Raw genomic sequence first — 56,278 nt, 5'->3', positions numbered from 1 at the left:
GCGGTGAGCAGCCACCCCCAGGAGCGCTCGGCCCGCGCGAGGTCGGGCACCCACAGCTCCACGTGGTGGAGCAGTCCCCGGCTGGTCACTGCACGCCTCCCGGCATCTGGCATCATGGTCGGTCGAACACGGCGGCGCGCGGCCCTCTCACCGCCGCCGGCCGTGTCCCTGGCTCCGCCCCGGCGTAACCCCACGCGTCCGTCCGGCGAGCACCGACAGACAGCGTTCGAGGAGAACACGAGCCACCGTGGCCACCAAGATCAAGCTCATGCGACTGGGCAAGATGCGCGCCCCGTACTACCGCATCGTCGTCGCCGACGCCCGCACCAAGCGCGACGGCCGCTCGATCGAGACGATCGGCAAGTACCACCCGAAGGAGGACCCCTCCTTCATCGAGGTCGACAGCGAGCGCGCCCAGTACTGGCTGGGTGTCGGCGCGCAGCCGACCGAGGCCGTCGCGGCCATCCTCCGGGTCACCGGCGACTGGCAGAAGTTCAAGGGCGAGCCGGCCCCGCCGCCCATGAAGGTCGCGGCCCCCAAGCCCGACCGCAAGGCCCTCTACGAGGAGGCCGTCCGCAGCAGCGGCGACGAGCCGGCCGCCGGCGCGACCACCCCGAAGAAGAAGGCCGCCCCCAAGGCCGACTCGCCCGCCGACACGGTGGCCGAGGCCTCCGCCGCCGGCGGTGAGGGCCCGGCCTCCGGCGGCGCCCCGACGACGTCCGCCGAGTAAGACGTGCTCGAAGAGGCGCTCGAGCACCTGGTCAAGGGCATCGTCGACCACCCGCGCGACGTCACCGTCGACATGGTGGGCGGTCGCCGGGGCAAGACCCTCGAGGTCCGGGTGCACCCCGACGACCTCGGCAAGGTGATCGGCCGCGGCGGCCGCACCGCCAAGGCGCTGCGCACGGTCATGGCCGGCGTGGGCGGCCGCGGTGTGCGGGTCGACGTCGTCGACACCGACGGGCGCTGAGCGCCTCCCGTCCCTTGGACGCAGTGAACACCCCACCGGACACCGTGGTGGTCGGCCGCATCGGTCGGCCCCACGGTGTCCGTGGTGAGGCGACCGTCGAGGTCCGCACCGACGACCCGGACGACCGCTTCGTCCCCGGCGCGGTGCTGCTGACCGATCCCGCCGCCCGCGGCCCGCTCACCGTGGCCGGCGCCCGCTGGCACCGCGAGGTCCTGCTGCTCGCGTTCGAGGGCTACTCCAGCCGCGAGGACGTCGAGACCCTGCGCGACACCCTGCTCGAGGTCCCGGTCGCCGACCTGCCCGAGCTCGAGGACCCCGAGTCCTTCTACGACCACCAGCTGGTCGGCCTGGCCGTCCGGCTGGCCGACGGCTCGCCGCTGGGCACCGTCACCGCCGTCCGCCACGAGGGCGCCGACCTGCTCGTCGTGGCCCGCGATGGCGGCCGGGAGCTGCTGGTGCCCTTCGTCACCGCGATCGTGCCGACCGTCGACCTGGCCGCCGGCGTGGTCGTCGTCGACCCGCCCGAGGGCCTGCTCGACCTGTGACCCCCTACCGCGTCGACGTCGTCACGATCTTCCCCGAGTACCTGGCGCCGCTGCGCCAGTCGCTGCTCGGCAAGGCGGCCGAGCGCGGGCTGGTCGCCATCGGCGTGCACGACCTGCGGCGGTGGACCGACGACGTCCACCGCACCGTCGACGACGCCCCCTACGGCGGCGGGCCCGGGATGGTCATGCGGCCCGAGCCCTGGGCGCGCGCCCTGGAGGCGGTCCGCCCGCCCGGCACCCGCCTCGTGGTGCCCACCCCCGCCGGGCGGTCGTTCACCCAGGCCGTCGCCGCGGAGTGGGCCGCCGAGCCCGGCCTGGTCTTCGCCTGCGGCCGCTACGAGGGCATCGACCAGCGCGTCGCCGACTGGGCCGCGCGGCACGGGCCGGTGTCGGAGGTCTCCATCGGCGACTACGTGCTGGCCGGCGGGGAGTCCGCGGTGCTGGTCATGGTCGAGGCGGTCACCCGGCTGATCCCGGGCGTGGTCGGCAACCGCGAGTCGGTCGAGTACGACTCGCACGCCGACGGGCTGCTCGAGGGCCCCTCCTACACCCGCCCGGCGTCCTGGCGCGGGCTCGACGTCCCGCCGGTGCTGCTCTCCGGCGACCACGCCGCCATCGCCCGCTGGCGGCGCGCGGAGTCGCTGCGACGGACCGCCGCCCGGCGCCCCGACCTGCTCGCCGCGCTGCCCGAGGACGCCCTGGGCCCGGCAGACCGCGCGGTCCTCGACGGTGCCTGAGAAGGCGTGGGTGCGGCCGACGGCGCGGGTGGTCGTCCTCGACCCCGACGGGCGGGTGCTGCTGCTCGGCGCCCGCCTGACCGATCCCGCCGTCCCGCCCGGCGACGTGCTCTTCTGGTACACGCCCGGCGGGGGAGTGGAGGACGGCGAGAGCGTGCGCGAGGCCGCCGCCCGCGAGCTCGCCGAGGAGATCGGGCTGGTCGTCGAGCTCGCGGCGCTCGAGGGCCCGGTGTGGTTCCGGCGGCACGTGGGCGCCTTCGCCGGCGTGCAGGTCGACTCGCGGGAGACCTTCTTCGTCCTGCGCGACGTCGTCCACGAGGTCGACGCCACCGGCCGCACCGAGCTCGAGCTGCTCGGCGCGGAGCCGCACCGCTGGTGGTCGGCCGCCGAGGTGGCCGCCTCCGACGAGGAGTTCGCCCCGCGGGAGCTGGCCGCGGTGCTGCCCGAGCTGCTCGCCGGACCGTGGCGCCGGCCACCCCGCGTGGTCGACTGAGCGGTCCGGCCCGGCCCGCGCTCGGCAGGCCGCCGCGGATGTGGCACAGTAGGGGGCTGCTGCCGACCGGAGGCGCCCGCCGACGGGCACTCCCGGAGTCGCAGCCCCCTGGTCCGGCGCGCGGGAACCCGCTGCCCGGGCCGACGACGAGCCACCGCTGAGACCGAGGAATGCCGCGATGAACACCCTGGACGTACTCGACGCCGACTCGCTGCGCGACGACATCCCCGAGTTCCGCCCCGGGGACACCGTCAAGGTGCACGTCCGCGTCGTCGAGGGCAACCGCTCGCGCATCCAGGTCTTCCAGGGTGCGGTCATCCGCCGTCAGGGCGGCGGCATCCGCGAGACCTTCACCGTCCGCAAGGTCAGCTTCGGCGTGGGCGTGGAGCGCACCTTCCCGGTGCACACCCCGGTCGTCGAGAAGATCGAGGTCGTGACCCGCGGTGACGTCCGCCGCGCCAAGCTCTACTACCTCCGCGAGCTGCGCGGCAAGGCCGCCAAGATCAAGGAGCGTCGCGAGACCGTCGCGCGCTGACCTCCGCGTGACCCCCGGCCCCCAGCGGCCGGGTCCGACCACGGCGGGCCCCCCGCGGCCGTACGCTGGCTCCCGATGAGCAGCGACCGGTCCGGGGGGCCCGCCGACGTCGTCCCGGGGGACGAGCCCCAGCCCGGAGCCGAGCAGGCCGCCCGCCGCTCCGGCCGCCGGCGCCGCGAGCGGCCCGAGCAGAAGAGCTCCCTGCTGCGGGAGCTGCCCGTGCTGCTGCTGGTGGCCTTCGTGCTCGCCCTGGTCGTGAAGACCTTCTTCGCGCAGGCGTTCTTCATCCCGTCGGGGTCGATGGAGCAGACGCTGCACGGCTGCCCCGGGTGCACCGGCGACCGCGTGCTGGTCAACAAGATCCCGTACTGGTTCGGCGAGCCCGAGCCGGGCGACATCGTGGTCTTCCAGGGGCCCGACACCTGGGTGCCCGAGGTCGAGGTCCAGGACCCCTCCAACTGGTTCACCGGCGCGCTGCTGTGGCTGGGCCGGACGGTGGGCGTCGCGCCGCCGAGCGAGGACGACTACGTCAAGCGGGTCATCGCCACCGGCGGCCAGACCGTCGAGTGCTGCGATCCCGAGGGCCGCGTGGTGGTCGACGGGCAACCGCTCGACGAGCCCTACATCTACGAGAACACCCCGCGGGAGAGCCGAGAGTTTGCCCCGGTGACCGTGCCCGAGGGGCGGCTGTGGGTGATGGGCGACCACCGCTCGGCCTCCGCCGACTCGCGCTCGCACGTCGGCGACCGCTACAGCGGCACCGTCGCCGTGGACGACGTCATCGGCAAGGCGGCCCTCATCGTCTGGCCGGTCAGCCGTTTCGGCACCCTCGACGACCCCGACATCCAGGGCGTGCAGGCGGCCGTCCTGCCCGGTGCGGGCGCCGTCGGCACCGCGACGCCGGTGGCCTCCGCGCTGCCGCTGGCCGCCGGGGTGGCCGGCGCGCTGCCGGTGACGGCCTGGCGGCGCCGACGGCGCTCCCGCCGGGCCGGCGGCGGCTGACGTCCCCCGCCCACTGCCCGTCGACGGCGTCGTTCCCTCCGGGACGGCGCCGTCGTCGCGTCCGGGGACGGGGACCGTCGCTGCCGGCTGCCATTCCCGGGAAATGGCGTCCGCATGTCGACAATCCGCGGGAGGTGACCTTTCTGCGTTACCGGTGTGACTGCCGACGCGATCTGCCGCCATTTCGGACCGGCGCGAGAAAATCCCGAAAAGGGGTAAAGGAGTCGCCAATCCACTCCGATGAGGTGTTCGAGAGCAACTCGGTCCACCGAAATGGAGTAAGTCGTGTCCGCACCCATGGCGAGCGCCGCCCGAGGCGTCACCCGCGTCCTCCTCCTCGCCGACGCCCCCGTCCTGCGCCGCGGTCTGGTCAGCATGATCAACGAGACCGCCGGCATGCAGTCGGTGGGGACCCCGGGCGAGCTGCGCCGGGCGCTGACCCTGGTCGAGACCGCCCGCCCCGACGCCGTCGTCGTCGAGCTGGGTGCCGGCCGGGCCGCCACGCTCAACGTCGTCCGCGACCTGCGCCGCCGCTTCCCGCGGGTGGCGGTCGTGGCCCTGGCCACCTCCGAGGACCCGGCCGTGGTCAACGAGGCCGTCGCCGCCGGCGTCCGCGGCTACCTGCTGCTCAACACCTCGCCGACCCTGCTGGGCTGGGCCATCCTGGCCGCCCGCGCCGGCCGCACCGTCGTCGACCCGCAGATCCGCCGCGTCGAGCCCAGCGCCGCCCCGGCCGGCAAGCCGCTGACCCCCGAGGTGCCGCTGACCCGCCGGGAGTCCGACGTGCTCGACGAGCTCCTCCAGGGCCAGTCCAACCGGCAGATCGGCCGCAACCTGTTCATCAGCGAGGACACCGTCAAGTCGCACGTCAAGGCGATCCTGCGCAAGCTGGGTGCCCGCGACCGGGCGCACGCGGTCTCGCTGGTCCTCTCCTCGCGCGGCGGGGGCAGCTGCACCTGCGGCGCCCACGGTCTGGCCACCCCGGCCCCGGCCCCCGCGGAGGTCTGAGGGACCACCCTCCTGCCCCCGGCCGGACCGTCCGCCTCCTCGGCGGTCCGGCCGGGGCGCCGTCGGGCCCGAACGGCCCGGCTCCGGTCCGCGGGCCGGTCCCCTCTGTCCCCGGGGACCGGCCCGCGGTCGTCCCCGCCTCCGCGCACCCGGACGGTCCGGGTCCCGACGTACTGTCGGACGGCGATGGCCGGCCCTCTTCCCTCCCCGCACCGGGTGGCCGCGGCACCGTCCGCCCGCACCCGCACCCGCACCCGCACCCGCACCCGCCGCCCCGCCCTCCCCGCCGCGGACCGCCCCGACGACGCGCTGTGGGACATGGAGCGCTCGCTGCGCCGGCGCGGCTTCGCCGCCGTGGCCGGCGCCGACGAGGCCGGCCGCGGTGCCTGCGCCGGACCACTGGTGGCCGCCGCCTGCGTGCTGCCTCCCGGGCGCCGCGGCCGCGTCCCCGGGCTGGCCGACTCCAAGCTGCTGACCGCCGCCGCCCGCGACCGCGTGTACGACGAGGTCGTCGAGCGGGCGGTGTCGTGGTCGGTCGTGACCATCCCGGTCCCCGACCTCGACGCGCGGGGGATGCACGTGACCAACCTCGAGGCGCTGCGCCGCGCGGTGAGCACCCTCGACCCCGCCGCCGACTACGTGCTCACCGACGGGTTCGCCGTCCCCGGGCTCGGCCTGCCCACCCTCGCGGTGTGGAAGGGCGACCGGGTGGCCGCCTGCGTGGCCGCGGCATCGGTGCTGGCCAAGGTGACGCGGGACCGCATCATGCTCGACCTGCACGAGCGCTGGCCGGAGTACGACTTCGCGGTGCACAAGGGCTACACGACCGAGGCGCACACCGCCGCGCTCGAGCGTCACGGCCCCTGCCCGGAGCACCGGTCGCGCTTCGTCAACGTCGTCCGCGCCCGGCACGCACACGCCGGTCGGGAGCTCCAGCTGACCGGTCCCGGCGGCATGGTCGATGATGGGGGCATGCCCACTGTCTCCGGAGAGCCGCGATGAGCACCGAGGACCTGGAGAAGTACGAGACCGAGATGGAGCTGCAGCTCTATCGCGAGTACCGGGACATCGTCCGCCAGTTCACCTACGTGGTGGAGACCGAGCGGCGCTTCTACCTGGCCAACTCCGTCGACCTGCAGGTGCGCGAGGCCGGCGGCGAGGTGTTCTTCGAGCTCAAGCTCTCCGACGCCTGGGTCTGGGACATGTACCGGCCGGCCCGGTTCGTCCGCAACGTCCGCGTGCTGACGTTCAAGGACGTCAACGTCGAGGAGCTGGACAAGCCCGACCTCGAGCTGCCCGACGGTCCCCGCATCACCTGATGTCGCCACGCCCGAGAACCTGACCTCCCGGGCCGACGGCACCGGTCGGGCCGTCCACAGCCCGGTCCGCCGTCCACAGACCGCCTCCCCGTCCGCCCCGGGGCGGCGCCGCGGGCGACGGTCGGCGGGTGTCCACCACCACCGAACTCGGCAGCCGTGGCGAGGCGATCGCCGCGGCCCACCTCACCGACGCCGGGCTGCGCGTCCTCGACCGCAACTGGCGCTGCCGCGACGGTGAGCTCGACATCGTCGCCCGCGACGGGTCGGCGATCGTCTTCTGCGAGGTCAAGACCCGGCGCGGCACCGGCTTCGGCCACCCCGTCGAGGCGGTGACCCGCGCCAAGCAGCGGCGGCTGCGGTTGCTGGCGCAGCGCTGGCTGGCCGCCCACGACGAGCACGCCCCCGACCTGCGCTTCGACGTCGTCGGCGTGCTCGTGCCGCCCGCGGGGCTGCCGCGGGTCACCCACCTGCCCGGGGCCTTCTCGTGACGCTGGCCCGCACCTGGTCGGTCGGCCTGGCCGGGGTCGCCGGGGCGATGGTGGAGGTCGAGGTGGACATGTCCGCCGGCGTCCCCGGCGTGGTGCTGGTCGGCCTCCCCGACGCGGTGGTCCGCCAGTCGGTGGACCGCGTGCGCGCGGCGGTGGTGAACACCGGTGCCTCCTGGCCGATGCGCCGGATCACCATCGGCCTGTCGCCGGCGTCGATGCCCAAGCAGGGGAGCGGCTTCGACCTGGCACTGGCCGCCGCCGTGCTCGCCGCCGCCGGGACGCTGCCGGCCGACGCCGCCGACGGCCTCGTCCTGCTCGGCGAGCTCGGCCTCGACGGCTCCGTCCGGGCGGTGCGCGGCGTGCTGCCGGCGGTGCTGGCCGCCGTGCAGGCCGGGCACGACACGGTCGTCGTCCCGGCCGGCAACGCGGAGGAGGCGGCGCTCGTCGCGGGGGTCGCCGTGCTGCCCGCGGCCACCCTCGGCGACCTCGTGGCCCACCTGTCCGGGCGGGCGCGGCTCGCTCCGCACGCCCGGGGGCCGCTGCCCAGCCCCGCGCCGGTGCCCGACCTCGGGGACGTGGTCGGCCAGGCCGCGGGCCGGCGCGCGGTCGAGGTGGCCGCCGCGGGCGGGCACCACCTGTTCCTCACCGGCCCGCCGGGAGCCGGCAAGACGATGCTCGCCGAGCGGCTGCCGGGCCTGCTGCCCGTCCTCGACGAGCGGGCCGCGCTGGAGGTCACCGCCATCCACTCGGTGGCCGGCACGCTGCCGCCGGGCGCGCCGCTGCTCAGCCGGCCGCCGTTCGAGTCGCCGCACCACTCGGCGACGATGGCCGCGCTCGTGGGCGGGGGATCGGGGGTGATCCGGCCGGGGGCGCTGTGCCGGGCCCACCGCGGCGTGCTGTTCCTCGACGAGGCGCCGGAGTTCCCGCGGGCCACCCTCGACACGCTGCGCCAGCCGCTCGAGCGTGGGGAGGTGACGATCGCCCGCGCCTCGGGCGCGGCGACCTTCCCGTGCCGCGCCCAGCTGGTCCTCGCCGCCAACCCCTGCCCGTGCGCCAGCGCCGCCGGTGACGCCGCGTGCACCTGCAGCCCGCTGGAGCGGCGCCGCTACCAGGCCCGGCTGTCGGGTCCGCTGCTCGACCGCATCGACCTGCGGGTCGACCTCCCGGCGGTGACGCGGGCGGCCTGGCTGGCCGGACAGGACCCGCCCGAGCCGAGCGCGGCGGTCGCCGCCCGGGTGGCCGCCGCCCGGGAGACGGCCGCCGCGCGGCTGGGCGGAGCGGGCCTGGCGCTCAACAGCCAGGTGCCCGGCCGGCTGCTGCGGGAGCGGTGGCCGGTCCCGCGCGCCGCCCTGGCCCTGGCCGAGCGGGCGCTGGAGCGCGGGCTGCTGTCGGTCCGCGGCCTCGACCGGGTGCAGCGGGTGGCCTGGACGCTGGCCGACCTCGGCGGGCGGCCGGTGCCCGACGGGGACGACGTGGCCGAGGCGCTGGGCATGCGGCTGCAGCGGGTGGCGGCGTGAGCGCCCCGAGCCTCGAGGAGGACCTGGAGGACGCGCGGGACGGCCCGGCGGCGGTCGACGGGGTCGGCGTCCCCGGCATCCGGCGCGCGCGGGCCTGGCTGACGCGCGCCGCCGAACCCGGGTCGGTCGGCTTCTGGCGCTGGGTCGACGACGTCGGGCCGGTGACCGCCGTGCGTGCGCTGCGGGCCGGGACGGCGCCGGACGGGGCGCGGGCGCTGGTCGGCGCCCGCGCCGCCGAGGACACCAGCCTGGCCGACCTGCGCCGCGCCGAGCGCTGCGGTGCGCGCCTCGTGCTGCCCGAGGACGACGAGTGGCCCGCGCTGCCGCTGCACTCCCTGACGCTGGCGGTCGTCGGCCGTGACGGCGACGTCGAGCAGACCGACCGCACCACGGCGCTGGTGCCGCCGGTGGCGCTGTGGGTGCGCGGCACCGCCCGACTGGACGAGGCGGTCGACCGCTCGGTGGCCGTGGTCGGCTCCCGCGCCTCCACCGCCTACGGCGAGCACGTGGCTGGCGAGTTCGGGCACGAGCTGGGGGAGCGCGGCTGGACCGTGGTGTCCGGCGGTGCCTACGGCGTGGACGTCGCGGCCCACCGGGGTGCCCTGGCCGCCGGCGCCCCGACCGTCGCGGTGCTCGCCTGCGGTGTCGACCGCGCCTACCCGGCCGCGCACTCGACGGTGTTCAGCCGGATCGTCGACTCCGGCGGCCTGCTCGTCAGCGAGTGGCCGCCCGGTGCGGCCCCGCACCGGCACCGCTTCCTCGTCCGCAACCGGATCATCGCCGGGCTGACCCGCGGCACGGTGGTGGTCGAGGCGGCCGCCCGGTCCGGCGCGCAGGCCACCGCCCGGCGGGCGCAGCGGCTGGGCAAGGCGGTGCTGGTCGTGCCCGGGCCGGTGACCAGCGCGATGTCGGTGGGCTGCCACGACCTGCTGCGCGACGAGGACGTGGGCGCCCGGCTGGTGAGCAACGCCGCGCAGGTGGTCGAGGCGGTGGGCGGCCTGGGGATCGACCTCGCCGAGCCGCCGGAGCGGCCCGCGAAGGCCCGTGACGGCCTGACCGACCTGGCCCGCCGGGTGCTCGACGCCTGCCCGGTGCGGATCGGCGTGAGCGCCGAGCGGCTGGCCGCCGTCGCCGGGTGCGACCCGCTGGAGGCCGTGCGGGTGCTACCCGGGCTGGAGGTCGGCGGGCTCGTGCAGTGGACCGGGACCGGCTGGCGGCTGGCCCCGCCGCCGACGCGGCGGCGCGACGGCTGAGACGGCGGTGGCGGGGGACGCCTGCCGGGAGCGGCGGGACGGCGCGGCGGCTTGACCGTCGGCGGGCTCCGTCGGACGGTCGGACGGTGACCGCCCGCACCGCCGACGCCCGCGCCGCGCTGCCGCCGGCGCTCGCCGCGGCGCTGGAGGGCTACGAGCAGGCGCTGCGCGAGGAGCGCGACCTGTCCGGGCACACCGTGCGCGGGTACGTCACCGACGCCGTCTGGCTGCTCGACCACCTCGCCCGCCGCGGCGGCACCACCGTCGGCGACCTCGACCTCGCCGCCCTGCGCAGCTGGCTGGCCCAGGGCCGCACCCGCGGGGCCAGCCGCGCGACCACCGCCCGGCGGGCCGCCGCCGCGCGGTCGTTCACCGCCTGGTTGCGCCGCTCGGGCGCCACGGCCGAGGACGTCGGGCTGCGGCTGGTCAGCCCCAGGGCGCACCGCACGCTGCCCGACGTGCTCGCCCCCGACCAGGCCCGCGCGGTGGTCGAGTCGACCGCCGGTGCCGACGACCCGGTCGGACTGCGCGACGCCGTCGTCCTCGAGCTGCTCTACGCCAGCGGCATCCGGGTCAGCGAGCTCGTCGGCCTCGACGTCGACGACGTCGACCGCGGCCGGCGGCTGCTGCGCGTCCTCGGCAAGGGGCGCAAGGAGCGCAGCGTCCCCTACGGCGCGCCGGCCGAGCTGGCCCTCGACGCCTGGCTCGTGCGCGGCCGCCCGGCCCTGGCCACCGTCGAGTCCGGCCCGGCACTGCTGCTGGGCCTGCGCGGCCGCCGGCTCGACGCGCGCGAGGCCCGCCGCACGGTGCACACCGCCGTCGCGGCCACGCCCGGCGCCCCGGACGTCGGCCCCCACGGGCTGCGGCACTCCGCGGCCACCCACGTGCTCGAGGGCGGCGCCGACCTGCGCTCGGTCCAGGAGCTGCTCGGCCACGCTAGCCTCGCCACGACGCAGATCTACACGCACGTGACGGTCGAGCGGCTCCGGGCGGTGCACGCGCAGGCGCACCCACGCGCATGACCACGTCGTCCCCACCCACCCCGCCGGCCGCCGCGCCGGCGTCCACCGCGAGACCCCGAGCCCACCAGAGAGCGGGAGTGCACACCGTGCCCGAGGCGACCATCCACCGGATCGGCGGCGAGTCCGAGGAGGACGCCGACGCAGTCATCGCCGACCTCTGGGCCCAGTACGTCACCGAGCGTTCGCCGGCCCTGCGTGACCGGCTGATCCTGCACTACGCGCCGCTGGTCAAGTACGTCGCCGGCCGGGTCGGCAGCGGCCTGCCCGCGCACGTCGAGCAGGCCGACCTCGTCTCCTACGGCACCTTCGGGCTGATCGACGCCATCACCCGGTACCAGCCCTCGCGCGAGGTCAAGTTCGAGAGCTACGCGATGGCCCGCATCCGCGGCGCGATCATCGACGAGCTGCGCAGCACCGACTGGATCCCGCGGTCGGTGCGGATGAGGGCCCGCCAGTTCGAGCGCACCGTCGCCGCCCTCGAGAGCCGGCTGCAGCGCAGCCCCACCGAGGAGGAGGTGGCCGCCGAGATGGACATGGACGTCGAGGAGGTCCGCAAGTTCCTCGGCCAGCTCTCCCTGGTCAACGTGGTCGCCCTCGACGAGCTGCTCACCGACGACGACGGCGGCGCCCCCCGGCTGGTCGACACCCTCCGGGACGTCAACGCCGCCGACCCGCAGGCCGTGGCGGAGCACGGGGAGGCCCGCCAGCTGCTCGCCCGCGCGGTCGAGCAGCTGCCCGAGCGGGAGAAGGTCGTCGTCAGCCTCTACTACTTCGAGGGCCTGACCCTGGCCGACATCGGCCGGGTCCTCGGCGTCACCGAGAGCCGGATCTGCCAGCTGCACACCAAGGCCGTCCTGCACCTGCGCACCAAGCTCGCCGACATCGCCTGACCGGCAGCCGGCGGTGCCGGCGGTGTCGGACCGAGGTCAGGCCGCCGTGGTGCGGCGCCGGACCACGGCCTCCAGCGGCCCGGACAGGAACAGCAGGAACAACGCCCAGTAGCTCACGCCCGGCAGCAGCGTGCCGACCACGAAGGCGAGGAGGAACAGCGCGCTGGCGACCAGCGACGGCCACGGGAGCGGGACCGGCGTGGCGGGGTGGCGGCGCAGGGCGGGCCGCCGCCACAGCAGCAGGCTGATCGCGGTGAGACAGAACGAGCTGAGCGTGATCGTGCCGATGTAGAGCGCGATCGCGGGCCGGTCGGCGCCGTACCGTGCGGACACCTGGGTGGCGAAGGGCAGCAGGACGATCGTGAGGATCCACAGCAGGTTGGCGGCGAGGAACGCCCGGTCGTAGGACCCCACGGTCTCGACCACTTGGTGGTGGATCAGCCACAGCCGCGCGATGACGAGGAAGCTGAGGAAGAACGCGCCGATCTGCCCGGCCTCGTCGGCCAGCAGGGTGCCGAGGCCGCTCCGCGGCTGCGCGCCGTCGAGCAGCTCGGTCAGCGGCAGCACCAGCAGGGTGATGGCGATGGCGACGACCGCGTCGAGGAACGAGACGAAGCGGTCGAGGCCCCGTTCGGTCTGCACCCCGCGCACGCTAGGGGTGCCCGCCGACGGTCCGGGGCGATCCCCGCGCCCCTCACCCGGTGGGCAGCAGCCGCACCTCTGGCGGGCGCAGCAGCGACAGCGGGTCGAGGTACACCTCCCCGCGGCGCAGTCCCCAGTGCAGACAGGCCGCGGCCGGGCAGCCCTCGTGGCCGGCGAGCAGCGTCCCGAGCGGCGCGCCGCGGGCCACCGCCTGGCCGGCGGCGACGACCGGCGCGACCGGCTCGTACGTCGTCCGCAGACCGTCCGCGTGGTCGACGCTCACCACCGGGCGGCCGGCCACCATGCCGGCGAAGACGACCACGCCGTCCCCGGCGGCGCCCACCACCGTGCCGGGCGCCCCGGCCAGGTCGGCGCCTCGGTGCCCCGGGCCGTACGGCGAGGGCGGCGGCGCGAACGGCCGCGGGACCACCGGCGGGTCGCCCACCGGGGACACCCAGGCGGGGGCGACGGCCACCCCCGGCCCGGCGACCGCGGGCGCCGGGAGCAGCAGCGCGGCGAGCACGAGCAGGACGGCGGGCAGGGAGCGCGCGGACACCCCGCGAGCCTCGCCGCGGGACCGGCGCGCCGGGGCGGCCGCGCCCGGCCTGTGGACGGCGCCGACGGCGGGGGAGGGCCGCCCGGCGCGCGGCGTATGCTGTCCGGTGCGACCCGCCACGGCGGGTCGACTCCGCGCGTCCTCCTCCCGCCGCTCCGGCGGGGCAGCCCCACCTCGGTCCCGGTCCGACACCGGGTCGGTGGCGCCGCGGGACGCCAGGGCGGGACACCACCCGGTGCCCGCGTCAACCGAGGAGCGTGGCCGCCGGGCGGCCGCGCGCAGACAGGAAGGCTGCGGCCATGGCAGTCGTCAGCATGAAGCAGCTGCTCGACAGCGGCGTCCACTTCGGGCACCAGACCCGTCGCTGGAACCCGAAGATGAAGCGCTTCATCTTCACCGAGCGCAACGGCATCTACATCATCGACCTGCAGCAGACGCTCGGGTACATCGACTCGGCCTACGAGTTCGTCAAGCAGACGGTCTCGCACGGCGGCTCGATCCTCTTCGTCGGCACCAAGCGCCAGGCGCAGGAGGTCGTCGCCGAGCAGGCGCAGCGCGTGGGCATGCCCTACGTCAACCAGCGCTGGCTGGGCGGCATGCTCACCAACTTCTCCACCGTCCACAAGCGGCTCCAGCGCCTCAAGGAGCTCGAGGACATGGAGCAGACCGGCGTGATGGCCGGCCTGTCGAAGAAGGAGCAGCTGGGCCTGACCCGCGAGAAGGCCAAGCTCGAGCGCAGCCTCGGCGGCATCCGCGACATGCAGAAGGTGCCCAGCGCCATCTGGATCGTCGACACCAAGAAGGAGCACATCGCCGTCGGTGAGGCCCGCAAGCTGGGCATCCCGGTCGTGGCGATCCTCGACACCAACTGCGACCCCGACGAGGTCGACTACAAGATCCCGGGCAACGACGACGCGATCCGCGCCATCAACGTGCTGACCCGCGTGATCGCCGATGCCGTCGCCGACGGTCTCATGGCCCGCTCGGCCGCGCAGGCCAACGCCGGCCGCGAGGACGGCGGCGCCCCGGTCATCGGTGGCGACGAGCCGCTGCCGGACTGGGAGCGCGAGCTGCTGACCGGCGGTGCGGGCGACCAGGCCGATGCCGCGTCCCCGCTGCCGGAGACCCCCGTCGCCCCGCCGGCCGTCACCGCCGAGGAGATCGCCCCGGTCGAGGGCGTGCCCGCCACCGGCGACACCTCCACCGGCACCCAGGGCGCCCAGAACGGCTGACGCGCCGGCGCCGCCGTCCGGTCCGCGGGCCGGACGGCGGCGCCCTCGCACGTCCGCACCCACCCACTCCAGACCCGTGAGGAAGTGACATGCCCGCCTTCACCGCTGCCGACGTCAAGCGCCTCCGCGACGCCACCGGCGCCGGCATGATGGACGCCAAGAAGGCCCTGACCGAGGCCGACGGCGAGTACGACAAGGCCATCGAGCTGCTGCGCATCAAGGGCGCCAAGGACGTCGGCAAGCGCCTCGAGCGCTCCACGACCAACGGCATCGTCGTCAGCAAGCACGGCGCGCTGCTCGAGCTCGACTGCGAGACCGACTTCGTCGCCAAGAACGCCGACTTCGTCGCGCTCGCCGAGCGGCTCCTCGAGATCGTCCTCGAGCAGTCCCCGGCCGACCTCGACGCGCTGCTGGCCACCGAGGTCGACGGCCAGACCGTCGCCAAGCTGGTCGAGGCCGAGTCCGCGCGCATCGGCGAGAAGCTCGTCCTCTCGCGCTTCGCCACCTTCGAGGGCCCGACCGCGGTCTACCTGCACAAGCGCGCCACCGACCTGCCCCCGGCCATCGGTGTCGCCGTGCAGTACCAGGGCGGCAGCGAGGAGGCCGCGCGCTCGCTGGCGATGCACATCGCCGCCGCGCGCCCGCGGTTCCTCACCCGCGACGAGGTCCCGGCCGAGGCCGTCGAGACCGAGCGCCGCGTGGCCGAGCAGACCGCCAAGGAGGAGGGCAAGCCCGAGCAGGCGATCACCAAGATCGTCGAGGGTCGGGTCAACGCCTACTTCAAGGACTTCGTCCTGCTCGAGCAGCCGTCGATCACCGAGCCCAAGCGCACGGTGAAGCAGATCGTCGACGAGGCCGGCCTGACCGTGCAGCGGTTCGCCCGCTTCGAGGTCGGCCAGGCGTAGGCGCCCGCGGATCGAAGGACCCCGCCACCCCCGATCGGCCCCGCCACAGGGGCCCGCGCCGAGCATGCGAGGCGTGGGGGGTGGCGGGGTCCTTCGTCCGCCCCGACCCGGGGCGGGGCCGGTGGCGTCTGCGGGCCCGGCTGGCGCCCGGCCCACCGTTTGGCAGGATCACGCCCAACGACGTCGAGCGAGGGATGAGCAGTTGACCGACACCGCCGCGCCGCAGACGACCTCCCAGCACCCGCCGCTCTCGGCGCCCAGCGCCTTCCAGCCCGCCGACGGCGACGGCTACCAGCGGGTGCTGCTCAAGCTCTCCGGTGAGGCCTTCGGCGGCGGCAGCGTCGGCGTCGACGGCGGCATCGTGCACAGCATCGCCGAGCAGCTGGCCTCGGTCGTGCACGGCGGCACCCAGGTCGCCGTCGTCGTCGGCGGGGGCAACTTCTTCCGCGGCGCCGAGCTCGCCGAGGCCGGGATGGACCGCCGGCACGCCGACTATATGGGCATGCTGGGCACGGTCATGAACGCCCTCGCCCTGCAGGCGTTCTGCGAGCAGGTGGGCCTGGAGACCCGCGTGCAGACCGCGATCACCATGGGCCAGGTCGCCGAGCCCTACATCCCGCGCAAGGCCGTGCGGCACATGGAGAAGGGCCGGCTGGTCATCTTCGGCGCCGGCGCCGGCATGCCCTACTTCTCCACCGACACCGTCGCCGCGCAGCGGGCCCTGGAGATCGGCTGCCAGGTGCTGCTGATGGCCAAGAACGGCGTCGACGGCGTCTACGACGACGACCCGCGCACCAACCCGGCCGCCACCATGTACGACGACCTCGAGTACGCCACGGTGCTCGCCGACCAGCTCAAGGTCGCCGACGCCACGGCCATCAGCCTGTGCATGGACAACCGGATGCCGATCGTGGTGTTCAACCTGCTGCGCGACGGCAACATCGCCCGCGCCGCGGCGGGTGAGAGGATCGGGACGCTGATCAGCTGAGCGCGCCCGCACGAGGACACCGCACCGCAGGACGACGGCGGGGACGCACCCGCCGCAGGAGGAGAGACCCGTGATCGACGACACCCTGCTCGACGCCGAGGAGCGGATGGACAAGGCCCTGTCGGTCGCTCGGGAGGACCTCGGCTCGGTGCGCACCGGCCGCGCCGCCCCCTCGATGTTCAACAAGATCCTGGTCGACTACTACGGCGCTCCCACCCCGGTGCCGCAGATGTCCTCGATCACCGTGCCCGAGGCGCGCATGGCGGTCATCAAGCCCTACGACAACAGCCAGCTGACGGCGATCGAGCGGGCCATCCGCGACAGCGACCTCGGCGTCAACCCGACCAACGACGGCCAGATCATCCGCGTGGTCTTCCCGCAGCTGACCGAGGAGCGCCGCCGTGACCTGGTGAAGATGGCGCGCAGCAAGGGCGAGGACGCCAAGGTCGCCATCCGCAACGTGCGCCGCCGCTCCAAGGAGGAGCTCGACCGCATCGCCAAGGACGGCGAGGCCGGCGAGGACGACGTGCGCCGCGCGGAGAAGGAGCTCGACGACCTCACCGCCCAGCACGTCTCGGCCATCGACGAGGCGGTCAAGAACAAGGAGAGCGAGCTGCTCGAGGTCTGAGCCGCTCTCCCCGGTCCTCCCATGACCTCCCGTCCCGACGCCGCCGGGGCCGGCCCGTCCCGGGACGCCGACACCGGGCCGGTCCCGGTCGTCCGGCTCCCCGCACCGCCGCCGCCCCCGCCCCCCGGTCCGGCCCGGCCGGCCTCCCCGCCGACCGGCCCGCGCACGGCCGCCGCGCCCGTCGCCGCGCCGGGACCGCCGCCGGTACCGGCGCCGGTCCCGGGCACCCAGGAGATGCCCGTGCCGGCCGGTGGTCCTCCCGCCCCGACCGGGTCGACCCTGGCCGCGCCGCCGGACCCCGAACCCGACCTCGTCCCGCCGACGAGCAGCCGCGCCGGGCGGAACCTGGTCGCCGCCATCGGCGTCGGCCTCGGGCTGGGCGCGGTCATCATCGCCTCGCTGCTGGTCTACCGCCCGGCGTTCCTGCTGGTCGTGGGCGCGGCGATCCTGGTCGGCGTCGTCGAGCTGGTGCGGGCACTGGAGGCCGGGGGAGCGCGGGCCCCGCTCGTCCCGCTGGCCGTCGGCACCGTCGCCATGCTGGCGCTGGCCTGGACCCGCGGTCCCGACGGGCTGGTGACCGCCTTCCTCCTCACCGCGGTCGCCGTCCTGCTGTGGCGGCTCGGCGACGGGCCGGAGGGCTACCTGCGCGACGCCTCGGCCGGGGTCTTCGTCGCCCTGTACGTGCCGCTGCTGGCCGGGTTCGCGGTGCTGCTGCTGGTGCCCGACGACGGGGCGGTGCGGGTGCTGCTGTTCATCGCGACGGTGGTCGGCAACGACGTCGGCGGCTACACCGCCGGCGTGCTGTTCGGCCGCCACCCCATGGCGCCCACGGTGAGCCCGAAGAAGTCGTGGGAGGGCATGGCCGGGTCGCTGGTGGCCTGCATCGCGGTGGCCACCCCGCTGGTCACCCTCGGCCTCGACGGGCCGTGGTGGGGCGGGGTGCTCTTCGGCGCCGCGCTCGCCGTCAGCGCCACCGCGGGCGACCTCGGGGAGTCCCTGGTCAAGCGGGACCTGGGCATCAAGGACATGGGGACCCTGCTGCCCGGCCACGGCGGGATCATGGACCGCTTGGACAGCCTGCTGCCCTCCGCCGCGGTCGCCTACCTGCTGCTGTCCTGGGTCGCCCCGGCCTGAGGGTCCGCGGCGGCGGTCACCTCCCACGTCGAGCCGACGACGGTGAAGCCCCGCCGGGCGTACCAGTGCCGCGGCCAGTCGGCGGCGTCGGCCTCCAGCACCGCCAGGTCGCAGCCGGCGTCGGCGGCCCGCTCCAGCAGCCGGGCGAGGACGGCGTCGGCGTGCCCGCGGCCCCGCGCCTCGGGGGCGGTGCCCACCGCCTCGACGGCCGCCGTCGCGCCGTCCACCCGCAGCTGCCCGGAGGCCACCACCCGGCCGGACTCCCGCACCGCCACGTCGGTGACGGCCACGACCCGGTCGGTGCGGTGCTCCCGGCCGACCAGCTGCGCGACCACCTCCTCGAGGTCGGGCGTCCCGGCCAGGCCCCGCCGCCACCCGGCCTCCCAGAACGGGTGCACCTCGCGCTGGTCGACCACCTCGGCCCGCTCCGCCCCGGGCAGCGCCGGCGCCGGCGGGCGGGCCATGACCTGCAGCTCCTCGGCCTGCCACCCGCGCCGGGCCAGCTCCGCGGCGACGTCGTCCGCGCCGGCCCAGGCCAGCGTGGCCGCCGGGTGCGGCAGGCCGGTGGTGGTGGCGGCCCGCTCGACGGTGTCGGCGTCGACCGGCTCGACGACCACCAGCCGGTTGTCGTCGCGGGAGTGCGGGAAGCGGGGGTCGAGCACCACGACGCCGCCGGGCACGTCGCGCACCTCGGCCGCGCGGCGGGTGCGCACCGACAGCGCGAGCGCCACCGCCCGGCCGAGGGCGTCGTCCGGCGCGGGCAGCAGCGGCGGCACGGGCGGCCGGTACGGGACGACGGCGACCACCGCGGGCGCCGGCAGCGGCCCGTACAGGTGCGGGAAGCGCGCGCCCTCGGGGTCGCCGGGGACGCCGGGCTCCTCGACGACGGGGTCGGCCAGCCGGGCCGGGTCGACGACGAGCAGCACCAGGTCGCGCCGGGCGGGGAACAGCCGGGTGGCCGGCAGGTGCACCTGCTCCGGCCGCGACAGGTGGACGAAGGCCCCGTCGGGGTGCAGCGCGCCCACCGCCAGCGCCGCCCGCCAGGTGGCCGGCTCGCAGAGGTGGACGAGGACGCTCACGCGGGCAGCGCGTCGGGGTCGATCCCGCGGGCGGCCAGCGCCGACTCGATCGCCTCGCACACGGTGCGGACGACGGCCACCCGCGCGTAGCGCTTGTCGTCACCGGGGACGACGGTCCAGCGCCCGCCGGGGTGGTCGGTGCGCTCGAGCATCTCCTCGACGGCGTCCTCGTAGGCCGCCCGCTTGTCCCGGTTGCGCCAGTCCTCGTCGGTGAGCTTCCAGGCGCGGTAGGGGTCGGCGGCGCGGGACTCGAAGCGGCGCAGCTGCTCCTCGGGCGAGACGTGCAGCCAGAACTTCACCAGCACCGTGCCCTCGGCGGCCAGCGTGGTCTCCAGGTCGACGATCTCGCCGTAGGCCCGCTGCCAGGCCTCCTCCGTGGCGAAGCCCTCCACGCGCTCGACGAGCACCCGGCCGTACCAGGTGCGGTCGAGGACGGCCATGCCGCCCCAGCCGGGCAGCACCGGCCAGAAGCGCCACAGGAAGTGGTGCCGCTTCTCGTCCGGGTTGGGCGCGGCGAACTGGGCCACCCGCACGTGCCGCGGGTCGAGCTCGTCGACCAGCCGCTTGATGGCCCCGCCCTTGCCGGAGGCGTCCCAGCCCTCGAACAGCACGCACACCGGTGGCCCGATCGGCCCGCCGAGCTGCCCGCCGAGGAACAGGCGCAGGTGCACCAGCCGCTGCTGGGCGGCGGCCAGCTGGTCCCTGGCCTCCTTCTTCGGCAGCCGGGCGGACAGGTCGACGTCGTCGAGTCGGCTCACCCGACCGAGCCTGGCGCACCGGCGGGCGCTCGGCACCCTCACCCGCGCTCGACGGTGTGGTGCAGCAGCACGTTGCCCGAGCCCGGCAGCGGGCGGGCCTCGCGCAGAGTGAGGCGGGCCGCGGTCCCGGGCGGGAAGGCGGCGAGGCCGGCGCCCAGCACGACCGGGGAGACGAGCAGGTACAGCTCGTCGACCAGGCCGGCGGCGAGCAGGTCGCCCCACAGCGTCCGGCTGCCGAAGACCAGCACCTCCCCGCCGTCCTCCTGGCGCAGCCCGGCCACCGTGCGCCGGGCCTCGGCGCGCCGCACGACCGTGGTCGTGTCCGCCCACGGGCCGCCGTCGGCCGGCGTGAGGGTGTCGGACACGACCACCTTGGGCAGCCGGCCGTTGCGCTCGGCCGTCTCGCGGTGCACGGGCGCCACCGACGGGTCCAGGCCCACCGCCGGCGACGCCGACGGGTCGGCGGCGACGGCGGGCCAGTACGCCGACATGCCGCGGTAGGTGGTGGCCCCCATGAGCAGGGTCCGGGCGGCGCGCAGCCGCTCGAGGTTGTGGGCGTCGAAGGACGCGTCCATGGTCAGGCCGGAGATGTCCCCGCCGGGGCCGGCGACGTAGCCGTCCAGGGACACGATGCTGCTGACGACGACGGTGCTCACGGTGCTCTCCTCGGGTCGGGTGGGTTCCTCACCCGTGCAGAGACACGGGAGGGCGCCGGTTCATCGGTCGCCCGCGGACCCGGTTGCGAACACCGCGTGCAGCGCCGGGTCGACGAAGCCGGCGATCCAGCCGACCCGGCCCTCGCGCAGCCCGAGCACGGTCACCGACCCCGGGCGCCAGGCGCCGTCGGCGTGCTGCTCGCAGAGCAGCCCGAGCGAGGCGTTCACCGTGGCCGGCCGCAGCCGCCACGGGGTGGCGAACACCCGCCGGGCGAGGAAGCGGCCGACGTCGTCGCGCCCGGCGAACCAGGCCGGCAGCGGGGGCATGGTGAACCGGACGTCCTCGGTGAGCAGCTCCAGCAGCGCGTCGACGTCGGCGCGCTCCCAGGCGGCCACGAACCGCTCGACCAGCGCGGCCCGGCCCGCGTCGCCGAGCCGGGCCAGCTCGGCCTGCTGGCTGCGGGCGGGCAGCCGCTGGGCGAGGCCGCCGCGGGCCCGCTGCAGCGCGCTGTTGACCGAGGCGGGCGTGGTGTCGAGCAGCGCCGCGGTCTCCGCCGCGCTGTAGCCGAGGACCTCGCGCAGCAGGAGGACGGCGCGCTGGGTCGCCGGCAGGTGCTGCAGTGCGGCGACGTAGGCCAGCTCGACGCTCTCCCGGCGCAGGTAGGCGGCGGCCGGGTCGAGGTCGTCGGCGTCGTCGTCGACGAGGTCCTCGGGCAGCGGCTCGAGCCACACCGGCCCCGGCACCGGCTCGCCGAGGTCGGTGACGTCCGAGCGCGGCGGGCCGGCGTCCGGGGACAGCAGACGCGGCCGGCGTTGCGCCTGCCGCAGGCAGACCGACGTCGCCACGCGGTACAGCCAGGTGCGCAGCGAGCTGCGCCCCTCGAAGCCCGGCAGCCCGCGCCAGGCGGCCAACAGCGTCTCCTGCAGCGCGTCCTCGGCGTCGTGCGGCGAGCCGAGCATCCGGTAGCAGTGCGCGGCGAGCTCCCGGCGGTGCCGCTGCGCCAAGCGGGTGAACGCCGCCTCGTCCCCGGCGCGGGCGGCGGCGACGTCGTCGTCCGGTGTCACCGGACCTCCGCGTGCCGGCGGATCCACGCGTGCATGGCGATCCCCGCGGCGACGCCGGCGTTGATCGAGCGGGTGGAGCCGAACTGGGCGATGGACAGGACGTCGTCGGCGACCTCCCGCGCCTCCGCGGACAGGCCGGTGCCCTCCTGGCCGAAGAGCAGCACGCACGCCCGCGGCAGCTGCGCGGTCTCGATCGGCCGGGCGCCGGGGAGGTTGTCGACGGCGAGCACCGGCAGCCCCGCCGCGCGCGCCCACGCGCCGAAGGCGGCGGCGTCGGGGTGGTGGCGCACGTGCAGGTACCGGTCGGTGACCATCGCGCCGCGGCGGTTCCAGCGCTTGCGGCCGACGACGTGCACCTCCGCGGCGAGGAAGGCGTTCGCGGTGCGCACGACCGTGCCGATGTTGAGGTCGTGCCGCCAGTTCTCGATGGCGACGTGGAAGGCGTGGCGGCGCGGGTCGAGGTCGGCGACGATCGCCTCGACGGTCCAGTAGCGGTACCGGTCGACGACGTTGCGCCGGTCGCCGTGCGCGAGCAGGTCCGGGTCGTAGCGCGGGTCGTCGGGCCACGTCCCCTGCCAGGGGCCCACCCCCACCGTGTCCAGCGGGGTGCTCCCGGTCTCCGCCTCGGTCACCCGGCCGACGCTAGTGGGCTGCCGTCGCGCCTCCGGGAGTCCGGCCGGTCCGTCCGGCACCATGTCAAGACCCAGTGTGACTGGATGACAACTAGCGGTAATCGAGGTGGGATGGCGGCGCAGCAGGACGACGAGGGAACGGACGACCGGGCGCCCGGCACGGAGGGACCCGTGCCGCCCGCCGAGGAGTGGGCGGACTGGCTGCCCGACTGGCTGGGTGCGGACGAGGTGCCCGGGGGCGGCGATCCCGCCGAGGGGCGACCGGACGGTCCCGCGGACGGTCACGCGGACGACGACGCCGACGACGAGGCCGACGAGGACGTCGACACCCACGAGGGGCCGCCCGGCGAGGTGGTCGTCGAGCCCGTGGTCAACGAGCCCGTGGTCGTCGAGCCCGTCCTCGAGCCCGTCACGGTCGGACCCGACCCCACGGAGGACGTCCTCACGGACGACGTCGCGGCGGCCGTCCCAGCGGACGGCGTCGCCACGGACGACGTCGCCACGGACGACGGGCCCCGTCCCGCGGACGACCCCGAGCCGGCCGGTGCCGTCGCGGCCGGGGACCGGCCGGTCGTCGTCGGCCCGCGGCCCCGCCCCCGGCGCCGGGTGGGGATCGTCGGTGCGCTCGTGCTGCTCGCCGCGGGCGGCATCGCGGGCGCCGCGACGCTGGTGACCTCGGCCTCCGGGCCGGTCCCGACCGCGGCCGTGGAGGTGTCCCCGGAGCGGGCTCCCGTCCCGACCCGGGCCGCGCCCACGGCCGGGCCCTCCGGCGCGGCCGACCTCGTCCCCGCCGCCCCGACCAGCAGCATCCCGGTGCCGACCACCCCGGCGCAGGCCGCCGACGTCGTCCCGGCACCGGCACCGGTGCGCAGCGCGCGGCTCCAGGTGGGCCCGCCGGCGACCCCGCCGGCTCCCGCCACGACGCCACCCGCGGTGGTCCCGCCAGCTCCGGCCGCGCCACCGCCCGCCGTCGCCGCCGTCCCCTCGGTCCCCGCCGTCGAGACTCCCGCAGCGGTGCCCGGTGGCGGCCAGGTCCCGGCCGGAGGACCGCCGGACCCCGTGCCGCCGGCGGAGGAGCCGGTGCCGCCGGGCCCCTGGGAGGCGCCCGTGCCGGACCCCGTCGACCCGCCCGACACCCCGCCCGCCCCACCCGACGTCCCGCCCGTCGTCCCGCCCGTCGTCCCGCCTGTGGAGGAGCCCGTCCCGCCCGCCACGCCCCCGGACGGGACCGACCCGACGGACCAGGCCGGGACGCCGACCTCCACCCCCGGCACGCCCGACCTCCTGGCGGTGTCGCCCTGAGCGAGCCAGCTCACCCGTAGCGGGACCCGCCACGCGCCCGGGGGTGGGACCATGGGGAGGCCATGACTGCCCTGCCCCTGGTCCTCGACGCCCCGCGCCGGGGCAAGCCGCCGCGCCACCTCGCCGACCTGACCCGTGAGGAGGCGCGCGCCGCCGTGGCCGAGCTCGGGCACCCGGCCTTCCGCGCCGACCAGCTCGCGCGGCACTACTTCCGCGGGGTCACCGACCCGGCGCAGATGACCGACCTCCCGGCCGCCGCCCGCGAGGCGCTCACCGGTGCGCTGCTGCCCGGCCTGCTCACCCCGGTGCGCACGCTGAGCGCCGACGGCGGCCGCACCCGCAAGACGCTGTGGCGGCTGCACGACGGCGCCCTGGTCGAGAGCGTGCTCATGCGCTACCCCGACCGCGCCACCGTCTGCATCTCCAGCCAGGCCGGCTGCGGCATGGCCTGCCCCTTCTGCGCCACCGGCCAGAACGGCCTGACCCGCAACCTGTCGACCGCGGAGATCGTCGGCCAGGCCGTCGCCGCGGCCGCGGCCATGGCGGGCGGCGAGGTCCCCGGCGGGCCGGGCCGGCTGTCCAACGTCGTCTTCATGGGCATGGGCGAGCCCCTGGCCAACTACCCGCGGGTGCGCCAGACGCTGCGCGCGCTGCTCGGCCCGGCGCCGTGGGGCCTGGGCCTGTCGCAGCGCTCGGTCACCGTCTCCACGGTCGGCCTGGTGCCCGGCATTCGGAAGCTCACCGAGGAGGGCATGGCGGTCACCCTCGCGGTCAGCCTGCACGCCCCCGACGACGAGCTGCGCGACACCCTCGTGCCGATCAACACCCGGTACAAGGTGACCGAGGTCGTCGAGGCGGCCGACGCCTACGCCGCCCGCACCGGACGTCGGTACTCCGTCGAGTACGCGCTCATCCGCGACGTCAACGACCAGCCCGAGCGGGCCGACCAGCTGGGCCGGCTGCTGGCCGGGAAGCTGGCGCACGTGAACCTGATCCCGCTCAACCCCACGCCGGGCAGCCCGTGGGACGCCAGCCCGCTGCCGGCGCAGCGGGAGTTCGTCGCCCGGCTGCGCGCCCACGGGGTGCCGACGACGGTCCGCGACACCCGCGGCCAGGACATCGACGGCGCCTGCGGCCAGCTCGCCGCCGCCGACCTGGGGGACGACGTCGGCGTCCCCGCCCTGGCCGTTCCCACTCCCACGACGCCCGCCCCGACGCTCGAGGCGCCCGTGCCGCTCGGCGCCGAGGCCGACGTGTGACGTCGGAGACCGACGAGCAGGTGCCGGACGGGCCCGCCGCGGAGCACGAGCACCACCACGCCGACGTCTCGGGCGGGTGGCTGCGGGCCGCCGTCTTCGGGGCGATGGACGGGCTGGTCACCAACACCGCGCTGGTCGCCGGGGTCGGCGGCGGGGGAGCGGCGCCCCGCGCGATCGTGCTCACCGGCGTCGCCGGGCTGGTCGCGGGCGCCGTGTCGATGGCGCTGGGCGAGTACACCTCGGTGAAGACGCAGAACGAGCAGCTCGACCTCGAGGTGGCCAGGGAGCGGCGCGAGCTCGACCGCCACCCCGAGGAGGAGCTCGCCGAGCTGGTGGGGATGCTGCGCGTGCGCGGCGTCGAGGACCGGCTGGCGCGCGAGGTCGCCACCCAGCTCTCCCGCGACCCGGAGGTCGCGCTGCGGCTGCACGTCGTCGCCGAGCTCGGCCTGTCCCCGGAGGACAGGCCCTCGCCGCGGACGGCGGCGGTCTCGTCGTTCCTGACCTTCGCGGTCGGTGCGGCGCTGCCGCTGCTGCCCTACCTGGTCGGGCTGTCGCTGCTGTGGGTGGCGCTGCTGTGCGGTGGCCTGGGCCTGGTGGCCGCGGGCGCCCTGTCGTCGCGGTTCACGCCCCGGCCGTGGTGGTACGCGGGGCTGCGCCAGCTGCTCTTCGGCGCGATCGCGGCGGGCGCCACCTACCTCGTGGGCGCGGCGATCGGCGTCACCGCGACCTGAGGCGCCGGCACCCGCCGACCGCCCCCGCACACGGCGCGACCCGGCCCCGCGGGGCGCGGGAGCCGGGTCGTCGGGTCGGGTCGGGGAGCGCTAGGGGCGCCAGGCGGTCCGCTTGCGGCGCAGGTCCCACAGCAGCATGACGACGAGTCCGGCGGCGATGCCGATGAGCCAGAGGTCCTCCATCCGGCCCTCGTGGTTGCCCCACAGGTAGGCCAGCATCGCCAGCACGGTCAGCCAGCCGGCGATCTGCGCCCACTTGCCGGCGCGGCCGTGCCAGCCCCAGTCCTCGGGGCGCTCGTGCTCGACCGGGTGCTCGCCGGCGCGGACCACGCCCTCCTCGCGGTTGGGCTGGTTGACGCGCGTGGTCAGCGGGTTGTGCTGGCGGACCCCGGGGCCGTGCTGATCGCTCACGCCCCCATCCTGCCAGCCGTGGCCGCCGTCCACCGGACGAGGTGGGGGCGGGTCGTCAGCGCCGGCAGGACAGCCCGGCCGCGGCGACGGCGGCGGCGGTCGCGTCGGTGGGCAGGCGGGCCAGGGTGCCGCCGAGCGGGTCGCCGGCCGGCAGGACCTCGACCGTGCCGACGTCGGCCCGCGCCAGGTCCACCAGGTCGGGGACCGAAGTGCCGGGGTCGACGGCGAGGGCGCCCGACGCCGTCCAGGCCACCGACTGCAGCCGCCACGGCACGGCCGCAGACCCCCGCACCTGGGAGACCAGGCCGGTGAGGACGGCGGCCGCGGTCGTCGCGCGCCCGTCGGGGTCGGCGGGCGCCGGCGTCCACGTGCCGGCGACGCGGTGCTCGGGATGGCGGGAGCGGACGAGGGCCAGGGCGGTGGCGCCGTCGACGGTCCGCCGCCCGGCGTGCTCCACCAGCAGGCCGGCCGGCCGGTCGCGGACCGGCGCCGGCACGTCGACCTCCACGCCGCCGACGGCGTCGACCAGCGCGGCGAAGCCGGCGAGGTCGACGGTCACGAGGTGGTCGGCCGGGATCCCGAGCTCGCAGAGCGCAGCGACCGTGGCGGCCGGTCCGTCCAGCCAGCTGAGCGCGAGCCGGCCGGTGCCGGCGACGACGTCGCGGGGGACCGACAGCAGCGTGGTGCCGGCGTCGGTCCGGTGGACCACGACGACGACGTCGGCACGGCTGCCGGGGACGTCCTCGGGCGTGCCGAAGTCGCCGACGTCGGCGCCGTCGGGCAGCGCGGCCCGGGAGTCCAGGCCGACCAGGACCCACGTGCGGCCGTCGGAGTCGTCGGCCGACAGGTCGACGGCGACCTCGCCGACCCGGCCGGTGAGGACGGCGGCGTCGGTGCCGATGGCGAGCAGCAGGAGGACGAGGACGGCGAGGGCCGCCCGCGGCCAGCGGGGCCGTCCGGGACGACGCCGACGCCGGCCAGGCGGTGCCTGGCCGGCGTCGGCGTCGGGTGCTGCGGTCATGCTCAGGCCTGCGCGGCCTCCGCGGCCTGCGGCGCCTGCGCGGACCGGCGGCGGGCGAGCAGGAGCAGGCCGCCGCCGAGGGCCAGGGCGCCGGCGCCGATGCCGACCGGCGCGGCCACGCTGGCGCCGGTGTAGGCCAGCGCCGGGGAGGAGCCGGCGGGGGCCACGGTGAAGGCCTCCTGGTAGTAGGTGCCCAGGTCGCCCTCATAAGCGAGGGTGTGCGCCCCGGCCGGGGTGCCGGCGGGCAGGGTGAACTCGACGCGCACGGTGCCGGTGGCGTCGGCGGTGGCGGTGGCCACCGTCTGCGGGGTGGAGTGCAGGGTGACCGTGACGACCTCGCCGGGCCGGAAGCCGGTGAGGACCTTGACCACCTTCTGCCCGACCGCGGCGGTGTCGCCCGTGGCCGCGCCGGTGTCGGGGCTGGCCACGCCGCGGGTGTTGGCCGACGTGCCCCGCAGCGCGCCCGTCGCCGGGGTGGTGGCGGCTGCCGTGGTCGTGGTGGGGGCAGCGGTGGTGGTCGGGGCCGCGGTGCCGGTCGGGGCCGCGCCGGTCGTCGAGGTGGCCGTGCCGGCCGGCGCCACCACGGTCAGGGTCACCACCGGGTAGTCGACCTTGCTGTCGTACAGGTCGCAGGTCGCCTTCACCTGGTACGTGCCGGGGGCCACCGAGGGCCACACGGACAGGTCGAACGTGAAGGTCCCGTCGTCGTATGACTGCATGCCGTTCCCCTCGAAGTCTCCGGAGAAGTTGATGGAGGCACCGACCAACGCTTCGGGGCGGCCCTGGGCCTCCGTGCAGCCCGAGCCGGAGATCCAGACCCGCGACTCCTTCCCGGCGGTCACGGTGCTCGGCGACAGCGTCGGGGCGGGCAGCGACGTCGGGGCCGCGAGGGCGGCGGGCGCCAGCAGCACGCCGGCGGCGACGGTGCCGGCGGCGACCGCCGCGGCGGCGCGGAGACGGAACGGGGACACGCGGTGCACGGGCTCTCCCAGGTCGGTGGCCCGGGAGCCCGGGCCGTCACCGGGCACATCGGCAGCCGCAGGTCCCGCTGTAGCCGGACGGGGCGCACGGGACACGAGGGGCGTGCGGGGCGGGTGGGGCGCAGGTCACCTCCCGGGTCGGGGAGGATCGCGGCATGAGCGAGCCGCGCGAGGTGACCCTGCTGGGCTCCACCGGCTCCATCGGCCGGCAGGCGGTCGCCGTCGCCGGGCAGAACCCCGACCGGCTGCGGATCACCGCGCTGGCCGCGGGCGGTGGCGACGTCGCCCGGCTCGCCGAGCAGGCCCTCGCCCTCGGCGTCCGCACCGTGGCGGTGGCCCGGGCGACGGCGGCCCAGGACCTGCAGCTGGCCTTCTACGCCGCCGCGTCGCAGCGCGGGTGGGCGAAGGGGGAGTACGCGCTGCCGGAGATCCTCGCCGGCCCCCGCGCGGCCGAGGAGCTGGCCGCCCGCCCGGCCGACGTCGTCCTCAACGGCATCACCGGCTCCATCGGGCTCGGGCCGACTCTGTCCGCGCTGCGGGCGGGCACCACCGTGGCCCTGGCCAACAAGGAGTCGCTGGTGGCCGGCGGCGACCTCGTCCTCGCCGCCGCGGCGCCCGGTCAGCTGGTGCCGGTCGACTCCGAGCACTCCGCGCTGGCCCAGTGCCTGCGCGGCGGCGCGCGCGGGGAGGTGGCCCGGCTCGTGCTCACCGCCAGCGGTGGCCCGTTCCGCGGCCGCGACGCCGCCGAGCTCGCCGACGTGACGCCGGAGCAGGCGCTCGCCCACCCCACCTGGGACATGGGCCCGGTGGTGACCGTCAACTCCGCGACCCTGGTCAACAAGGGCCTCGAGCTCATCGAGGCGCACCTGCTCTTCGGCGTCCCCTACGACGACATCGACGTCGTCGTGCACCCGCAGTCGATCGTGCACTCGATGGTGACCTTCGCCGACGGCGCCACCATCGCCCAGGCCAGCCCGCCGGACATGCGGCTGCCGATCGCACTCGCCCTGGCCTGGCCCGACCGGCTGCCGCACGTGCAGCCGGCGCTGGACTGGTCGACGGCGAGCACCTGGGAGTTCGCGCCGCTGGACGACGAGGCGTTCCCCGCCGTCCGGCTGGCCCGCGCGGCGGGGGAGGCCGGCGGCGTCGTCCCGGCGCTGTTCAACGCCGCCAACGAGGAGGCGGTCGCCGCCTTCCTCGCCAGCCGGCTGCGCTTCCCGGACGTCGTGGGACTGGTCGCGCGTACCCTCGACGACGCGCCGGACCTCGGCGCACCCACCTGCGTGGACGACGTGCTGGCCGCTGAGCGCTGGGCCCGGCAGCACGCCCGCGCCGCCCTGGCCGGAGGACCGAGCTGAGCACGCTCCTGACCGTCCTCGGGATCGCCGCCTTCTTCGTCGGGCTGCTGTTCTCGATCGGGTTCCACGAGTTCGGCCACTTCTTCTGGGCCCGGAAGTTCGGCATGCGGGTGCCGCAGTTCATGGTCGGCTTCGGCCCCACGCTGTTCTCCCGGACGCGGGGGGAGACCGAGTACGGCGTCAAGGCCATCCCCCTGGGCGGCTACATCCGCATCGTCGGCATGATCCCGCCGGCCGAGGAGAACGAGAGCACGCGGGCCACCCGCATGCGCTCGTTCATCGCCGAGGTCCGCGGCCAGGCCCTCGACGACGTCCGGCCCAGCGACGGCGACCGGGTGTTCTACCGGAAGCCCTGGTGGCAGCGCGTCATCGTCATGTTCGCCGGGCCGTTCCACAACCTGGTGCTCGCGCTCGTGTTCTTCGCGATCACGCTGACCGCCATCGGCACCAACGTCATCACCACCCAGGTCGGCTCCGTACCCGCGTGCGTGGTCCCGGCCGGCGCCGAGAGCATCCAGCTCGCCGAGGAGCAGGACCGCGACGTCTGCGACATCCCGATCGTCGCCGCCGGCGCCGACGCCGGCCAGGTCTGCGAGCAGGGCACCCCCGGGTGCGCGGCCCCCGTGGCCAGCCCCGCCGCGGAGGCCGGGCTGCGCCCCGGCGACACCATCGTGGCCGTCGACGGGCGGTCGCTCGACCCCACGGCCTACGACAGCTGGACGACGGTGCAGCAGGCCATCCGGGGCTCGGCGAACGAGCCGCTCGAACTCACCGTCGAGCGCGACGGGCAGCGCCGCGAGCTGACCGTCACGCCGATCGAGAACGTCGTCGCCACCGACGACGGCGAGGGCACGATGACCGCCGGATACCTCGGTGTCGGCCCGGTGTTCGGCTTCGCCCGCCAGTCCCCGTCCGCCCTGCCGGGCTACTTCGGGATGGTCGTCTCGCAGTCGGTGCAGCGGCTGGTCGAGATCCCCGAGCGCATCCCACAGCTGTTCCGCGCCGCCTTCCTCGGCGAGGAGCGCGACGCCGACGGCCCGATCGGCGTCGTCGGCGTGGGTCGCATCTCCGGCGAGGTCTTCGCCATCCAGGAGTTCAGCGGCGCGGAGAAGCTGAGCTTCTTCCTCAGCCTGCTGGCCAGCGTCAACCTGGTGCTGTTCCTGTTCAACCTGCTGCCGATCTACCCGCTCGACGGCGGGCACGTGGCCGGCGCGCTGTACGAGAAGGCGCGCGCGGTGGTCGCCCGCTGGCGCGGCCGCCCCGACCCCGGGCCGTTCGACATCGCCCGGCTGATGCCGGTGGCCTACGTCGTGGCCGGCCTGTTCATCGCGCTGTCGGGGCTGCTGCTGGTCGCCGACGTGGTCAACCCGATCACGCTGCGCTGAACGGCTCGGGCTCCGCCGGCCGGCCGGCCGGGGCCACGACCGGCAGCCCGGCCCAGCGGCGGGCGACCCCGAGCACCTCGCCGGGCTCCCCGCTGTAGGCCCACGGGAACTCGGAGAGGGCGCGGCCGATCGCCGCCAGGTGGGGGCGGGCGCCGTCGGCGTCGTCGGCGAGCCAAAACGCGTAGGCCACGACGTTGTGCGCGGACGCCCGTGCGCCCGGCTGCGGGGCGCCGTCCGGTCCGGCCAGCCACCGCGCGACGCAGGCACGCAGCTCGGTGCGGGTCGCGCCCGAGGTCATGTGCCGCGCCGCCGCAGCCGGGCCGCCGCGGCCGGTCTCCAGGTGCAGGTGGTGCTCGACGTGCGCCACCACCGGCAGCAGGCAGACCGCGGACCCCCCGGGCGCCTCGGCGGCCAGCTCGCGGGCGACGTCGAACATCAGCTCCGTCGAGCCCATCCACTTGGCGCACAGCGTCTGCAGGACGGCGAGGGAGCCCTGGACGTGGTGCGGGGCGCGTTCGACGAGCTCCTGCACCCGCCGCTCGAACTCCTCCTGCGGCACCTCCTGGCCCCGCGCCATCTGCACCAGCGTCGCCCACGGCGTGGGATCCGCCGGCGCCAGCTCGGCGGCCCGCCGGGCCAGCCGCTCGGCCTGGTCGAGACCGGTGAGGAAGGCGCGCGCCTGCTGCTCGCCGGTCTGGTCGGCGTAGGCGGCGCCGCGCGCGGCCCAGGCCCGCTGCAGCGCCAGCTCGGCGCGGACGGTGTGCACCAGCGGGTCGGCCGGACGGGCCGCGTACCACTCCTCGACCCACTGCCCGTCGTGCACCGACTCCTGGGCCAGCACCCAGGTGCGCTCGTAGCGGACGTCGTCGTCAGCGGTGGCCCCCAGCAGGGCCGCCGGCTGCTGCCACTGGCCGCTCCGCGCCGCCTGCAGGGCGTGCGCGAGGTCGACGTCGTCGCCGACCGGGTCCGCGGCGACGACCTCGTCGGGGGACAGCTGCCCCTCCACCGCGGTCCGGCCGCCCAGCAGGAAGGTCGTGTACCGGGCGAACCGGGCGCCGGTCAGCACCAGCACCCCACCGGCGGCGGCGAAGCCGGCCTGCACCGGCAGGGCCGTCGTCTCGACCAGCGGGGCGACCAGACCGTGCGTCAGCCCCCAGACGGCGACCAGCGCGGCGGGGTAGGCCACCACCAGGCTGGTCGCGCGGACCCCGGTCGGGTTGATGAGGAACGGCGCGTCGGGGTGGATGCCCACGAGGCGGCCCAGCGGGCTGCCCGCCAGCGCGAACAGCACGAGGAGGAGCAGCACGACGATCCCGGCGGTGGCCGCGACGTTCCCGCCGAGGGGGTCGATGGTCATGGCGCGGGACCGTAGGGCGGGGTGCGCGGGCCCCCGCGGCGCCGCGCCCGGCGGAGCGGGGCGGGCGTCACTCCCGTGACAGCAGCACCGACCTGCGCGGAACGGGGATACTCGGGGGCATGGCCACCTCCGTCGGTCTCGGCATGCCCGCGCTGCCCCCGCCCGTCCTCGCCCCGCGCCGCAAGACCCGCCAGCTCATGGTCGGCGACGTCGGCGTCGGCAGCGACTTCCCGGTCAGCGTGCAGTCGATGACGACGACCAAGACCGCCGACGTCAACGCGACGCTGCAGCAGATCGCCGAGCTGACCGCCTCGGGCTGCCAGATCGTGCGGGTCGCCGTCCCCGACACCGACGACGCCGAGGCGCTGCCGGTCATCGCCCGGAAGTCGCAGATCCCGGTCATCGCCGACATTCACTTCCAGCCCCGCTACGTGTTCGCCGCGATCGACGCCGGCTGCGCCGCGGTCCGGGTCAACCCGGGCAACATCAAGAAGTTCGACGACAAGGTCGGCGAGATCGCGAAGGCGGCGAAGGGCGCCGGCATCCCGATCCGCATCGGCGTCAACGCCGGGTCGCTGGACAAGCGGCTGCTCGCCAAGTACGGCAAGGCCACCCCCGAGGCGCTGGTGGAGTCGGCGCTGTGGGAGTGCTCGCTGTTCGAGGAGCACGACTTCCGCGACATCAAGATCTCGGTCAAGCACAACGACCCGGTGGTCATGGTGCGCGCCTACGAGCTGCTCGCCGCGCAGTGCGACTACCCGCTGCACCTCGGCGTCACCGAGGCCGGCCCGGCCTTCCAGGGCACCATCAAGTCCGCCGTCGCCTTCGGCGCGCTGCTGTCCCAGGGCATCGGCGACACCATCCGCGTCTCGCTCTCGGCGCCGCCGGCCGAGGAGGTCAAGGTCGGCAACCAGATCCTCGAGTCGCTCAACCTGCGCCAGCGCGGCCTGGAGATCGTCAGCTGCCCCTCGTGCGGGCGCGCGCAGGTCGACGTCTACAAGCTGGCCGACGAGGTGACCGCCGGGCTCGAGGGCATGGAGGTCCCGCTGCGCGTGGCGGTGATGGGCTGCGTCGTCAACGGTCCCGGCGAGGCCCGCGAGGCCGACCTCGGGGTGGCCTCCGGCAACGGCAAGGGCCAGATCTTCGTCAAGGGCGAGGTGGTCAAGACCGTCCCCGAGTCGCAGATCGTGGAGACCCTCATCGAGGAGGCCATGCGCATCGCCGGCGAGCAGGTCGACGACGACGGCGTCGCCTCCGGCCCGCCCGTCGTCACCGTCGGCTGACCCGCCCCGTCCCCGTGCTCCGCTCGCCGACCGCCCGCGTCCTCGACGAGACCGACGAGCCGGCCGTCCGCCGGCTCCTGGCGCTCGACCCGGTCGGGGCCTGCGTGATCGCCGGGCGGGTGGAGGTCGCCGGCACCGCGCCGGCGGCGCTGGGCGCCCCGCTGTGGGGCATCGGCGGCGGCCGCTCCCTCGACGCGATCTGCCTGGCCGGCGCCAACCTCATCCCGTTCGCCGTCCCCGGCGCCGAGCGGGCCGCGGCCACCGCCTTCGCCGAGCGCGCCCGCCGGGGCGGCCGGCGCTGCTCGACCATCGTCGGGCCCGCCGCCGCGGTCGAGCCGCTGTGGGAGCTGCTCGAGCCCACGTGGGGCCCGGCGCGCGACCACCGGCCCCGGCAGCCGCTCCTGGCCGTCGAGGGCCCGCCGGCGGTGGCGCCCGAGCCGCGGGTGCGCCCGGTCCGGCCCGCCGAGGTCGACGTGCTGCTGCCGGCCGCGGTGGCCATGTTCACCGAGGAGGTCGGCGTCAGCCCGCTGCGGGTCGACGGCGGCGCGGGCTACCGGGCCCGCGTCGAGGACCTCGTGCGCGCGGGTCAGTCGCTGGCCTGGATCGAGGACGGCCAGGTGCTGTTCAAGGCCGAGATCGGCGCGGTGTCGCGGGCGGCCTGCCAGGTGCAGGGCGTGTGGGTCGCCCCGGCGCTGCGCGGCCGCGGCCTCGGCGCCGCCGGCATGGCCGCCGTCGTCGAGTACGCCCGGACGGCGATCGCGCCGGTGGTCAGCCTCTACGTCAACGACTACAACGCCCCCGCCCGGGCGGTGTACCGGCGGGTCGGCTTCACCGAGGTCGGCTGCTACGCCAGCGTCCTGTTCTGACGGAGGACCACCCCCGCTCCCACGCCTCGCTCCGCTCGGCGCGGGTCCTTGGAGGGCGGCCGTTCCCGCACGTCGCCGTCGGGAGGGCCCCATCGTCTGACAGGGTGGGTGGCCGTGGGAGCACGACGCACGGCGGTCCTCGGTTCGGTCCTGACGCTGCTCGCCGCCCCGGCGCTGGCGGCCTGCTCGGGCGGCTCCGAGGACGACGTCCGCGCCGCCGCCCAGGCCTTCCTCGACGACTGGTCGGCCGGCGACCCGGACGCCGCCGCGGCGGCCACCACCGACCCCGACGCGGCCGGCGCCCTGCTCGAGCAGACCGCCACCGACCTGCCCGGGGCCACCCTCGCCGCCGAGCTCGGCGAGGTCACCGTCGACGACGGCACCGCCACCGCCGGCTGGACGGCCACCTGGGACCTCGCCGCCGCTCCCGACTGGACCTACGACGCGACCCTCGAGCTGCAGGAGGGCGACGAGGGCTGGCAGGTCGTGGCCGCGCCCACCGTCGTGCACCCCGAGCTGGGGGAGGGACAGCGCCTGCAGCTGACCCGCACGCTGCCCGAGCGCGCCGCCCTCACCGACGCCGCGGGCCAGCCGCTGTTCACCCCCACCGAGGTGGTCAACGTGGGCGTGGCCAAGGACGAGGTCACCGACCTGCCGGCGCTGGCCGCGGCGCTGTCGGCGGCCACCGGCATCCCGGCCGAGCAGATCACCGCCGACGTCGAGGCCGCCCCGGCCGGCCAGTTCGTGCCGGTGATCACCCTGCGCCGGCCCGACTTCGAGGCCGTCCGCGCCCAGGTGTTCGACCTGCCCGGCGCGGTGTTCCCCACCGAGACCCGGCTGCTGGCCCCCTCGGCCCGGTTCGCCCCCGCGCTGCTCGGCCGGGTCGGCGCGGCCACCGCCGAGGTGATCGAGGAGACCACCGAGGACGACGAGGCCGTCTACGCCGCCGGCGACCAGCTGGGCCTGTCGGGCCTGCAGCGCGCCTTCCAGGAGCAGCTCACCGGCACCCCCGGCTTCACCGTCGCGGTGGTCAGCACCGACGAGGCCACCGGCGACACCGGCCGCCAGCTGGACGCCGTCGACCCGGTGCCCGGCGAGCCGGTGCAGACGCCGCTGGTCCGCCCGCTGCAGGACGCCGCCGACGCCGCCGTCGCGACCCAGCCGCTGGCCACCCACCTGGTCGTCGTGCGGCCCGGGACCGGTGAGGTCCTGGCGGTGTCGTCCAACGAGGCGGCCGCCGCCGGCAACGCGCTGACCGGGCAGTACCCGCCGGGCTCGAGCATGAAGACGATCACCGCCACCGCGCTGCTGTCCGCCGGCGGGCTCACCCCGGACACCCCGGTGGCCTGCCCCGGGACGACGGTCGTCGAGGGCCGCGAGTTCGAGAACCAGGACCAGTTCGACCTCGGCACGGTGCCCTTCACCGAGGCCTTCGCCCGGTCGTGCAACACGACGTTCATCCAGGCCGGCCTGCAGCTGCCCGACGACGCGCTCGCCGCCGCGGCCGCGTCCTACGGCGTCGGCACCGACTGGCAGCTGCCGGTCGACGTCTTCTCCGGCAGCGTGCCCGCCGACTCCACCGGCACCACCAAGGCGGCCGACGCGATCGGCCAGGGCCAGGTGCTGGTGAGCCCGGCGCAGATGGCGCTGGTCGCCGCCGGCATCGCCAGCGGCACCCCCGCCGCCCCGGTGGAGGTCGTCGGCGCCGAGCCGGCCGGGCCGGCGCCGGAGGGCCCGGGTCAGGCGGTCCTCGACCAGCTGCGGCCGATGATGCGGCAGGTGGTGCTGTCGGGGACGGCGACCGCGCTGGCCGCCCGCGGCGAGGTCTACGGCAAGACCGGCACCGCCGAGTTCGGCAGCAACACCCCGCCGGACTCCCACGGCTGGTTCGTCGGCTACCGGCTCGGCGGCCCGCAGGGCGACATCGCCTTCGCCGTCCTGGTGGAGGCCGGGCAGTCCAGCAGCGCCGCCGTCGGCGTCACCGACGCCTTCCTCGGCGCCCTGGGCTGAGGGTCAGGTCAGGACAGGCCGGGCAGGGCGGTGGTGAGCGGGGTCCGCCCGGCGGCCACCCGCCAGCCGACGGCGCGGACCTCGGCGGCCTGCAGGCCGTCCACGGCCAGCTGGCGCACCTCGATCTCCGCGGCCGCGTCGAGCAGCGCCACCCACGAGCCGCTGACCCCCTCCTCGAGGACGACGGCCAGCGCCGCGGCGTCGACCGCCGACAGCACCGGGAACGGCAGCTCGTAGCCGGCCCCGGCCGGCGTCGGGTCCGCGCCGCGCCCGTCGAGCAGCGCCGCCAGCCGGTCGCGGGCGTCGCGGTGCGCCTGCTCGGCGTCGGTCGCCGGCGCCCGCCCGTCGGCCGGCAGCGCCGCACCCACGACGCCGTAGCCCCACACCGCGGCGTGCTCGGCGGCCAGCGCGTCCTGCAGCGCGGTCTCCTCGGCACCCGCCGCGCCGTCCCCGTCCTCGGCCATGACCGTCCCCCTCACGCCAGCGCGGTCTCGTGACCGCGCAGTCCGGCCGCCACCGACCCCAGCAGCGCCGCCCGCGCCCCGGCCACCTCGACGCAGGCCGTCGCGTGGCTCGTCGCGGCCGTGCCGACCTGCTCCCGGAGCCAGGCCCGCACGTCCCCGCCGGCCGGCGGTGCGGCCGCCGGCGCCGCGGTCGAGGAGGCCGTGGCCGTGGCCGTGGGCGCCGCCTCGCGCAACCGGTCGAGCTGGTCGCGGGCCTGGTCCGCGGGCACCGCGAGCTCGGCGCGCAGCGCCGGGTCGGCCGTGCCGGCGGCGGCGTAGGCGGTGACCACGGCCTCCTGGACGGCGACCTGCGCGGCCAGCCGGTCGACCTGCTCGGCGGTTTCCCGGGCCGCCTCCCGGGAGCTGCCGGGGGTGCACCCGGCGACGGTGGTGAACAGGGCCAGCCCGGCCGCGCCGGCGAGCAGGCCGCGCCGGGAGAAGCCGGTCGGGACGGGGGGAGCGGGCGGTGCGGACATCACCGCCATCCTCCCAGGACCGCCCCCGCCCGCCGGACAGCGACGGGCGGGTGCCGCCCGGGCACCGGCGCCCGGCCGACGGGCGAACGGTCGGCGGGGGAGCGGTAGCCTGACGGCTCCCCCGGGTAGGCACGGCCGGTGCCGTGCGACGCGCGCCGCCGGGCGCCGCCCCGGGCGGTGCGGTCCGCCGAGCACGAGCTCCGACCGGTCCAGGAGGGAGGGAGCCCGTGTCCACGCGACGGCAGGACCCGGCCGCAGGTCGACGGCAGGACCCGGCCGCAGGTCGCCGGCAGGACCCGGCCACGCGCCGGGGCCGGGACGACCCGGCCGCCACCCGGCTGGCCGGCTGGATCGCCCCCCTGGTCGGCGCCGCCGGCTACGACCTCGAGGAGCTGGTGGTCACCCCCGCCGGCCGGCGCAGCATCGTCCGCGTGGTGGTCGACCGCGATCAGGGCGTCACGCTCGACGACGTCGCGGAGGTCAGCCGCGCGGTGTCGGCGGTGCTCGACGACGACGACGGCGAGTTCGGCGCCGCCCCCTACGTGCTCGAGGTGACCAGCCCCGGCGTCGACCGGCCGCTCACCGAGCCGCGGCACTGGCGGCGCAACACCGGCCGCCTGGTCGCCGTCGCCGTCGGCCCGGCCGGCGCGACCGAGCAGGTGACCGGGCGGGTCACCGCCGTCGACGACGACGGCGTGACCCTCGCCGTGGAGAAGCCGGGCAAGCCCGGCGCGCGCCGCAAGCCGCCCACCCCGCGGCAGGTCCCGTGGGCCGAGCTCGGCGCCGGGCGGGTGCAGGTCGAGTTCGCCCGCCCCGGCACGGACGACGACGCGCACGACGACGACGCGCACGACGAGCTGCCGGACGACGAGCTGCTGGACGACGAGGGCGACGACGGAGGAGGACAGTGAACATCGACGTGACCGCCCTCAAGGCGGTCGAGCGGGAGAAGGGCATCCCCGCCGACACGGTCATCGAGGCGATCGAGACGGCGCTGGTGACCGCCTACCGGCACGCCGACGGCGCCGCCAAGCACGTGCGGGTGCACGTCGACCGCAAGACCGGCGAGGTCGCGGTGCTCGCCCAGGAGCTGGGTGCCGACGGCGAGGTCGTGCGCGAGTGGGACGACACCCCCTCGGACTTCGGCCGGATCGCGGCCAGCACCGCCAAGCAGGTGATCGTCCAGCGGCTGCGCGACGCCGAGCACGAGCAGACCTTCGGCGAGTACGCCGGCAAGGAGGGCGACATCGTCAGCGGCGTCGTCCAGGCCGACGCGCGCCGCAACGCCCAGGGCTCGGTGCTGGTCGACATCGGCAAGGTCGAGGCGGTGCTGCCCTCCGCCGAGCAGGTGCCCGGGGAGAAGTACCCGCACGGCAGCCGGCTGCGCGCCTACGTCGTGTCGGTCGCACGCACCTACCGCGGGCCGCAGGTGACCGTCTCGCGCACCCACCCGAACCTGGTGCGCAAGCTGTTCGCCCTCGAGGTCCCCGAGATCGCCGACGGCAGCGTGGAGATCGTCGCCGTCGCCCGCGAGGCCGGGCACCGCTCGAAGATCGCCGTCCGCACCTCGGTGCCCGGGCTCAACGCCAAGGGCGCCTGCATCGGGCCGATGGGGCAGCGGGTGCGCAACGTCATGAGCGAGCTGCACGGCGAGAAGATCGACATCGTCGACTGGTCCGACGACCCCGCCACCTTCGTCGCCTCGGCGCTGAGCCCCGCCCGGGTGAGCGCCGCGACCCTGGTCGACCCCAAGGCCAAGGCGGTGCGGGTCGTGGTGCCCGACTACCAGCTGTCGCTGGCCATCGGCAAGGAGGGCCAGAACGCCCGCCTCGCCGCCCGGCTCACCGGCTGCCGCATCGACATCCGCAGCGACGCCGCCCCCGACGACGCCGCGCCCTCGCCCGGGGTGGGCCGCCCGCCGCTGCGCTCGGGCCCGCCGCCGGTGCGCGCCGGTGCTCCGGGCGGCCGGCCGGCCCCCGGTGGGGGTGCCCTCCGACCCGGTCAGCGGCGCCCGGAACAACGAGGTCCCGCAGCGCGCTAGAGTGACGGGTGGCCGAAACGTCGATCCCGGTGCGCACCTGTGTGGGCTGCCGGGAACGCGCTCCGGTCACCGACCTGCTGCGTGTCGTCGTCCGGGACGGGGCCCTCGTGCCCGATCCGCGACGGCGGCTCCCCGGCCGGGGCGCCTCGCTGCACCCCACCCCGGAGTGCCTGCGCGCAGCGGAGCGACGCCGGGCCTTCCCCCGGGCGCTGCGCCTCCCCGGAGGCGGCGGCGCCGCGGTGGAGGCCGGTCCGCTCCGGACCCACGTCCTCGGTGCACCAGCACCCGCGGACGCCCGGCCCGGGCGGGCGCACCACCTCGAACGACAGACCGCAGTCCCACCGGCGGACCGGCCCCAGGCCGGTGCGCACGTCGAGAGCAGGACGTCGTCGGATGAGCCAGCCGTGAAGTCCCCACGATGACAAGCCAGACCATGCACCACTGACGACGAGGTCGCGCGGGCGAGCCGCCGGCCTCACCAGAGGAGATCCGTGCCAGGCAAAGCCCGCGTCCACGAACTCGCCAAGGAGTTCGGGGTCGACAGCAAGACCGTGCTCGCCAAGCTCAAGGAGCAGGGCGAGTTCGTGAAGTCCGCCTCCTCGACCGTCGAGGCCCCCGTGGCCCGTCGGCTCCGGGAGGCCCTCGGCGCGTCCGCCGGCGGCAATGGCAACGGCGGCGGTGCCCCCGCGGCCCGTCCCGCCGCGCCGTCCGCCCCGCGCCCGTCCGCGCCGCGCCCGTCCGCCCCGCAGCCGGTGGCGAGCGCTCCGCAGGCCCCCGCCGCCCCGTCGGCGCCGGCCCCGGCCGCCGGTCCCACCCCGGGTCCGCGTCCCGGTGCCCCGCGTCCCGGCGCACCCACCCCCGGCCCGCGTCCGGCCGCGCCCCAGGCCCCGGCCGCCGGCGCGCCGGTCCAGCAGCCGGCCGCCCCTGCCCCTGCCCCTGCCCCGGTCCAGCAGCCGGCCGCCAGCGCCCCGGTGCAGCAGCCGGCCGCCCCGCAGGGCCCGCGTCCGGGCGCCCCGCGCCCGGGTGCCCCCGCGTCGCGTCCGGCCGGCGGTCCGGTGCCCGGTCCCGCGCGTCCGGCCGCCCCGCGACCGGCGGCTCCCGGCGCGCAGCGTCCCGGCGCCCCCGGTGCCGGTCCGGCCGCGCCCGGTGCCGGTCCGCGGCCGGGTCCCCGCCCGGCGCCGCGTCCGGGCAACAACCCCTTCAGCAGCGCCCCGCGGCCGGGTCCGGCCGCCGGCGGCCCGCGTCCCGGCCCCGCGGCCGGCGGTCCCCGGCCCGGTCCCGGCGCCGGTGGACCCCGTCCCGCGCCGGGTGCCGGCGGTCCCCGTCCCGGTGGCCCGCGTCCGGGTCCCGGTGCCGGTGGCCCGCGTCCGGCCGCCGGTCCCGGCGGTCCCCGGCCGAACCCGGGCATGATGCCGCAGCGTCCCTCGCCCGGCATGATGCCGCCGCGTCCGGCCGGTGCCGGCCGTCCCGGCGGTGGTCCCGGCGGTGCCGGTGGCCGTGGCCGCCCGGGTGCGCCCGGCGGTGGCGGCGGCTTCCGTCCCGGTGGCGGCGGTGGCCCCGGTGGCGGCGGCGCGCCGGCCGGCGGTGGCTTCCGCAGCGGCGGCGGTGGCCGCGGTCGCGGTCGCGGTGGCTCCGGTGCGGGCACCGCGGGTGCCTTCGGGCGTCCCGGCGGCCGTGGTCCGGTCCGCGGGCGCAAGAGCAAGAAGCAGCGGCGTCAGGAGTTCGACTCCATGGCGGCGCCCAGCATGGGCGGCGTCAGCCTGCCGCGTGGGCACGGGCAGGTCGTCCGGCTGCCCCGCGGCGCCTCGCTGACCGACCTCGCCGAGAAGATCGGCGCCCAGCCGGCCGCGCTGGTCACCGCCCTGTTCCACCTGGGCGAGATGGTCACCGCGACGCAGTCGGTCAACGAGGACACCCTGCAGCTGCTCGGTGCCGAGATCGAGTGGGACATCCAGGTCGTCAGCCCGGAGGACGAGGACCGCGAGCTCCTCGAGACCTTCGACCTCACCTTCGGCGACGAGGGTGACGAGGCCGACTGGGAGGCCCGCCCGCCGGTCGTCACCGTCATGGGTCACGTCGACCACGGCAAGACGAAGCTCCTGGACGCCATCCGCAACACCAACGTGGTGGCGCGGGAGGCCGGTGGCATCACCCAGCACATCGGCGCCTACCAGATCGTCACCGAGCTGGAGGACTACGAGCGGCCGATCACCTTCATCGACACCCCGGGTCACGAGTCGTTCACCGCGATGCGCGCCCGCGGCGCGAAGGTGACCGACATCGTGATCCTGGTCGTGGCCGCCGACGACGGCGTCATGCCGCAGACGGTCGAGGCGCTCAACCACGCCCAGGCCGCCGAGGTGCCGATCGTGGTCGCGGTCAACAAGATCGACAAGGAGGGGGCCAACCCCGCCAAGATCCGGCAGCAGCTCACCGAGTACGGCCTGGTGGCCGAGGAGTACGGCGGCGACACGATGTTCGTCGACGTCTCCGCGACCACGCGCCAGGGCCTCGACGAGCTGCTCACGGCGATCCTGCTGACCGCCGACGCCTCCCTGGACCTGCGCGCGAACACCGAGCAGGATCCCCAGGGCGTCGTCATCGAGGGCAAGCTGGACAAGGGCCGCGGCCCCGTCGCGACCGTGCTCGTCCAGCGCGGCACGCTGCGCCAGGGCGACTCGATCGTGGCCGGCGACGCCTACGGGCGCGTCCGGTCGCTGCTCGACGAGCACGGCAACAAGCTCAAGGAGGCCCTGCCGGCCCGCCCCGTGCAGGTCGTGGGGCTCACCTCGGTGCCACGTGCCGGTGACACGTTCCTCGTCGTCGAGGAGGACCGTGTCGCCCGGCAGATCGCCGACCGTCGTCAGGCCCGCATCCGCAACGCGCAGAACGCCTCCATGCGCAAGCGGATCAGCCTCGAGGACCTCGACGCGGCGCTCAAGGAGAACCGCCAGCTCAACCTGATCATCAAGGGCGACAACTCGGGCACCGTGGAGGCGCTCGAGGAGGCCCTGATGAAGATCGAGGTGAGCGACGACATCTCGCTGCGGGTCATCCACCGCGGCGTCGGCGGCATCACCAAGAGCGACATCGACCTGGCGCTGGCCGACGACGTCATCGTCCTGGGCTTCAACGTCCGGGCCGAGGGCCAGGCCACCGAGCTCGCCAGCCGCGAGGGCGTCGACGTCCGGTACTACTCGGTCATCTACCAGGCGATCGAGGAGATCGAGGCGGCCCTCAAGGGCATGCTCAAGCCGGAGTACGAGGAGGTCGCGCTCGGTACGGCGGAGGTCCGCGAGGTCTTCCGGGTGCCGCGCATCGGCAACGTGGCGGGCTCCATCGTCCGCAGCGGCACGATCACCCGGAACTCCAAGGCCCGGCTGGTCCGCGACGGGGTGGTCGTCGCCGACAACCTCACCGTCGAGTCGCTGCGCCGGTTCAAGGACGACGTCACCGAGGTCCGCGACGGCTACGAGTGCGGTATCGGGCTCGGGTCGTTCAACGACATCAAGATCGAGGACGTCATCGAGACGTTCGAGATGCGCGAGAAGCCGCGCGCCTGAGGAAGCACCCCCCTGCACCCCACGACCCGCTCCGCGCGCCGTGGGGTGCAGGGGGGCGTCCGGGACGTCGCCAGCGACAGGGAGGAGCACCCGTGTTCACGGGGGCGCTGACCGCCGACCTGCTGCTGGGTGACGTCCACTCGCTCAAGGGCAAGCGCGCCGTGGTCCGGCCGATCGTGGCCGAGCTGCGGCGCCGCTTCGCCGTGGCCGCGGCCGAGGTCGGCGACCTCGACCTGCACCGCCGTGTGCAGGTCGGGGTCGCCACGGTCGCGGGGGACGCCGGTCAGGTGACCGACGTCCTCGACGCCTGCGAGCGGTTGCTGGCCGAGCGGCCGGAGGTGACGCTGCTGTCGACGCACCGGCAGCTGTTCTCCGACTCCGACGACTGAACGAAGGACCCCCTCGCCCCCCACCTCTCGCAGGCTCGGGGCGGGGCCCTGCGAGGGGGCCACCCGCTCGTCCCCCGCCCGACCCGGGCGCGCCCCGTGGCGCGCCCCCGACCCCCGGAGGTCCGCCGTGGCCGACCCCGCCCGCGCCCGCAAGCTCGCGGTGCGCATCCGACAGATCGTCTCCGCCGCGATCGAGTCGCAGATCAAGGACCCCCGGCTGGGCATGGTCACCGTGACCGACGCCCGTGTCACCAGTGACCTGCGCGAGGCCACGGTCTTCTACACCGTCTACGGCGACGAGACCGCGGTGGCTGACTCCGCCCGCGCGCTGGCCAGCGCCACCGGCGTGCTGCGCTCGACGGTGGGCAGGCAGACCGGCATCAAGTTCGTGCCGACGCTCGAGTTCGTGGCCGACCACGTCCCGGACACCGCCCGGGAGCTCGACGAGGCCCTCGAGCGGGTCCGGCACGCCGACGCCGAGCTGGCCCGGCTGCGCGAGCACGCCACCTACGCCGGGGACGCCGACCCCTACCGGCACCCCGAGGACGACGACGACCCCGAGGACGTCGGCTCGTCCTCCGAGCACAGGAGCGCCTCGTGAGCGAGAACGACCCCGACCCGTACCTGCCCGGCGAGGGCCAGGGCCGCTCGGAGCTCGGCGGCCGCGCCGAGCCCAGTGCCGGCGACCCGACCGACGGCGGCCGCCGGGGCCAGATCGGCGAGGTGCCCAGCATCGCCGAGGACGAGCCCGACGACGGCGGCCCCCCGCTGCCGCCCGGCGGCGGCCGGGTCACCGAGGACTCCAACGCGTCCCCGGTGGCCGACCCGGGCCCCGACGCCTGACCCGGTGACCGTCCCGACCACACCCGGGCGCACCCCGGCCGCCGTGCTGGCCGCGGCGGCCGACGCCCGGGCCACCGTCGTGCTCTCCGGGCACGTGCAGCCCGACGCCGACGCCCTCGGCAGCACCCTCGCCCTCGCCGAGGGCCTGCGCCGCCGGGGCGCCCGGGTGCTGGCCACCTTCCCCGGCCCGCCCACGCTGCCCGCGTCGCTGGGCTGGCTGCCCGGCGCCGAGGGGCTGGTGCCGTCGAGCGCGGTGCCGGCGGCGCCCGACGTCTTCGTCGGCCTCGACGCCGCCTCGCCGGGCCGGCTCGGGGAGCTGGCCGCGGTGCTCGAGCGCGCCGGCACGTCGGTCGTGCTCGACCACCACGCCAGCAACCCCGGCTTCGGCGACGTCCGCCAGGTCGACCCCGCCGCGCCGGCCACCGTGGTGCTGGTCGCCGCGCTGCTCGACGAGCTGGGCGTCGACCTCGACGCGGAGCTGGCCACGCTGCTCTACGCCGGGCTGGCCGCCGACACCGGCTCCTTCCGGTTCGGCAGCACCCGCCCCGACACCCACCACCTCGCCGCGCGGCTGCTCGGCACCGGCATCGACCACGCCGCGATCAGCCGGCGGCTGTTCGACACCGCCCCCTTCGGCTGGCTGCGCCTGCTCTCGGCGGTGACCGGCCGCGCGGCGCTCGAGCCCGAGGTGGGCGGCGGCCTGGTGTGGACCTGGTCGACCACCGCCGAGGCCGCCGAGCACGGCCTGCCCGGCGAGCAGCTCGAGGCGCTGGTCGACGTCGTCCGCAGCACCGCCGAGGCCGACGTCGCCTGCGTGCTCAAGGGCCAGGACGACGGCACGTGGTCGGTGTCGCTGCGCTCGCGCGGTGCCACCGACGTCGCCCGGGTGGCGATGGCCCTGGGCGGCGGCGGGCACCGCGCCGCGGCCGGGTTCACCTCGCACGAGGACCGCGAGAGCACCGTCGAGGCGATCCGCACGCGGTTGTCGTCGGCGTGGTGACTGCGCGGGGCCGGTTCCGCGGTCCCCGCGCCGTGACCGCGGGGGAGCGGCGGTCCCCGTCAGTGCTGGGCCTGGCCGTCCCGGCGCTCGTGGTCCTGGCCGCCGAGCCGCTGTACCTGCTCGTCGACACCGCGGTCGTCGGCAACCTCGGCACCGTCCCGCTCGGCGGGCTCGCCGTCGGCGGCGGCCTGCTGGCCTGGGCCGCGGCGCTGCTGAACTTCCTCGCCTACGGCACCACCGCCCGCGCCGCGCGCCGGGCCGGGGCCGGCGACCGGGCCGGTGCCGTCGCCGAGGGCGTGCAGGCCACCTGGCTGGCGCTGCTCCTCGGTGCCGCCGTCGTGCTGCTGTTCCAGCTGCTGGCCGGCCCGCTGACCCGGGCGCTGGCCGGCGGCCCCGGCGAGGTGGCCGAGGCCGGGGAGCAGTGGCTGCGGGTCGCCGGCTGCGGCGCCCCGCTGCTGCTGGTCTCCCTGGCCGGCAACGGCTGGCTGCGCGGCGTGCAGGACCTGCGCCGCCCGGTGCGCTTCGTCCTCGCCGGGAGCCTGCTCAGCCTGGTCCTCTGCCCGCTGCTGGTGCACCCGGCCGGCCTCGGCCTGCCGGGCTCCGCGGTGGCCAACCTCGTCGGCCAGTCGCTGACCGCGGCGCTGTTCGTACGCGCGCTGCTGCGCGAGGGCGCCGACTGGCGGTTCCGCCCGGCCGCCGTCCGCGCGCAGCTGGTGCTCGGCCGCGACCTGCTGCTGCGCGCGACCGTGCTGCAGCTGGCCTTCCTCGTGGCCGCCGGCGTCGCCGCGCGCACCGGGCAGGCCGCCCTCGGCGCCCACCAGATCGCCCTGCAGCTGTTCCTCTTCCTCGCGCTGGTCCTCGACGCCTACGCCATCGCCGCCCAGACGCTGGTCGGCCACGCCCTCGGCGCCGGGCGGCCGGACGAGGCCCGCGCCACCGCCCGGCGGGTGACCCTGTGGGGCCTGGGCACCGGCGTGCTGGTCGCCGCGGTGCTGCTGGCCGGCCGCGACCTCGTCGTCCCGCTGTTCACCGACGACCCCGCCGTCCGCGCGCAGGCCGGGCTGGTGTGGTGGTTCCTCGCCGGCTTCCAGCCGCTCGCCGGGGTGGTGTTCGCCCTCGACGGCGTGCTCATGGGCGCCGGCGACGTCGGCTACCTGCGCACGGTGACCGTCGGCGCGGCCCTGGTCGGCTTCCTGCCGCTGTCGCTGCTGTCCGGGCCGCTGGACTGGGGCCTGGCCGGGGTGTGGACCGGGCTGACCGCGTTCATCGCGCTGCGGCTGGTCGCGGTCCTGGCCCGGGTGGCGGGGGACAGGTGGCTGACCGCACCTGCCACGGTGGGCGCATGAGCCGCCGCCGCGCCGCCGACGCCGACGTGACCCCGGGGGTCCTGCTGGTCGACAAGCCCGGCGGGATGACCTCGCACGACGTCGTCGCCCGGGCCCGGCGGGTGCTGTCGGTGCGCCGCGTCGGGCACGCCGGCACGCTCGACCCGATGGCCACCGGCCTGCTGGTGCTCGGCGTCGGCGCCGCCACCCGGCTGCTGGGCCACCTCGGCGGCTCGGACAAGGTCTACGAGGCCACCGTCCGGCTCGGGCGGACGACGGTCACCGACGACCGGGAGGGCGAGGTGCTGACCACGACGTCGGCCGCCCACCTCGACGACGACGCCGTCCGCGCGGCACTGGCCGGCCAGACCGGGCCGCTGCAGCAGGTGCCCTCGGCGGTGAGCGCGGTCAAGGTGGACGGCCGCCGCAGCTACGAGCGCGTGCGGGCCGGCGAGGAGGTCGTGCTCGAGCCGCGCTCGGTCACCGTGCACCGCATCGACGTGCACGCGATCACCCGGCCCACCCCCGACCTGGTCGACGTCGACGTCACCGTGGCCTGCACCGCCGGCACCTACGTCCGCGCCATCGCCCGCGACGCCGGGGCCGCGCTGGGCGTCGGCGGCCACCTGACGGCGCTGCGCCGCACCGCCTCGGGCCCGTTCACCACCGCCCGGGCCGCGCCGGTCGAGGAGGCCGCGGCCGCGCTCGCCGCCGGCGGGGGCCCGGGCGTGCTGTCCCTGCCCGAGGCCGCCACGGCGCTCTACCCGGAGCGCCGGCTCACCGACGACGAGGCCCGCGCCCTGGGGTACGGGCAGCGGATCGCCGCCACCGGCCGCCCCGGGCTGGTGGCCGCGCTCGACCCGGCCGGGCGGCTGGCCGCGCTGGTGCAGGACGCCGGGACGACCGCCCGCGTCGCGGTCGGCTTCCCGCGGTGAGGCGCGGCGACGGCCCCCGCTCGGGGGTCCGCCGTCAGCCCCGGGCGACCTTGCCGATCAGTGAGTCGTCGAGGTGCTCGAGCAGGTCGGCCGGGGTGGCGTACACCTCGTCGGCGCCCTCCTCGAGCAGCTCCTGCCGCGAGATCCCGCCGCAGGTCAGCGCGATGCAGGGGAAGCCGGCGTCCCGGGCGGCCCGCACGTCCCAGATGGTGTCGCCGACCGCGACGGTCCGGTCGGGGTCCAGGCCGTGGGCCTCCGCGGCGGTGCGCAGCAGGTCCGGCGCCGGCTTCGCCGACTCGACGTCGGCCGACGTCGTCGACCCGTCGACGACGTCCTCGCCGCCGATCGCCGGCACCATCCACTCCAGGTCCGACTCCTCGCCGCTGGTCGCCAGCACCACGGCCAGATCCCGCTCCCGGCACGCGGCGAGCAGCTCGTCGACCCGCGGGAAGGCGGCCACCTGCTCGCGCAGCGGCTCGTAGCGGCGGCTCTTGGCCTCCATCACCTCGTCGACGTCACCCGCGTCGTCCCCCAGCAGGTGGGTGACCAGCTCGGCGCTGCCGATGCCGATCGACCGGTGGCAGTCGGCCATGGACACGTCGTCGTGCCCGGTGTCGCGGAAGGCCTGCCACCAGGCCAGGACCTGCAGGTAGTTGGTGTCGAGCAGGGTGCCGTCGACGTCGAGGAGCACGCCGGGCCGCTTCTCCGGGGTCACCGCGCCATCCTCGCCCCGGCGGCGGACCCCCGCAGTGGTTGGCGGGTGGCGCCGCCGGGAAGGGGGCGTCCATGAGCGTCGTCAAGATCAACGCGATCAGCGTCCCGCCCCACGCGCAGGAGCGCTTCGAGGAGCGCTTCCGCGGCCGCGCCGGCGCCGTGGAGAAGACCCCCGGCTTCGAGTGGTTCGAGCTGCTGCGCCCGCTGGAGGGCACCGACCAGTACCTGGTCTACACGCGGTGGTCGAGCGAGGAGGCCTACCGGGCCTGGGAGGACGGCCAGGACTTCGCCCGGGCGCACGACGGCGGCGGCGACGAGCTGGCCCCCGCGGCCAGCGACTCGCACCACCTGTGGTCCTACGAGGTGATCGAGAGCTCCGCGCCCGACCGGCCCTGACCCCGGCCGGACCGGGCCCGCCCGGCCCGCGGCGGCGGTCGGCTCCCGGCCGCCGCCCTGCCCGGCGCTACTGTGAGCGGCGGGCCGGTCGTCCGCCGGTCCCGCCCCGAGCTCGCCCAGGTGGGAGACATGACCGACACGCTCGCCGACAGCCGCACCTCGTCCCGGGTCTTCTCCGAGGGTGTGCCGGTGACCGTGGAGGACGTGTCCCGCCGCCCGGCCGCCGAGCGCGAGGCGGTGCTGGCCGACCCCGGCTTCGGCCGGCACTTCACCGACTCGATGTTCGTGGCCCGGTACACCGCCGGCCGCGGGTGGCACGACGCCCGGCTGACCGCCTACGCGCCGCTGCAGGTCGACCCGGCCACCGCGGCCCTGCACTACGCGCAGTCGATCTTCGAGGGGCTCAAGGCCTACGCCCAGCCCGACGGCAGCGTGGCCACCTTCCGTCCCGAGGCCAACGCCGCCCGCTTCGCCCGCGGCGCCCGCCGGCTGGCCATGCCGCCGGTGCCCGAGGAGGCGTTCATCGCCGCCGTCGACGCGCTCGTCGACGCCGACCGCGACTGGGTGCCCACCGGCCCCGACCAGACGCTGTACCTGCGGCCCTACCAGCTGGCCACCGAGCCCTTCCTCGGCGTGCGGCCGGCCCACGAGTACCTCTTCCTCGTCATCGCCAGCCCGGCGGGCGCCTACTTCCCGCGCGGCGTCCACCCGGTGTCGGTGTACCTCTCCGAGGACTACATCCGGGCCGCGCCCGGCGGCACCGGCGACGTCAAGTGCGCCGGCAACTACGCCGCCAGCCTGCTCGCACAGGAGCAGGCCATCGCGGCCGGCTGCGACCAGGTGGTCTGGCTCGACGCGGTGGAGAAGCGCTACGTCGAGGAGATGGGCGGGATGAACCTGTTCTTCGTCCTCGGCACCGGCGACGACGCCGAGCTGGTCACCCCCGAGCTCACCGGCACGCTGCTGCCCGGCATCACCCGCGACTCGCTGATCGCCGTCGCCCGCGAGCGCGGCATGCGGGTCACCGAGCGCCGGTTCAGCGTCGACGAGTGGCGCGCCGGCGTCGCCGACGGCACGGTCACCGAGACCTTCGCCTGCGGCACCGCCGCCGTCATCACCCCGGTCGGCGAGGTCAAGGCCCGCACCGGCGACTTCACCGTGGGCGACGGCGAGCCCGGCCCGGTGACCATGGGGCTGCGCGAGCACCTGCTCGACATCCAGCACGGCCGGGTGCCCGACACCCACGGCTGGCTGCACCGGGTCGCCTGAGCGACCCGGTCGGGCGGGGACGGGAGAGCGGGGGACGTGCGCCGCTGGCGGGGCCTGCCGGCGACCCCCGGCGACCTGGGCCGCACGGTGGTCACCATCGGCATGTACGACGGCGTCCACCGCGGCCACCAGGAGCTCATCGGCACCGCGGTGGCCCGCGCCCGCGCGCTCGGCCGGCCCTGCGTGCTGGTCACCTTCGACCCGCACCCCACCGAGGTGGTCCGCCCCGGGACGCACCCGGCCATCCTCACCTCACTCGACCGCAAGGCCGAGCTGGTCGCCGACCTCGGCGTCGACGCGATGTGCGTCCTGCCGTTCACGCAGGAGTTCAGCCGGTGGACCCCCGAGGAGTTCGCCCACGAGGTGCTGGTGGAGAACCTGCACGCGGCCGCCGTCGTCGTCGGGCAGAACTTCACCTACGGGCACAGGGCGGCCGGCACCGTCGAGACGCTGACCCAGGAGGGCCGCCGGTTCGGCTTCGCCGTGGACGGCGTGCCCCTCGCCGGTGACGCCTCGGCCGACGGCGAGGTCACCATCTCCTCGACCTACGTCCGCGCCTGCGTCGCGGCCGGCGACATGGCCAGCGCGGCCCGCGCACTGGGCCGGCCGCACCGGGTCGACGGCGTCGTCGTCCGCGGCGACCGGCGCGGCCGCGAGCTGGGCTACCCGACGGCGAACGTGGAGAGCCCGCCCTGGACGGCCATCCCCGCCGACGGCGTGTACGCCGGCTCCCTCGTCGTCCGGGACCTCGCCGGCCGCACCGTCGACAGCCGCCCCGCCGCGATCTCGGTGGGCACCAACCCGACCTTCCAGGGCACCCGGCGCACCGTCGAGGCGTACGTCCTCGACTTCTCCGGCGACCTCTACGGCGAGCACGTCGGCGTGGAGTTCGTCGAGCGGCTGCGGCCGATGACCTCCTTCGTCGGCGTCGACGAGCTGGTCGCCACCATGGCCGACGACGTCGCGCGCACCCGCGCCGTGCTGGGGCTGCCCCCCGCCGGGTGATCGCCGCCGGGGCCCCGCCGGCCCGCTGGTAGCCTCGGAGCGGTCGGGCTCTCGCCCGACGTGTGTGTCACCTGCCCCCGTGAGTCAGACCGGGGGCCACACGAGACCTGGCCAGGAGGCCCGTCCATGGCGCTCGACAGCGCGACGAAGCAGCAGATCATGACCGACTACGCGACGGTCGAGCGGGACACCGGCTCGCCCGAGGTCCAGGTCGCGATGCTCACCCGCCGGATCAGCGACCTGACCGAGCACCTCAAGCAGCACAAGCACGACCACCACAGCCGCCGGGGCCTGCTGCTCCTGGTCGGCCGCCGTCGCCGGCTGCTGAACTACCTGGCGAAGACCGACATCAACCGCTACCGCTCGCTCATCGAGCGGCTCGGTCTGCGCCGCTGACCCCGGAGGGGGCCGTCCCGCCGGGACGGTCCCCTCTCTCGTGGGGCACCCGCCCCGCGAGCCCCGGCGCCCCGCCGCGCGCCCCGACGCTGGTCGGTCCTCGGTGGTGGCCCCCGGGTGTGCCCCTCCGCGACGGAGGGAACCGACCCCGTGGGCTTCGATCGAAGACCGGTCACCCGGCAGCAGTCCGGCGCAGGACGCCACGAAGAGGACGTCGCCGCATGCGACGCAGGAAGAGGACGACGTGTCCGCACCCACCACCCAGGGCAGCCAGGCCACCAACGGCGTGGCTGCCGAGTACGACCCCGAGGACGGCGTCACCACCGCCACCGCCGTCATCGACAACGGCAGCCGCGGCAGCCGCAGCATCACCTTCGAGACCGGGCGGCTGGCCAAGCAGGCCGCCGGCTCGGTCGTCGTCACCACGGGCGACACCATGCTCCTGTCGGCCACCACGGCCGGCCGGCAGCCCAAGGAGCACTTCGACTTCTTCCCGCTGACGGTCGACGTCGAGGAGCGCATGTACGCCGCCGGGCGCATCCCCGGCTCGTTCTTCCGCCGCGAGGGCCGGCCCAGCGAGGACGCCATCCTCACCTGCCGGCTCATCGACCGCCCGCTGCGCCCGACCTTCGCCAAGGGCCTGCGCAACGAGGTCCAGGTCGTCATCACCGTGCTGGCGCTCGACCCCGACCACCTCTACGACGTGCTGGCGATCAACGGCGCCTCCGCCTCGACCCAGCTGTCGGGCCTGCCGTTCTCCGGCCCGGTCGGCGGCACCCGCGTCGCGCTCGTCGACGGCCAGTGGGTCGGCTTCCCGACGCACTCCGAGCTCGAGGACGCCGTCTTCGACATGGTCGTCGCCGGCCGGCTGCTGCCCGACGGCGACGTGGCGATCATGATGGTCGAGGCCGAGGCCACCGAGAAGACGATCCAGCTGGTCGCCGGCGGCGCGTCCGCCCCGACCGAGGAGGTCGTGGCGCAGGGCCTCGAGGCGGCCAAGCCGTTCATCCGGGCGCTGTGCGAGGCGCAGTCGGCGCTGGCCGAGAAGGCCGCCAAGCCGGTCGCGGAGTTCCCGCGCTTCCTCGACTACTCCGACGACGTCTACGCCGCCGTCGAGTCCGCCGCCCTCGAGCGGCTGACCCAGGCGCAGTCGATCGCCGGCAAGCAGGAGCGCAACGACGCCACCGACGCGCTCAAGGACGAGGTCACCGCCTCGCTGGCCGAGCAGTTCGCCGGCCGTGAGAAGGAGGTGTCGGCCGCCTTCCGCGCCGTCACCAAGAAGGTCGTCCGCCAGCGCATCCTGCGCGACAAGGTCCGCATCGACGGCCGCGGCGTCACCGACATCCGGCCGCTGTCGGCCGAGGTCGAGGTCGTCCCGCGGGTGCACGGCTCGGCGCTGTTCGAGCGCGGCGAGACCCAGATCCTGGGCATCACCACGCTGAACATGCTCCGCATGGAGCAGCAGCTGGACACGCTGTCGCCCGAGACGCGCAAGCGCTACATGCACAACTACAACTTCCCGCCGTACTCCACCGGCGAGACCGGCCGCGTCGGCTCGCCCAAGCGGCGCGAGATCGGCCACGGCGCGCTCGCCGAGCGGGCGCTGCTGCCGGTGCTGCCCGACCGCGAGGAGTTCCCCTACGCGATCCGGCAGGTGTCCGAGGCGCTGGGCTCCAACGGCTCGACGTCGATGGGCTCGGTCTGCGCCTCCACCCTGTCGCTGCTCAACGCCGGTGTGCCGCTGCGCGCCCCGGTCGCCGGCATCGCGATGGGCCTGGTGTCCGACGAGGTCGACGGGAAGACCGAGTACGTCGCGCTGACCGACATCCTCGGCGCCGAGGACGCCTTCGGTGACATGGACTTCAAGGTCGCCGGCACCAAGGACTTCGTCACGGCCCTGCAGCTGGACACCAAGCTCGACGGCATCCCGTCCGACGTGCTCGCCCAGGCGCTGACCCAGGCCCGCGCCGCCCGGCTGCACATCCTCGACGTGATGAACGAGGCCATCGACGCCCCCGACGAGATGAGCCCGTACGCCCCGCGCGTGACCACGGTGCGCATCCCGGTCGACAAGATCGGCGCGGTCATCGGCCCCAAGGGCCAGATGATCAACTCGATCCAGGACGAGACCGGCGCCGACATCACCATCGAGGACGACGGCACGATCTACGTCGGCGCCTCCGACGGCCCCTCGGCCCAGGCCGCGGTGGACCGCATCAACGCCATCGCCAACCCGCAGATGCCGAAGGTCGGGGAGCGCTTCCTCGGCACGGTCGTCAAGACCACGCCGTTCGGCGCCTTCGTCTCGCTGCTGCCGGGCAAGGACGGCCTGGTCCACATCAGCAAGCTCGGTGGCGGCAAGCGCATCGGCAAGGTCGAGGACGTCGTCAACGTCGGCGACAAGCTGCAGGTCGAGATCACCGACATCGACGCCCGGGGCAAGATCAGCCTCGTCCCGGTGGCCGCCGAGGCCGCCGGCGACGGCGCTGACGCCGGTGACGCGGCCGCTCCGGCCGACGCGCCCGCGGAGGCCTGACACGACCGCCGACCCGACGACGACCGGGGCCGGGACGGGCACGGGGTCCACCGACCTCGGGCTCGTCCCGGCCCCGGTCGGTGTTCCCTCCGTCCTCGACGTCGACGACGACGGCGGCCGCGTGGAGCGCACGGTGCTCCCCGGCGGCCTGCGGGTGCTCACCGAGACGATGCCCGGCGTCCTGTCCGCGACGCTGGGCATCTGGGTGGGCGTGGGCTCGCGCGACGAGACCGACCGCGTCGCCGGTGCCTCGCACTTCCTCGAGCACCTGCTGTTCAAGGGCACCCGCAGCCGCAGCGCGCTGGAGATCGCGACGGCGATGGACGCCGTCGGCGGTGAGATGAACGCCTTCACCGCCAAGGAGCACACCTGCTACTACGCCAACGTGCTCGCCAGCGACCTGCCGTTGGCGGTCACGCTGCTCGGCGACCTGGTCACCGAGGCGCTCAACACCCCCGAGGACCTGGAGTCCGAGCGGACGGTGGTGCTCGAGGAGATCGCCATGCGCGACGACGAGCCCTCCGACCTCGTGCACGACCTGTTCGCCGAGACGCTCTTCGGCGGCGGCCCGCTGGGCCGGTCGGTGCTGGGCAGCGTCGAGTCGATCGAGGGCCTGACCCGCGACGACGTCGACGGCTGGTACCGCTCGCGCTACGCCGTCCCGTCGATGGTGGTCACCGCCGCCGGACGGGTCGACCACCAGCAGGTGGTCGACCTGGTGACGGCGGTCTTCGGCGACCGGCTCGCCGGTGACGGGGCCCCGGCCCCGCTGCGCCGGGGCGAGGACGTCGCCCCGGCCCGGCCCGCGCGGCCGACCGGACTGGTGTCGCGCCGCACCGAGCAGACGCACCTGCTGCTGGGCAGCCTCGGCCTGAGCCGCTTCGACGACCGGCGCTACGCCGCGGCGGTGCTGGAGACCGCGGTCGGCGGCGGGATGAGCTCGCGGCTGTTCCAGGAGGTCCGGGAGAAGCGCGGGCTGGTCTACAGCGTCGGCTCGGCGCTGACCTCCTACGCCGGCACCGGCTCCTTCTCGGTCTACGCCGCGTGCTCCAAGAAGCGGGTGCCCGAGGTGCTGCGGCTGGTGCGCGAGGAGCTGGCGCGCGTGGCCGCCGACGGGCTCACCCCCGAGGAGGTCGCGCGCGGGCGCGGTCAGCTGCGCGGCGGCACCGTCCTCGGCCTGGAGGACACCGGGTCGCGGATGAGCCGGCTGGGCAAGAGCGAGCTCTCGCACGGGGAGTACGTGCCGGTGCGCGAGGTCCTCGAGCGGATCGCCGCGGTCGACGAGGAGCAGGTGCGCGCCACGGCCGCCGACCTGCTCACCCGGGAGACCTGCCTCGCCGTGGTCGGTCCCTACCGCACCGCCGACCTCGACCGGCTATGAGCGGCGACCCGTCCGTGGCCACCCGGCGCGAGCACCCGGCGCTGCGGGTCCACGGCGCGCTGTCGCGCGCGGCGTTCGCCGTCACGGTGCTCGTCTCGCTGGCGGTGCTGTTCGCCCCGGCGTCCGACGTGCCGGCGGCACCGCCCGGTGTGGACAAGCTCGTGCACCTCGCGCTGTTCCTGGCGCTGGCGCTCGCCGGGCGGTGGGCGGGCATCCGGCCGGTGCACCTCGGGGTCCTGCTCCTGGCCTACGGCGCGGTCAGCGAGGTGGTGCAGGCCGTGTCGGCCCTGGCGCGCTCGGGCTCGGTGCTCGACTGGGTGGCCGACGCCGCCGGGGTCGGGCTCGGCCTGCTGGCGTGGTCGGCGGGGGAGCGGCGCACCGCCGTCCGCTGACCGGACCCGGTGTTGCACCCCGATCCGGCGCCGGGAAGCCTGGCGCGGTGACCACCACTCCCTCCGCTCCCGACCACCAGGCAGCCGGCGGGGAGGCGGCCGAGCCGCCGCGGATCGCGGTCGGCGTGCTCGGTGCCCGGGGGCGGATGGGCACCGAGGTGGTCAAGGCGGTCGACGCCGCCGACGACCTCGAGCTGGTGGCGATGGTCGACGACGGCGACTGGCTGTTCAACGTGGCCGACGCCGGCGCCCAGGTGGTCGTGGACTTCACCCGCCCGGACGTCGTCATGGACAACCTCCGCTTCTGCATCGACCAGGGCATCCACTGTGTGGTCGGGACGACCGGCTTCGACGAGCAGCGGCTGGCCACGGTGGCGCAGTGGCTGGAGCCCAAGCCGGACGTCGGCGTGGTCATCGCCCCCAACTTCGGCATCGGCGCGGTCCTGCTCATGCGCTTCGCCCAGGAGGCGGCCCGGTTCTTCCCCTCCACCGAGGTCGTCGAGCTGCACCACCCGAACAAGGTCGACGCCCCCTCGGGGACGGCGGTGCGCACGGCCCGGCTCGTCGCCGCGGCCCGCCGGTCGGCCGGCCTGCCGCCGGCGCCCGACGCCACCACGGACGCGCTGCCCGGCGCTCGGGGTGCCGACGTGGAGGGGATCCCGGTGCACGCGGTGCGCCTCACCGGGCTGGTCGCCCACCAGGAGGTGCTCATGGGCGCGGCGGGGGAGACCCTGACCCTCCGGCACGACTCCTTCGACCGCGCGTCGTTCATGCCCGGGGTGCTCCTGGCGGTCCGCGAGATCGGCCGCCGCCCCGGCCTGACCGTGGGCATCGAGTCCTTCCTCGGCCTCTGACCGGAGCGCCCCCGGTGTGACGGAGACCCCGCGTGCACGACCCCCGGAGGTGGTGTACTGTTCTCTTCGCGCCGGACGGGGCCGAGAGGCCCGCGGAGAGCACCCCAGCGGTGCAGACCTCCGTGAGACGGCGTAGAGTGGGACAAGCAGCCACCGAGGACACCCGAGAGGGTCGAGTTGGTGTGCGTCCGCTCCTTGAGAACTCAACAGCGTGCCGAAAGTCAGTGCCAAGTAGTAACCCCG

61 protein-coding genes and 1 pseudogene (1 of these 62 cut by a window edge) are annotated in these 56,278 nt (G+C 76.1%); 47 read left to right on the top strand and 15 right to left on the bottom strand.

Going from position 1 to position 56,278, the window contains the following annotated elements:
- Positions 1–89, bottom strand: the 5' end (the start) of a protein-coding gene (locus LY71_RS17845) for a VOC family protein (RefSeq protein WP_211297410.1). The gene continues 313 nt to the left of window position 1, outside the view; only the first 89 of its 402 coding nucleotides appear in the window; its start codon is at positions 87–89; its stop codon lies beyond the left edge, outside the window.
- Positions 90–247: 158 nt separating this feature from the next.
- Here LY71_RS17845 and rpsP point away from each other — a divergent pair, with 158 nt between their 5' ends.
- The 15 genes from rpsP (at position 248) to whiG (ending at position 11,779) form a co-directional block, all read left to right on the top strand.
- Positions 248–730: a 30S ribosomal protein S16 gene (gene rpsP / locus LY71_RS17840; protein WP_106280130.1), complete on the top strand. Its 483-nt coding sequence runs from the start codon at positions 248–250 to the stop codon at positions 728–730.
- 3 nt (positions 731–733) lie between these two features.
- Complete coding sequence (locus LY71_RS17835) at positions 734–970, top strand: RNA-binding protein (protein WP_106280128.1); 237 nt, start codon at positions 734–736, stop codon at positions 968–970.
- Positions 971–993: 23 nt separating this feature from the next.
- The gene (gene rimM, locus LY71_RS17830; protein ID WP_245888014.1) at positions 994–1,515 is read left to right on the top strand and encodes a ribosome maturation factor RimM; all 522 of its coding nucleotides are present in this window, start codon (positions 994–996) and stop codon (positions 1,513–1,515) included.
- Positions 1,512–2,252: a tRNA (guanosine(37)-N1)-methyltransferase TrmD gene (trmD, locus tag LY71_RS17825; protein WP_106280124.1), complete on the top strand. Its 741-nt coding sequence runs from the start codon at positions 1,512–1,514 to the stop codon at positions 2,250–2,252. Before rimM ends, trmD begins: the two co-directional genes overlap by 4 nt.
- Positions 2,245–2,745, top strand: a complete 501-nt coding sequence (locus LY71_RS17820) for an NUDIX hydrolase (RefSeq protein ID WP_106280121.1) — start codon at positions 2,245–2,247, stop codon at positions 2,743–2,745. The genes trmD and LY71_RS17820 overlap by 8 nt, the downstream gene beginning before the upstream one ends.
- Before the next feature lie 178 nt (positions 2,746–2,923).
- Complete coding sequence (gene rplS / locus LY71_RS17815) at positions 2,924–3,280, top strand: 50S ribosomal protein L19 (protein ID WP_091108071.1); 357 nt, start codon at positions 2,924–2,926, stop codon at positions 3,278–3,280.
- A gap of 75 nt (positions 3,281–3,355) precedes the next feature.
- Positions 3,356–4,282 carry a signal peptidase I gene (lepB, locus tag LY71_RS17810; RefSeq protein ID WP_106280119.1) on the top strand — a complete coding sequence of 309 codons (927 nt, stop codon included), beginning with the start codon at positions 3,356–3,358 and terminating at the stop codon, positions 4,280–4,282.
- 285 nt (positions 4,283–4,567) lie between these two features.
- Complete coding sequence (locus LY71_RS17805) at positions 4,568–5,290, top strand: response regulator transcription factor (RefSeq protein ID WP_245888012.1); 723 nt, start codon at positions 4,568–4,570, stop codon at positions 5,288–5,290.
- Between the two features lie 186 nt (positions 5,291–5,476).
- Entirely contained in the window at positions 5,477–6,292 is an 816-nt protein-coding gene (locus tag LY71_RS17800) for a ribonuclease HII (protein ID WP_106280117.1), read from the top strand.
- Positions 6,289–6,609, top strand: a complete 321-nt coding sequence (locus LY71_RS17795) for a DUF2469 domain-containing protein (protein WP_073421822.1) — start codon at positions 6,289–6,291, stop codon at positions 6,607–6,609. The genes LY71_RS17800 and LY71_RS17795 overlap by 4 nt, the downstream gene beginning before the upstream one ends.
- 128 nt (positions 6,610–6,737) lie before the next feature.
- Positions 6,738–7,097, top strand: a complete 360-nt coding sequence (locus LY71_RS17790; RefSeq protein WP_106280115.1) for a YraN family protein — start codon at positions 6,738–6,740, stop codon at positions 7,095–7,097.
- A complete protein-coding gene (locus LY71_RS17785) occupies positions 7,094–8,614 on the top strand; it encodes a YifB family Mg chelatase-like AAA ATPase (protein ID WP_106280113.1) in 1,521 nt (506 codons plus the stop codon). The genes LY71_RS17790 and LY71_RS17785 overlap by 4 nt, the downstream gene beginning before the upstream one ends.
- On the top strand, positions 8,611–9,867 hold the full coding sequence (gene dprA / locus LY71_RS17780; RefSeq protein WP_106280111.1) for a DNA-processing protein DprA: 1,257 nt from the start codon (positions 8,611–8,613) through the stop codon (positions 9,865–9,867). The genes LY71_RS17785 and dprA overlap by 4 nt, the downstream gene beginning before the upstream one ends.
- 86 nt (positions 9,868–9,953) lie before the next feature.
- Positions 9,954–10,889 carry a tyrosine-type recombinase/integrase gene (locus LY71_RS17775; protein ID WP_211297409.1) on the top strand — a complete coding sequence of 312 codons (936 nt, stop codon included), beginning with the start codon at positions 9,954–9,956 and terminating at the stop codon, positions 10,887–10,889.
- Between the two features lie 86 nt (positions 10,890–10,975).
- Positions 10,976–11,779 (top strand): RNA polymerase sigma factor WhiG, encoded by an 804-nt coding sequence (gene whiG, locus LY71_RS17770; RefSeq protein WP_106280284.1) that lies wholly within the window; start codon positions 10,976–10,978, stop codon positions 11,777–11,779.
- A 36-nt stretch (positions 11,780–11,815) separates the two neighbouring features.
- Here whiG and LY71_RS17765 read toward each other — a convergent pair whose 3' ends face one another.
- Together LY71_RS17765 and LY71_RS17760 are read right to left on the bottom strand one after the other, a co-directional pair.
- Positions 11,816–12,421, bottom strand: coding sequence for a TMEM175 family protein (locus LY71_RS17765; protein ID WP_106280109.1), 606 nt, complete (start codon positions 12,419–12,421; stop codon positions 11,816–11,818).
- A gap of 52 nt (positions 12,422–12,473) precedes the next feature.
- The gene (locus LY71_RS17760; protein ID WP_106280107.1) at positions 12,474–12,977 is read right to left on the bottom strand and encodes a M23 family metallopeptidase; all 504 of its coding nucleotides are present in this window, start codon (positions 12,975–12,977) and stop codon (positions 12,474–12,476) included.
- 299 nt (positions 12,978–13,276) lie between these two features.
- Between LY71_RS17760 and rpsB the strand changes: the two genes are divergently transcribed.
- From rpsB to LY71_RS17735, 5 genes are all read left to right on the top strand, one after another.
- The gene (gene rpsB / locus LY71_RS17755; protein WP_106280105.1) at positions 13,277–14,209 is read left to right on the top strand and encodes a 30S ribosomal protein S2; all 933 of its coding nucleotides are present in this window, start codon (positions 13,277–13,279) and stop codon (positions 14,207–14,209) included.
- 89 nt (positions 14,210–14,298) lie between these two features.
- Positions 14,299–15,114 (top strand): translation elongation factor Ts, encoded by an 816-nt coding sequence (tsf, locus tag LY71_RS17750; protein ID WP_106280103.1) that lies wholly within the window; start codon positions 14,299–14,301, stop codon positions 15,112–15,114.
- Between the two features lie 202 nt (positions 15,115–15,316).
- Positions 15,317–16,102: a UMP kinase gene (gene pyrH / locus LY71_RS17745; RefSeq protein ID WP_106280101.1), complete on the top strand. Its 786-nt coding sequence runs from the start codon at positions 15,317–15,319 to the stop codon at positions 16,100–16,102.
- Between the two features lie 70 nt (positions 16,103–16,172).
- Positions 16,173–16,730, top strand: coding sequence for a ribosome recycling factor (gene frr, locus LY71_RS17740; protein WP_106280099.1), 558 nt, complete (start codon positions 16,173–16,175; stop codon positions 16,728–16,730).
- Between the two features lie 21 nt (positions 16,731–16,751).
- Positions 16,752–17,864, top strand: coding sequence for a phosphatidate cytidylyltransferase (locus LY71_RS17735; protein ID WP_106280097.1), 1,113 nt, complete (start codon positions 16,752–16,754; stop codon positions 17,862–17,864).
- Here the strand turns inward: LY71_RS17735 and LY71_RS17730 are convergent.
- Genes LY71_RS17730 through LY71_RS17710 form a run of 5 tightly spaced genes read right to left on the bottom strand, consistent with a single transcriptional unit; the run spans position 17,831 to position 22,054 of the window.
- Positions 17,831–18,943, bottom strand: coding sequence for a GNAT family N-acetyltransferase (locus LY71_RS17730; RefSeq protein WP_106280095.1), 1,113 nt, complete (start codon positions 18,941–18,943; stop codon positions 17,831–17,833). The genes LY71_RS17735 and LY71_RS17730 overlap by 34 nt on opposite strands.
- Positions 18,940–19,701, bottom strand: coding sequence for a polyphosphate kinase 2 family protein (locus LY71_RS17725; RefSeq protein WP_106280093.1), 762 nt, complete (start codon positions 19,699–19,701; stop codon positions 18,940–18,942). Before LY71_RS17725 ends, LY71_RS17730 begins: the two co-directional genes overlap by 4 nt.
- Before the next feature lie 38 nt (positions 19,702–19,739).
- Positions 19,740–20,357, bottom strand: a complete 618-nt coding sequence (locus LY71_RS17720) for a dihydrofolate reductase family protein (RefSeq protein ID WP_106280091.1) — start codon at positions 20,355–20,357, stop codon at positions 19,740–19,742.
- Between the two features lie 60 nt (positions 20,358–20,417).
- Positions 20,418–21,422 carry an RNA polymerase subunit sigma-70 gene (locus LY71_RS17715; RefSeq protein ID WP_106280089.1) on the bottom strand — a complete coding sequence of 335 codons (1,005 nt, stop codon included), beginning with the start codon at positions 21,420–21,422 and terminating at the stop codon, positions 20,418–20,420.
- Positions 21,419–22,054, bottom strand: a complete 636-nt coding sequence (locus tag LY71_RS17710; protein WP_245888010.1) for a TrmH family RNA methyltransferase — start codon at positions 22,052–22,054, stop codon at positions 21,419–21,421. Before LY71_RS17710 ends, LY71_RS17715 begins: the two co-directional genes overlap by 4 nt.
- Positions 22,055–22,165: 111 nt before the next feature.
- Here LY71_RS17710 and LY71_RS17705 point away from each other — a divergent pair, with 111 nt between their 5' ends.
- The 3 genes from LY71_RS17705 (at position 22,166) to LY71_RS17695 (ending at position 25,346) form a co-directional block, all read left to right on the top strand.
- Positions 22,166–23,356: a hypothetical protein gene (locus LY71_RS17705; RefSeq protein ID WP_106280085.1), complete on the top strand. Its 1,191-nt coding sequence runs from the start codon at positions 22,166–22,168 to the stop codon at positions 23,354–23,356.
- 62 nt (positions 23,357–23,418) lie between these two features.
- A complete protein-coding gene (rlmN, locus tag LY71_RS17700) occupies positions 23,419–24,615 on the top strand; it encodes a dual-specificity RNA methyltransferase RlmN (protein ID WP_106280082.1) in 1,197 nt (398 codons plus the stop codon).
- Positions 24,612–25,346, top strand: coding sequence for a VIT1/CCC1 transporter family protein (locus LY71_RS17695; protein ID WP_245888007.1), 735 nt, complete (start codon positions 24,612–24,614; stop codon positions 25,344–25,346). The genes rlmN and LY71_RS17695 overlap by 4 nt, the downstream gene beginning before the upstream one ends.
- 90 nt (positions 25,347–25,436) lie before the next feature.
- Here the strand turns inward: LY71_RS17695 and LY71_RS17690 are convergent, their stop codons facing one another.
- From LY71_RS17690 to LY71_RS17680, 3 genes are read right to left on the bottom strand one after another with little or no spacing between them, the layout of a single operon-like run.
- Positions 25,437–25,757, bottom strand: a complete 321-nt coding sequence (locus LY71_RS17690; RefSeq protein ID WP_211297408.1) for a DUF2631 domain-containing protein — start codon at positions 25,755–25,757, stop codon at positions 25,437–25,439.
- A gap of 55 nt (positions 25,758–25,812) precedes the next feature.
- Positions 25,813–26,778, bottom strand: a complete 966-nt coding sequence (locus LY71_RS17685; RefSeq protein ID WP_106280080.1) for an LCP family protein — start codon at positions 26,776–26,778, stop codon at positions 25,813–25,815.
- 2 nt (positions 26,779–26,780) lie between these two features.
- Positions 26,781–27,758: a hypothetical protein gene (locus tag LY71_RS17680; RefSeq protein ID WP_146146176.1), complete on the bottom strand. Its 978-nt coding sequence runs from the start codon at positions 27,756–27,758 to the stop codon at positions 26,781–26,783.
- A 155-nt stretch (positions 27,759–27,913) separates the two neighbouring features.
- Between LY71_RS17680 and dxr the strand changes: the two genes are divergently transcribed.
- Positions 27,914–29,116, top strand: coding sequence for a 1-deoxy-D-xylulose-5-phosphate reductoisomerase (dxr, locus tag LY71_RS17675; RefSeq protein WP_106280076.1), 1,203 nt, complete (start codon positions 27,914–27,916; stop codon positions 29,114–29,116).
- A complete protein-coding gene (locus LY71_RS17670; protein WP_342748024.1) occupies positions 29,068–30,501 on the top strand; it encodes a M50 family metallopeptidase in 1,434 nt (477 codons plus the stop codon). Before dxr ends, LY71_RS17670 begins: the two co-directional genes overlap by 49 nt.
- Here LY71_RS17670 and LY71_RS17665 read toward each other — a convergent pair.
- Positions 30,488–31,858 carry a hypothetical protein gene (locus LY71_RS17665; RefSeq protein WP_106280072.1) on the bottom strand — a complete coding sequence of 457 codons (1,371 nt, stop codon included), beginning with the start codon at positions 31,856–31,858 and terminating at the stop codon, positions 30,488–30,490. The genes LY71_RS17670 and LY71_RS17665 overlap by 14 nt on opposite strands.
- A gap of 119 nt (positions 31,859–31,977) precedes the next feature.
- Between LY71_RS17665 and ispG the strand changes: the two genes are divergently transcribed.
- From ispG to LY71_RS17650, 3 genes are all read left to right on the top strand, one after another.
- The gene (gene ispG, locus LY71_RS17660; protein ID WP_106280070.1) at positions 31,978–33,141 is read left to right on the top strand and encodes a flavodoxin-dependent (E)-4-hydroxy-3-methylbut-2-enyl-diphosphate synthase; all 1,164 of its coding nucleotides are present in this window, start codon (positions 31,978–31,980) and stop codon (positions 33,139–33,141) included.
- 14 nt (positions 33,142–33,155) lie between these two features.
- Positions 33,156–34,007 (top strand): GNAT family N-acetyltransferase, encoded by an 852-nt coding sequence (locus LY71_RS17655; protein WP_106280068.1) that lies wholly within the window; start codon positions 33,156–33,158, stop codon positions 34,005–34,007.
- Between the two features lie 114 nt (positions 34,008–34,121).
- Positions 34,122–36,017 (top strand): penicillin-binding transpeptidase domain-containing protein, encoded by a 1,896-nt coding sequence (locus LY71_RS17650; RefSeq protein WP_106280277.1) that lies wholly within the window; start codon positions 34,122–34,124, stop codon positions 36,015–36,017.
- Between the two features lie 8 nt (positions 36,018–36,025).
- Here the strand turns inward: LY71_RS17650 and LY71_RS17645 are convergent, their stop codons facing one another.
- The gene (locus tag LY71_RS17645) at positions 36,026–36,481 is read right to left on the bottom strand and encodes a ferritin-like domain-containing protein (protein ID WP_106280064.1); all 456 of its coding nucleotides are present in this window, start codon (positions 36,479–36,481) and stop codon (positions 36,026–36,028) included.
- 11 nt (positions 36,482–36,492) lie between these two features.
- Positions 36,493–36,996 carry a hypothetical protein gene (locus LY71_RS17640; RefSeq protein WP_106280275.1) on the bottom strand — a complete coding sequence of 168 codons (504 nt, stop codon included), beginning with the start codon at positions 36,994–36,996 and terminating at the stop codon, positions 36,493–36,495.
- A gap of 227 nt (positions 36,997–37,223) precedes the next feature.
- Here LY71_RS17640 and rimP point away from each other — a divergent pair, with 227 nt between their 5' ends.
- The 11 genes and pseudogenes from rimP to truB all read left to right on the top strand — a co-directional run bounded on the left by rimP (position 37,224) and on the right by truB (position 47,092).
- Positions 37,224–37,907, top strand: a complete 684-nt coding sequence (gene rimP / locus LY71_RS17635) for a ribosome maturation factor RimP (RefSeq protein WP_106280062.1) — start codon at positions 37,224–37,226, stop codon at positions 37,905–37,907.
- The gene (gene nusA, locus LY71_RS17630) at positions 37,904–39,037 is read left to right on the top strand and encodes a transcription termination factor NusA (protein ID WP_106280060.1); all 1,134 of its coding nucleotides are present in this window, start codon (positions 37,904–37,906) and stop codon (positions 39,035–39,037) included. The genes rimP and nusA overlap by 4 nt, the downstream gene beginning before the upstream one ends.
- 8 nt (positions 39,038–39,045) lie before the next feature.
- Positions 39,046–39,459: a DUF448 domain-containing protein gene (locus tag LY71_RS17625; protein ID WP_106280058.1), complete on the top strand. Its 414-nt coding sequence runs from the start codon at positions 39,046–39,048 to the stop codon at positions 39,457–39,459.
- A gap of 69 nt (positions 39,460–39,528) precedes the next feature.
- Positions 39,529–39,675 (top strand): annotated as a pseudogene (locus LY71_RS24530) (translation initiation factor IF-2 N-terminal domain-containing protein); the annotation flags it as partial.
- Between the two features lie 1,092 nt (positions 39,676–40,767).
- Positions 40,768–42,600, top strand: coding sequence for a translation initiation factor IF-2 (gene infB / locus LY71_RS24205; RefSeq protein ID WP_245888040.1), 1,833 nt, complete (start codon positions 40,768–40,770; stop codon positions 42,598–42,600).
- Between the two features lie 92 nt (positions 42,601–42,692).
- Positions 42,693–42,989 carry a DUF503 domain-containing protein gene (locus LY71_RS17615; RefSeq protein ID WP_106280052.1) on the top strand — a complete coding sequence of 99 codons (297 nt, stop codon included), beginning with the start codon at positions 42,693–42,695 and terminating at the stop codon, positions 42,987–42,989.
- 127 nt (positions 42,990–43,116) lie between these two features.
- On the top strand, positions 43,117–43,590 hold the full coding sequence (gene rbfA / locus LY71_RS17610; protein WP_106280049.1) for a 30S ribosome-binding factor RbfA: 474 nt from the start codon (positions 43,117–43,119) through the stop codon (positions 43,588–43,590).
- On the top strand, positions 43,587–43,832 hold the full coding sequence (locus LY71_RS17605; protein ID WP_106280047.1) for a hypothetical protein: 246 nt from the start codon (positions 43,587–43,589) through the stop codon (positions 43,830–43,832). Before rbfA ends, LY71_RS17605 begins: the two co-directional genes overlap by 4 nt.
- A 4-nt stretch (positions 43,833–43,836) precedes the next feature.
- Positions 43,837–44,832: a DHH family phosphoesterase gene (locus LY71_RS17600; protein ID WP_106280045.1), complete on the top strand. Its 996-nt coding sequence runs from the start codon at positions 43,837–43,839 to the stop codon at positions 44,830–44,832.
- Positions 44,829–46,178 (top strand): MATE family efflux transporter, encoded by a 1,350-nt coding sequence (locus tag LY71_RS17595; RefSeq protein ID WP_245888004.1) that lies wholly within the window; start codon positions 44,829–44,831, stop codon positions 46,176–46,178. Before LY71_RS17600 ends, LY71_RS17595 begins: the two co-directional genes overlap by 4 nt.
- Positions 46,175–47,092, top strand: coding sequence for a tRNA pseudouridine(55) synthase TruB (gene truB / locus LY71_RS17590; RefSeq protein ID WP_106280041.1), 918 nt, complete (start codon positions 46,175–46,177; stop codon positions 47,090–47,092). Before LY71_RS17595 ends, truB begins: the two co-directional genes overlap by 4 nt.
- A 34-nt stretch (positions 47,093–47,126) precedes the next feature.
- Here truB and LY71_RS17585 read toward each other — a convergent pair whose 3' ends face one another.
- Positions 47,127–47,807 carry an HAD family hydrolase gene (locus tag LY71_RS17585; RefSeq protein ID WP_106280039.1) on the bottom strand — a complete coding sequence of 227 codons (681 nt, stop codon included), beginning with the start codon at positions 47,805–47,807 and terminating at the stop codon, positions 47,127–47,129.
- 71 nt (positions 47,808–47,878) lie between these two features.
- Between LY71_RS17585 and LY71_RS17580 the strand changes: the two genes are divergently transcribed.
- The 8 genes from LY71_RS17580 to dapB all read left to right on the top strand — a co-directional run bounded on the left by LY71_RS17580 (position 47,879) and on the right by dapB (position 56,035).
- Positions 47,879–48,202, top strand: a complete 324-nt coding sequence (locus tag LY71_RS17580; protein WP_106280037.1) for an antibiotic biosynthesis monooxygenase family protein — start codon at positions 47,879–47,881, stop codon at positions 48,200–48,202.
- Between the two features lie 129 nt (positions 48,203–48,331).
- Positions 48,332–49,471 carry a branched-chain amino acid aminotransferase gene (locus LY71_RS17575; protein WP_211297407.1) on the top strand — a complete coding sequence of 380 codons (1,140 nt, stop codon included), beginning with the start codon at positions 48,332–48,334 and terminating at the stop codon, positions 49,469–49,471.
- 36 nt (positions 49,472–49,507) lie between these two features.
- A complete protein-coding gene (locus LY71_RS17570; RefSeq protein ID WP_106280034.1) occupies positions 49,508–50,476 on the top strand; it encodes a bifunctional riboflavin kinase/FAD synthetase in 969 nt (322 codons plus the stop codon).
- Between the two features lie 126 nt (positions 50,477–50,602).
- On the top strand, positions 50,603–50,872 hold the full coding sequence (rpsO, locus tag LY71_RS17565) for a 30S ribosomal protein S15 (protein ID WP_091382653.1): 270 nt from the start codon (positions 50,603–50,605) through the stop codon (positions 50,870–50,872).
- Between the two features lie 244 nt (positions 50,873–51,116).
- Positions 51,117–53,408: a polyribonucleotide nucleotidyltransferase gene (locus LY71_RS17560; protein WP_211297406.1), complete on the top strand. Its 2,292-nt coding sequence runs from the start codon at positions 51,117–51,119 to the stop codon at positions 53,406–53,408.
- A gap of 121 nt (positions 53,409–53,529) precedes the next feature.
- Positions 53,530–54,789: a M16 family metallopeptidase gene (locus LY71_RS17555; protein ID WP_245888001.1), complete on the top strand. Its 1,260-nt coding sequence runs from the start codon at positions 53,530–53,532 to the stop codon at positions 54,787–54,789.
- Complete coding sequence (locus LY71_RS17550; RefSeq protein WP_106280030.1) at positions 54,786–55,181, top strand: VanZ family protein; 396 nt, start codon at positions 54,786–54,788, stop codon at positions 55,179–55,181. Before LY71_RS17555 ends, LY71_RS17550 begins: the two co-directional genes overlap by 4 nt.
- Before the next feature lie 47 nt (positions 55,182–55,228).
- The gene (dapB, locus tag LY71_RS17545; RefSeq protein ID WP_106280028.1) at positions 55,229–56,035 is read left to right on the top strand and encodes a 4-hydroxy-tetrahydrodipicolinate reductase; all 807 of its coding nucleotides are present in this window, start codon (positions 55,229–55,231) and stop codon (positions 56,033–56,035) included.
- The last annotated feature ends 243 nt before the right edge of the window (positions 56,036–56,278 follow it).

The organism is Geodermatophilus tzadiensis, assembly GCF_003002915.1.
Taxonomy (GTDB): domain Bacteria; phylum Actinomycetota; class Actinomycetes; order Mycobacteriales; family Geodermatophilaceae; genus Geodermatophilus; species Geodermatophilus tzadiensis.
The sequence above is the reverse complement of the archived record's forward strand: the minus strand, read 5'-3'. Positions and strand labels throughout refer to the sequence as shown.

Excerpts from the sequence above, each read along its gene's own strand:
- LY71_RS17550 (WP_106280030.1), top strand. The coding sequence starts at position 54,786 with ATGAGCGGCGACCCGTCCGTGGCCACCCGGCGCGAGCACCCGGCGCTG.
- LY71_RS17795 (WP_073421822.1), top strand. The coding sequence starts at position 6,289 with ATGAGCACCGAGGACCTGGAGAAGTACGAGACCGAGATGGAGCTGCAG.
- LY71_RS17665 (WP_106280072.1), bottom strand. The coding sequence starts at position 31,858 with ATGACCATCGACCCCCTCGGCGGGAACGTCGCGGCCACCGCCGGGATC.
- infB (WP_245888040.1), top strand. The coding sequence starts at position 40,768 with ATGGCGGCGCCCAGCATGGGCGGCGTCAGCCTGCCGCGTGGGCACGGG.
- rplS (WP_091108071.1), top strand. The coding sequence starts at position 2,924 with ATGAACACCCTGGACGTACTCGACGCCGACTCGCTGCGCGACGACATC.
- LY71_RS17705 (WP_106280085.1), top strand. The coding sequence starts at position 22,166 with ATGGCGGCGCAGCAGGACGACGAGGGAACGGACGACCGGGCGCCCGGC.
- tsf (WP_106280103.1), top strand. The coding sequence starts at position 14,299 with ATGCCCGCCTTCACCGCTGCCGACGTCAAGCGCCTCCGCGACGCCACC.
- LY71_RS17735 (WP_106280097.1), top strand. The coding sequence starts at position 16,752 with ATGACCTCCCGTCCCGACGCCGCCGGGGCCGGCCCGTCCCGGGACGCC.
- LY71_RS17645 (WP_106280064.1), bottom strand. The coding sequence starts at position 36,481 with ATGGCCGAGGACGGGGACGGCGCGGCGGGTGCCGAGGAGACCGCGCTG.
- rpsB (WP_106280105.1), top strand. The coding sequence starts at position 13,277 with ATGGCAGTCGTCAGCATGAAGCAGCTGCTCGACAGCGGCGTCCACTTC.
- truB (WP_106280041.1), top strand. The coding sequence starts at position 46,175 with ATGAGCCGCCGCCGCGCCGCCGACGCCGACGTGACCCCGGGGGTCCTG.
- rlmN (WP_106280082.1), top strand. The coding sequence starts at position 23,419 with ATGACTGCCCTGCCCCTGGTCCTCGACGCCCCGCGCCGGGGCAAGCCG.
- LY71_RS17575 (WP_211297407.1), top strand. The coding sequence starts at position 48,332 with ATGACCGACACGCTCGCCGACAGCCGCACCTCGTCCCGGGTCTTCTCC.
- dxr (WP_106280076.1), top strand. The coding sequence starts at position 27,914 with ATGAGCGAGCCGCGCGAGGTGACCCTGCTGGGCTCCACCGGCTCCATC.
- LY71_RS17580 (WP_106280037.1), top strand. The coding sequence starts at position 47,879 with ATGAGCGTCGTCAAGATCAACGCGATCAGCGTCCCGCCCCACGCGCAG.
- rpsO (WP_091382653.1), top strand. The coding sequence starts at position 50,603 with ATGGCGCTCGACAGCGCGACGAAGCAGCAGATCATGACCGACTACGCG.
- LY71_RS17685 (WP_106280080.1), bottom strand. The coding sequence starts at position 26,778 with ATGACCGCAGCACCCGACGCCGACGCCGGCCAGGCACCGCCTGGCCGG.
- ispG (WP_106280070.1), top strand. The coding sequence starts at position 31,978 with ATGGCCACCTCCGTCGGTCTCGGCATGCCCGCGCTGCCCCCGCCCGTC.
- lepB (WP_106280119.1), top strand. The coding sequence starts at position 3,356 with ATGAGCAGCGACCGGTCCGGGGGGCCCGCCGACGTCGTCCCGGGGGAC.
- LY71_RS17800 (WP_106280117.1), top strand. The coding sequence starts at position 5,477 with ATGGCCGGCCCTCTTCCCTCCCCGCACCGGGTGGCCGCGGCACCGTCC.
- LY71_RS17640 (WP_106280275.1), bottom strand. The coding sequence starts at position 36,996 with ATGTCCGCACCGCCCGCTCCCCCCGTCCCGACCGGCTTCTCCCGGCGC.